The organism is Massilia eburnea, assembly GCF_009720745.1.
Lineage (GTDB): Bacteria > Pseudomonadota > Gammaproteobacteria > Burkholderiales > Burkholderiaceae_D > Rugamonas > Rugamonas eburnea.
In genome coordinates, this window is the sequence record NZ_WNKX01000018.1 from 55,435 (window position 1) to 112,129 (window position 56,695).

At 64.1% G+C, this 56,695-nt stretch carries 52 protein-coding genes (2 of these 52 running past the window's edge); 25 read left to right on the forward strand and 27 right to left on the reverse strand.

The window, feature by feature from the left end; translation table 11 throughout:
- Positions 1 to 530 carry the 5' portion of an RNA-guided endonuclease InsQ/TnpB family protein gene (locus tag GM658_RS20700; RefSeq protein WP_155455957.1) on the reverse strand. Its footprint begins 517 nt before the window's first position, so the window shows 530 of its 1,047 coding nt (coding positions 1–530); it begins with the start codon at positions 528 to 530; its stop codon lies beyond the left edge, outside the window.
- 104 nt (positions 531 to 634) lie between these two features.
- Here GM658_RS20700 and GM658_RS20705 point away from each other — a divergent pair, with 104 nt between their 5' ends.
- Positions 635 to 1,816: an MFS transporter gene (locus GM658_RS20705; RefSeq protein WP_229416994.1), complete on the forward strand. Its 1,182-nt coding sequence runs from the start codon at positions 635 to 637 to the stop codon at positions 1,814 to 1,816.
- Here the strand turns inward: GM658_RS20705 and GM658_RS20710 are convergent.
- The 4 genes from GM658_RS20710 to GM658_RS20725 are packed head-to-tail and all read right to left on the reverse strand — an operon-like array spanning position 1,813 to position 4,466.
- On the reverse strand, positions 1,813 to 2,274 hold the full coding sequence (locus GM658_RS20710) for a hypothetical protein (protein ID WP_155455958.1): 462 nt from the start codon (positions 2,272 to 2,274) through the stop codon (positions 1,813 to 1,815). The genes GM658_RS20705 and GM658_RS20710 overlap by 4 nt on opposite strands.
- Positions 2,271 to 3,137 (reverse strand): DUF6160 family protein, encoded by an 867-nt coding sequence (locus GM658_RS20715; RefSeq protein ID WP_229416995.1) that lies wholly within the window; start codon positions 3,135 to 3,137, stop codon positions 2,271 to 2,273. Before GM658_RS20715 ends, GM658_RS20710 begins: the two co-directional genes overlap by 4 nt.
- Before the next feature lie 23 nt (positions 3,138 to 3,160).
- Positions 3,161 to 3,907, reverse strand: coding sequence for a hypothetical protein (locus tag GM658_RS20720; RefSeq protein WP_155455959.1), 747 nt, complete (start codon positions 3,905 to 3,907; stop codon positions 3,161 to 3,163).
- 43 nt (positions 3,908 to 3,950) lie between these two features.
- Positions 3,951 to 4,466, reverse strand: a complete 516-nt coding sequence (locus tag GM658_RS20725; RefSeq protein ID WP_155455960.1) for a DUF6160 family protein — start codon at positions 4,464 to 4,466, stop codon at positions 3,951 to 3,953.
- Between the two features lie 439 nt (positions 4,467 to 4,905).
- Here GM658_RS20725 and GM658_RS20730 point away from each other — a divergent pair, with 439 nt between their 5' ends.
- The 7 genes from GM658_RS20730 to GM658_RS20760 are packed head-to-tail and all read left to right on the forward strand — an operon-like array spanning position 4,906 to position 11,123.
- The gene (locus GM658_RS20730) at positions 4,906 to 5,673 is read left to right on the forward strand and encodes a C39 family peptidase (RefSeq protein ID WP_155455961.1); all 768 of its coding nucleotides are present in this window, start codon (positions 4,906 to 4,908) and stop codon (positions 5,671 to 5,673) included.
- A gap of 11 nt (positions 5,674 to 5,684) precedes the next feature.
- Complete coding sequence (locus GM658_RS20735) at positions 5,685 to 6,692, forward strand: transporter (RefSeq protein ID WP_155455962.1); 1,008 nt, start codon at positions 5,685 to 5,687, stop codon at positions 6,690 to 6,692.
- Between the two features lie 10 nt (positions 6,693 to 6,702).
- Positions 6,703 to 8,304: an OmpP1/FadL family transporter gene (locus tag GM658_RS20740; RefSeq protein WP_155455963.1), complete on the forward strand. Its 1,602-nt coding sequence runs from the start codon at positions 6,703 to 6,705 to the stop codon at positions 8,302 to 8,304.
- Positions 8,305 to 8,315: 11 nt separating this feature from the next.
- Positions 8,316 to 8,849, forward strand: a complete 534-nt coding sequence (locus GM658_RS20745; protein WP_155455964.1) for a DUF2059 domain-containing protein — start codon at positions 8,316 to 8,318, stop codon at positions 8,847 to 8,849.
- A 15-nt stretch (positions 8,850 to 8,864) separates the two neighbouring features.
- Positions 8,865 to 9,827, forward strand: coding sequence for an AraC family transcriptional regulator (locus GM658_RS20750; RefSeq protein ID WP_155455965.1), 963 nt, complete (start codon positions 8,865 to 8,867; stop codon positions 9,825 to 9,827).
- A complete protein-coding gene (locus tag GM658_RS20755) occupies positions 9,814 to 10,518 on the forward strand; it encodes a cyclic di-GMP-binding domain-containing protein, MshE-related (RefSeq protein ID WP_155455966.1) in 705 nt (234 codons plus the stop codon). Before GM658_RS20750 ends, GM658_RS20755 begins: the two co-directional genes overlap by 14 nt.
- Entirely contained in the window at positions 10,515 to 11,123 is a 609-nt protein-coding gene (locus GM658_RS20760; protein ID WP_155455967.1) for an SRPBCC family protein, read from the forward strand. Before GM658_RS20755 ends, GM658_RS20760 begins: the two co-directional genes overlap by 4 nt.
- 1 nt (position 11,124) lies before the next feature.
- Here the strand turns inward: GM658_RS20760 and GM658_RS20765 are convergent, their stop codons facing one another.
- Complete coding sequence (locus GM658_RS20765; protein ID WP_155455968.1) at positions 11,125 to 11,931, reverse strand: DUF4019 domain-containing protein; 807 nt, start codon at positions 11,929 to 11,931, stop codon at positions 11,125 to 11,127.
- Positions 11,932 to 12,001: 70 nt separating this feature from the next.
- On the opposite strand from GM658_RS20765, the gene GM658_RS20770 reads away from it, so the two are divergent.
- Positions 12,002 to 12,748 (forward strand): FCD domain-containing protein, encoded by a 747-nt coding sequence (locus GM658_RS20770; protein WP_155455969.1) that lies wholly within the window; start codon positions 12,002 to 12,004, stop codon positions 12,746 to 12,748.
- Positions 12,749 to 12,829: 81 nt separating this feature from the next.
- Here GM658_RS20770 and GM658_RS20775 read toward each other — a convergent pair whose 3' ends face one another.
- Positions 12,830 to 14,458, reverse strand: coding sequence for a M28 family peptidase (locus GM658_RS20775; RefSeq protein ID WP_155455970.1), 1,629 nt, complete (start codon positions 14,456 to 14,458; stop codon positions 12,830 to 12,832).
- Between the two features lie 118 nt (positions 14,459 to 14,576).
- Between GM658_RS20775 and gluQRS the strand changes: the two genes are divergently transcribed.
- Together gluQRS and GM658_RS20785 are read left to right on the forward strand one after the other, a co-directional pair.
- Entirely contained in the window at positions 14,577 to 15,494 is a 918-nt protein-coding gene (gene gluQRS, locus GM658_RS20780; protein ID WP_155455971.1) for a tRNA glutamyl-Q(34) synthetase GluQRS, read from the forward strand.
- Positions 15,495 to 15,541: 47 nt separating this feature from the next.
- The gene (locus tag GM658_RS20785; RefSeq protein WP_155455972.1) at positions 15,542 to 15,847 is read left to right on the forward strand and encodes a DUF4124 domain-containing protein; all 306 of its coding nucleotides are present in this window, start codon (positions 15,542 to 15,544) and stop codon (positions 15,845 to 15,847) included.
- Between the two features lie 4 nt (positions 15,848 to 15,851).
- On the opposite strand, the gene GM658_RS20790 is transcribed toward GM658_RS20785, so the two are convergent.
- Entirely contained in the window at positions 15,852 to 16,139 is a 288-nt protein-coding gene (locus GM658_RS20790) for a hypothetical protein (protein ID WP_170298902.1), read from the reverse strand.
- A gap of 325 nt (positions 16,140 to 16,464) precedes the next feature.
- Here GM658_RS20790 and GM658_RS20795 point away from each other — a divergent pair, with 325 nt between their 5' ends.
- Positions 16,465 to 17,256 carry an alpha/beta fold hydrolase gene (locus GM658_RS20795; RefSeq protein WP_155455974.1) on the forward strand — a complete coding sequence of 264 codons (792 nt, stop codon included), beginning with the start codon at positions 16,465 to 16,467 and terminating at the stop codon, positions 17,254 to 17,256.
- Positions 17,257 to 17,302: 46 nt separating this feature from the next.
- Positions 17,303 to 17,494: a hypothetical protein gene (locus GM658_RS20800; protein WP_155455975.1), complete on the forward strand. Its 192-nt coding sequence runs from the start codon at positions 17,303 to 17,305 to the stop codon at positions 17,492 to 17,494.
- On the opposite strand, the gene GM658_RS20805 is transcribed toward GM658_RS20800, so the two are convergent.
- Entirely contained in the window at positions 17,483 to 18,367 is an 885-nt protein-coding gene (locus GM658_RS20805) for a LysR family transcriptional regulator (protein WP_155455976.1), read from the reverse strand. The two genes, GM658_RS20800 and GM658_RS20805, sit on opposite strands and share 12 nt — an antisense overlap.
- 85 nt (positions 18,368 to 18,452) lie before the next feature.
- Between GM658_RS20805 and mdtH the strand changes: the two genes are divergently transcribed.
- The gene (gene mdtH, locus GM658_RS20810; protein WP_211841905.1) at positions 18,453 to 19,673 is read left to right on the forward strand and encodes a multidrug efflux MFS transporter MdtH; all 1,221 of its coding nucleotides are present in this window, start codon (positions 18,453 to 18,455) and stop codon (positions 19,671 to 19,673) included.
- A 120-nt stretch (positions 19,674 to 19,793) separates the two neighbouring features.
- Complete coding sequence (locus GM658_RS20815; protein WP_155455977.1) at positions 19,794 to 20,669, forward strand: SMP-30/gluconolactonase/LRE family protein; 876 nt, start codon at positions 19,794 to 19,796, stop codon at positions 20,667 to 20,669.
- Here GM658_RS20815 and GM658_RS20820 read toward each other — a convergent pair whose 3' ends face one another.
- From GM658_RS20820 to GM658_RS20905, 18 genes are all read right to left on the reverse strand, one after another.
- On the reverse strand, positions 20,670 to 21,611 hold the full coding sequence (locus GM658_RS20820) for a LysR family transcriptional regulator (RefSeq protein WP_155456018.1): 942 nt from the start codon (positions 21,609 to 21,611) through the stop codon (positions 20,670 to 20,672). It lies immediately after the preceding gene.
- A 44-nt stretch (positions 21,612 to 21,655) separates the two neighbouring features.
- Entirely contained in the window at positions 21,656 to 22,612 is a 957-nt protein-coding gene (locus GM658_RS20825; protein WP_155455978.1) for a glycoside hydrolase family 43 protein, read from the reverse strand.
- A gap of 11 nt (positions 22,613 to 22,623) precedes the next feature.
- Complete coding sequence (gene yjfF / locus GM658_RS20830; protein WP_155455979.1) at positions 22,624 to 23,577, reverse strand: galactofuranose ABC transporter, permease protein YjfF; 954 nt, start codon at positions 23,575 to 23,577, stop codon at positions 22,624 to 22,626.
- Complete coding sequence (locus GM658_RS20835) at positions 23,574 to 24,596, reverse strand: ABC transporter permease (RefSeq protein WP_155455980.1); 1,023 nt, start codon at positions 24,594 to 24,596, stop codon at positions 23,574 to 23,576. The genes yjfF and GM658_RS20835 overlap by 4 nt, the downstream gene beginning before the upstream one ends.
- Entirely contained in the window at positions 24,593 to 26,131 is a 1,539-nt protein-coding gene (locus tag GM658_RS20840) for a sugar ABC transporter ATP-binding protein (protein ID WP_155455981.1), read from the reverse strand. Before GM658_RS20840 ends, GM658_RS20835 begins: the two co-directional genes overlap by 4 nt.
- Complete coding sequence (locus GM658_RS20845; RefSeq protein WP_155455982.1) at positions 26,131 to 27,093, reverse strand: ABC transporter substrate-binding protein; 963 nt, start codon at positions 27,091 to 27,093, stop codon at positions 26,131 to 26,133. Before GM658_RS20845 ends, GM658_RS20840 begins: the two co-directional genes overlap by 1 nt.
- 91 nt (positions 27,094 to 27,184) lie before the next feature.
- Positions 27,185 to 29,575: a glycoside hydrolase family 127 protein gene (locus tag GM658_RS20850; RefSeq protein WP_229416996.1), complete on the reverse strand. Its 2,391-nt coding sequence runs from the start codon at positions 29,573 to 29,575 to the stop codon at positions 27,185 to 27,187.
- Between the two features lie 8 nt (positions 29,576 to 29,583).
- Positions 29,584 to 30,591 (reverse strand): arabinan endo-1,5-alpha-L-arabinosidase, encoded by a 1,008-nt coding sequence (locus tag GM658_RS20855; RefSeq protein WP_308612985.1) that lies wholly within the window; start codon positions 30,589 to 30,591, stop codon positions 29,584 to 29,586.
- A gap of 1 nt (position 30,592) precedes the next feature.
- Complete coding sequence (locus tag GM658_RS20860) at positions 30,593 to 32,134, reverse strand: glycoside hydrolase family 43 protein (RefSeq protein ID WP_371865200.1); 1,542 nt, start codon at positions 32,132 to 32,134, stop codon at positions 30,593 to 30,595.
- 1 nt (position 32,135) lies between these two features.
- Complete coding sequence (locus GM658_RS20865) at positions 32,136 to 33,671, reverse strand: alpha-N-arabinofuranosidase (protein WP_155455983.1); 1,536 nt, start codon at positions 33,669 to 33,671, stop codon at positions 32,136 to 32,138.
- Between the two features lie 66 nt (positions 33,672 to 33,737).
- A complete protein-coding gene (locus GM658_RS20870) occupies positions 33,738 to 34,505 on the reverse strand; it encodes an SDR family NAD(P)-dependent oxidoreductase (protein WP_155455984.1) in 768 nt (255 codons plus the stop codon).
- Positions 34,506 to 34,527: 22 nt separating this feature from the next.
- A complete protein-coding gene (locus GM658_RS20875; RefSeq protein ID WP_155455985.1) occupies positions 34,528 to 36,099 on the reverse strand; it encodes an aldehyde dehydrogenase (NADP(+)) in 1,572 nt (523 codons plus the stop codon).
- Positions 36,096 to 37,088 (reverse strand): AraD1 family protein, encoded by a 993-nt coding sequence (gene araD1 / locus GM658_RS20880; RefSeq protein WP_155455986.1) that lies wholly within the window; start codon positions 37,086 to 37,088, stop codon positions 36,096 to 36,098. The genes GM658_RS20875 and araD1 overlap by 4 nt, the downstream gene beginning before the upstream one ends.
- 9 nt (positions 37,089 to 37,097) lie before the next feature.
- Positions 37,098 to 38,837 (reverse strand): IlvD/Edd family dehydratase, encoded by a 1,740-nt coding sequence (locus GM658_RS20885; RefSeq protein ID WP_155455987.1) that lies wholly within the window; start codon positions 38,835 to 38,837, stop codon positions 37,098 to 37,100.
- An 86-nt stretch (positions 38,838 to 38,923) separates the two neighbouring features.
- Entirely contained in the window at positions 38,924 to 39,916 is a 993-nt protein-coding gene (locus GM658_RS20890) for an aldose epimerase family protein (protein ID WP_211841906.1), read from the reverse strand.
- Between the two features lie 7 nt (positions 39,917 to 39,923).
- The gene (locus GM658_RS20895) at positions 39,924 to 40,868 is read right to left on the reverse strand and encodes a glycoside hydrolase family 43 protein (protein ID WP_155455989.1); all 945 of its coding nucleotides are present in this window, start codon (positions 40,866 to 40,868) and stop codon (positions 39,924 to 39,926) included.
- A gap of 2 nt (positions 40,869 to 40,870) precedes the next feature.
- Complete coding sequence (locus GM658_RS20900) at positions 40,871 to 42,223, reverse strand: MFS transporter (protein ID WP_155455990.1); 1,353 nt, start codon at positions 42,221 to 42,223, stop codon at positions 40,871 to 40,873.
- Positions 42,224 to 42,229: 6 nt separating this feature from the next.
- Positions 42,230 to 44,881, reverse strand: a complete 2,652-nt coding sequence (locus GM658_RS20905; protein WP_155455991.1) for a TonB-dependent receptor — start codon at positions 44,879 to 44,881, stop codon at positions 42,230 to 42,232.
- Positions 44,882 to 45,079: 198 nt separating this feature from the next.
- On the opposite strand from GM658_RS20905, the gene GM658_RS20910 reads away from it, so the two are divergent.
- The 10 genes from GM658_RS20910 to GM658_RS20955 form a co-directional block, all read left to right on the forward strand.
- On the forward strand, positions 45,080 to 46,183 hold the full coding sequence (locus GM658_RS20910; RefSeq protein WP_155455992.1) for a sialidase family protein: 1,104 nt from the start codon (positions 45,080 to 45,082) through the stop codon (positions 46,181 to 46,183).
- The gene (locus GM658_RS20915) at positions 46,180 to 46,728 is read left to right on the forward strand and encodes a TlpA family protein disulfide reductase (protein ID WP_155455993.1); all 549 of its coding nucleotides are present in this window, start codon (positions 46,180 to 46,182) and stop codon (positions 46,726 to 46,728) included. Before GM658_RS20910 ends, GM658_RS20915 begins: the two co-directional genes overlap by 4 nt.
- 10 nt (positions 46,729 to 46,738) lie before the next feature.
- Positions 46,739 to 47,122 (forward strand): hypothetical protein, encoded by a 384-nt coding sequence (locus tag GM658_RS20920; protein WP_155455994.1) that lies wholly within the window; start codon positions 46,739 to 46,741, stop codon positions 47,120 to 47,122.
- 167 nt (positions 47,123 to 47,289) lie between these two features.
- A complete protein-coding gene (locus GM658_RS20925; protein ID WP_155455995.1) occupies positions 47,290 to 50,436 on the forward strand; it encodes a glycoside hydrolase family 2 TIM barrel-domain containing protein in 3,147 nt (1,048 codons plus the stop codon).
- Complete coding sequence (locus GM658_RS20930; RefSeq protein ID WP_155455996.1) at positions 50,433 to 52,814, forward strand: beta-galactosidase; 2,382 nt, start codon at positions 50,433 to 50,435, stop codon at positions 52,812 to 52,814. The genes GM658_RS20925 and GM658_RS20930 overlap by 4 nt, the downstream gene beginning before the upstream one ends.
- 104 nt (positions 52,815 to 52,918) lie before the next feature.
- Entirely contained in the window at positions 52,919 to 54,067 is a 1,149-nt protein-coding gene (dgoD, locus tag GM658_RS20935) for a galactonate dehydratase (protein WP_155455997.1), read from the forward strand.
- Complete coding sequence (locus GM658_RS20940; RefSeq protein WP_155455998.1) at positions 54,061 to 55,011, forward strand: 2-dehydro-3-deoxygalactonokinase; 951 nt, start codon at positions 54,061 to 54,063, stop codon at positions 55,009 to 55,011. Before dgoD ends, GM658_RS20940 begins: the two co-directional genes overlap by 7 nt.
- A gap of 1 nt (position 55,012) precedes the next feature.
- Positions 55,013 to 55,669, forward strand: a complete 657-nt coding sequence (locus tag GM658_RS20945; protein ID WP_155455999.1) for a 2-dehydro-3-deoxy-6-phosphogalactonate aldolase — start codon at positions 55,013 to 55,015, stop codon at positions 55,667 to 55,669.
- Entirely contained in the window at positions 55,647 to 56,516 is an 870-nt protein-coding gene (locus GM658_RS20950; RefSeq protein ID WP_155456000.1) for an SMP-30/gluconolactonase/LRE family protein, read from the forward strand. Before GM658_RS20945 ends, GM658_RS20950 begins: the two co-directional genes overlap by 23 nt.
- A gap of 33 nt (positions 56,517 to 56,549) precedes the next feature.
- Positions 56,550 to 56,695, forward strand: the beginning of a protein-coding gene (locus GM658_RS20955) for a LysR substrate-binding domain-containing protein (protein WP_155456001.1). Its footprint extends 802 nt past the window's final position; the window shows 146 of its 948 coding nt (coding positions 1–146); its start codon is at positions 56,550 to 56,552; its stop codon lies off the right edge, out of view.

Consider the following 56,695-nt stretch of genomic DNA (forward strand, 5'->3'; position numbering starts at 1 on the left):
GTGGCAAGATCCTTCAAACCCAAGTCAATACCGACGCCTTGGTCGATCGGACGCAATGGTGGGTCAGCAACCTCCATCACGATATTAAGGAACCAGTTGCCACGGCTATCGCAGGAAAAGCAGGTTCCGTCCTTAATCTTGCCTTCAGGCAGGGGGCGCGAGTAGAACACGCGGAAAGTATTGCCTGCGAAGCGAAACGCATTACCTTCCCGATGCAGGTCGCGTCCTTTCAGCGGAACCCAACCCAAGGATTTGCGACCGCGATATCGAAGGAATGGTCGCCGGTGTTGCGAGCGGGATTTCGCGAACTGTTCGCAGGTGGCATTAATGGCACCGGAATGCAGTCCCAATTCCTTGCTGCTGCCAGTCGTCAGCTTGTTCAAGTCAAATCCGGTGAGCCATGGGCGGCCGAAACGCAAGGCATCTTTCTGCCGGTCGTTGCAGTAATTCCAGACGAAGTTCACCGCGCGGCCCCACTGGTTAAGCAGTCCGTTCAGCGACTTCACGCGATAACGGCATACGATAATCATACTGTAATTTTATACAGTATTTTTAATTTGGAGCGCGCGACTCCTTCGGAGTCGGCTCCCTTCACTCCCCGCCCTGAAGGACGGGGTTTCTCGGAGCACTTCTGATGAAACAAGAGCACCACCACATCACTCCCGCCATGGTCTTGCTGCTGGCAGTCGCCAGCGGCCTGATTGCCGCCAACCTGTATTATGCCCAGCCCCTGGTGGGTCCGATCAGCGCCGCCACCGGACTCGATCCCGGCGCTGCGGGCCTGATTGTCACCCTGACGCAAATCGGCTACTGCCTTGGCCTGGCCTTCATCGTTCCGCTGGGCGACCTTCTGGAAAACCGCCGCTTGGCCGTTACGCTGCTGGGCGCTACTGCGCTGGCGCTGCTCGGGGCGGCGCTGGCAGGCAATGCTGCAGCATTTCTGGCGGCAGCGTTTTGCATTGGCCTCTGTTCGGTGGCGGCGCAAGTGCTGGTGCCGTTTGCTGCACACCTGTCAGCGACGGAGCGGCGCGGCCAAACCGTCGGCACGGTGATGAGCGGCCTGCTGATGGGGATCATGCTGGCGCGGCCGGCATCCAGCCTGGTGGCTGATGCCTTTGGCTGGCACGCGATCTTCTTCATCTCCACCGCCGCCATCGCGACGCTGGCGCTGGTGCTGCATTTCCGCCTGCCGAAGCGGGTGCCGGAAGGCGATTATCACTATGGCGCATTGCTTGCCTCCATGTGGACGTTGCTTCGCACAACACCGGTGCTGCGCCGGCGCGCGGCTTACCAGGCCTGCATGTTCGGCGCGTTCAGCCTTTTCTGGACCACGGCGCCGCTGGTGCTGGCCAGCCCCGCTTTCGGCCTGTCGCAAAGCGGCATCGCGGTGTTCGCCCTGCTGGGCGTGGCCGGAGCCATTGTCTCGCCGCTTGCCGGCAAACGGGCCGACCAGGGTAAGAGCCGCTCCAATACTCTGTGGGCGCTGCTGGCAGGCGCCGCCGCTTTCGGCGCCCCGCTGCTGGTGCATGGCGGCCGCGAATTTGCGCTTGTGTTGCTGGTGCTGTGCGGTGTCGTGCTGGATATGGGCGTGACGGCCTGCCTGGTGACGGGACAACGCGCCATCTTCGCCCTCGGCGCGGAGACGCGCAGCCGCCTGAATGGCCTGTATATCTCGATCTTTTTCGCGGGCGGTGCGCTCGGTTCATCGCTGGGTGGCTGGACCTGGGCCGATTACGGCTGGCATGGCGTGCTGCTGGCCGGCCTGCTGTTCCCGCTGCTGGCGCTGCTGCTGTTCATGACCGAGCGCCGCGCCTAGTGCGCCCAGATCCGGAATTCGCCCTGCATCTGCAGGTTGCCGTTGACGTTGACGCTGCCAAGGTTGCCGGTGACGGCGGCGGCAGGGTCATTCTGCACGCTCATTGATTCGAAGCCAAAGTTGGTGTAGCGCACTTGCGACGGCAGCGTGATGGCGATGTAGTCGCCATTGCCGTCCGGACGCGATTTCACGCTAAGGCCGATGGCGAACATGTCGATCGTCCCGCGCACATTGCGCAACACGATGTAGCGCGGCACGTCGCCATCATGGAAGCCAAGCGATAGGCGGCTGTCCGTCACCGCGCCCACCAGCGTCGGATCGTTGATGGAAATATGGGCCGCAAAACTGATACCGTCGCGCGCATTGACGCCGGAGAGCTCTTCGTCATTCAGCGGCGTGGACGGCGCCGCCTGCAGCAGGGCCGGAACGCACAGCAGCAAGGCGGCTAGTCTCTTCATTGGCGGAATTTGATATCGAGGTAGTTGATCTGGATATTGCCGATGCGCGAAGAACCCAGGTCCACATTGCCGGTCGGCGCGGTGAAGCTGATTTTCCCGATTTCGATGCCGCCGCTGGCGGCCTGGCCGCTGCCGAATTGCGCATCGGGCGGCCCAACGCTGATATGAAGGCGCGGGCCGGCTTCATCGGATTGCGCATTGATCAGGGCCGGCTGGCGTGCAGTGTCGGCAATCACCCATGGCTGGCCGGTGAAGTTGCCGTTTTCATCGGTGGCGCCGATGCGCACATTATCGAGCGCCATCTGGCCGCCGCTGTTGGCGCGCCCGTTCGGGCGCAGCGCCCATTGGCCGATGTCGGCGCGCAGTGCCACGCCCAGTGCCAGGCCATCTTGCGTGCGCGGGGTGGAGAATTGCCAGCCGCCACCGTAGAAAGCCAGGTCGCTCACGACGATCGCGCCGCCGTCGCGGCTGATGCCGTCCGCATTGACGCCGAAATCGTAGGCAAGTTGCCATTTCTGCTCGCCACTGGCGTTCAGCGGCAGGCTGAATTGCGCCACATCGGCCAGGCCGTTATTGCTGCTGACGATGTCGAAGCGGTAGGGATCGGAGAACGGCACCGCGCTGTCGCTGCGCGAGGCGCTGGGGTTGGCGGCCCAGATGCTGGCGCCGTCGGGCCGCGTATAGGTAACGCGCAAATCCCCGTTCAGGGAATAGCCATTCAGGTCGAAGCTGACGCCGTCCCGGCCGCGCACGTCGGACAGCGCGCTGTCGCTCAGCGGACGCAGGCCTTCGGCCATGGCTTGTGCCGGCGCCAGGCCGGCCAAGACGGCAAGCGCCGCCAGGGCGGCGCATCCAGCCAACATTCGCGAGCCAGGCGCGCGCAGCATCAGTGCCCCGCCACCGGCATCGCAGGCGCGATCGCCGGCAATTGCGCCAGCTTGTCGCGCCAGTTCAGCCAGACGCCCTGCTGCGCCATGTCCGGCAATTGCGTCGTGCCGCTCGGCGCCTGGAACTGCACGCCCGTCTTCAGCACGGAAATCCAGAAATCGCGGCTCGGCCCGGAGGCGTCGCCCGCATGCACCCCGACCAGCGAGGCCGCGCCATCCCAGCGCTTGCCGCCGCCCGCATCGGTATGCGAATCAATCGTCGTCGGCTGGCCGTTGGCGTCCACGCCGTTCACCAGCAAGGAGCCGGAAACGCTGTTCAGCTTCAGGCCCACGTCGCCGCTGATGCTGTCAAAGCCCATGCGCATGCCGATCACTTCGCGCGGCGCCGTGGCGTCGCCGGTGTTGCGGTACACGACTTCGAAATAGGGATTGGTGATCGAAACCTTGCTGCCGTTCTGCCCGAACTGCAGCAGCGGCATGTCGATGTCGGCGCCCGTCCCTTCACGCGTGGGAAAGCGGTAATCGCCGAGGCGGATATTGCGCAAGCTGGCATTCAGCTGCACGTCCGCATCGAGCGCGATGCGGGTGAAGTCGAAGCCGCCCAGCGTGCTGTTGCTGACCGCCAGCAGCCCCTGCCCGCGTGTGCGCGACAGGTCGTCGTCGCTCATGGGGCGCAGCTGCGCGCAAGCCGGCGCACAGAAAAAGACGGCCGCCAGCGCGGCCGTAAAGAGACGGGATTCCATCATCAAGGATGTCGCAAAGCGGCCGCTCACGCGGCCGCGCCGCGAATTAGTGTGCCCAGATCCACACTTGGGTGCCGCGCAGGTCGATCTGGTTGATCGCCATCGAGCCGAAGGACTTGCCAGGGATGTTGTGGCCCATCTTGATCGAATCCACCGAGATGCTCAGCAGTTTGCTGTTGTCGACCTGTACGTCCGATGGGATCGCGATCTGCACCACGTCGCCGCCCGAGTAGTAGGCTGGGCCGGCCGACACCACGCCGGCAGCGGAAGCAGCCTGCAGGAAGGAGTTCTGCGACAGGATGTCGATGGTGGCAGCCACCAGGCCGGTCACCTTGATGTTGTTGAAGCTCACCGAGCCGCCACCCAGGCCAGTGGCTGGGTCCACTGCATCGGTGTCGGTGTAGACGAAGGAACCGATGTTCACGTTCAGGTTGGCGCCGATCGACACGCCGTCCTGGCCGGTAACAGCGCTCAGTTCTGCGTCTTTGATCGGGGTCATGGCGGAAGCGGACAGTGCCAGGGTGGACAGGGCGATTGCTACTGCGGCGGTCATGCTTTTCATATCGTTATCTCCGTTCGAATAATGGGTGTGGGATTGCTTGTTGTGTACCCCCTTGCCACGTCCAATCCTGGTGGGTCCGGCGCGGCGAGGTACCGTCTTAATATTGTCGCAATATTAATTAAATTTATGATAGGTGGCGCCGCCGCACAGGGTCTAGCGTTTCGCATTGACCGTGCAAGCCAAACACTTGGCCCTGCGAGCCACACAGAGGAAGAGCGCTGTTACGAGCATGTTGCTTGCTTTAGCATAAAGTTTCATGCGCGAAGTAGAGGTGTGCATCTAATTTTTTCAAGCTCCCGGCGCGCAAAACATGCGTAAATAAATAACAAAAGAGCAAGGACGAACGTTCGTCCACATTATTTGGAGACGCCATGGGAGCAGGAATCAACGCGCGCGCGACGCGCAAGGGCAGCGCTTACCCCAACGATCGGGGGCTGCCATGCTGATGCTGTTGATGGGGGTGCTGGCCGCCCTGATTGGCGGCGGCGCTGCACTCTCCCGCAACGAGGTCCAGGACCGGCCCAGGGACCAGTACGAAATGCCGCAAACCATGCTGGGCGGCGGCGCCTATACGCAATCGGTCAGCATGGAACCGTACTCCGAGCTCAAATACCGCCACATCGTGCGCCAGGCTTACGACTACAGCTGCGGTTCGGCGGCCCTGGTCACCATCCTCAAGTACCACCTCGGCCTCAACGTCACCGAGCAGCAGGCCATGGAAGGCATGCTGGAAAAGGGCGAAAAGGAAAAAATCATCGAGCGCCGCGGCTTCTCGCTGCTGGACATGAAGCGCTACGCCGCCTCGCTCAATGTGCCCGCCGCCGGCTACAAGGCGGAAGTGAAAGACTTGCTGACGCTGGACGAACCGGGCATCGTGCCGATCGACTACGGCGGCGCCAAGCACTTCGTGGTCTTGCGCGGCGTGCGCAACGGCGTGGTCTTCATCGCCGATCCTTCCGCCGGCAACCTGGCCTTCTCGGTGCAGGAATTCGCCACGCTGTGGGACAAGAACACCTTATTCATCCTGTCCGCGCCTGCCGGACAGAAAGCGCCGGCACAACTGGCGCTGAATGACCAGGAGCTGGGCGTGGTCGACATGGACCGCGTCACCAACCATGGCCAGCTGGATCCCCTCAACAACTCCACGCAACTGCTGGAACGTGCTGTCAACTCTGGTGCGGCACGCACCTGGATGCACCGTCAATAAGGAAATCGAGCATGAAATATGTCACCCTGCCTGTATTGCTTGCCACCGCGCTGCTGGTGCAGTCGACCGCCGGCGCCCAGGAAAGCACGGCAGCGAATAGCACCGATAAGGCACGCGATGCGCTGGCAAAGAAAGAAGGAGAAGGCGACCAGAGCGCCTTGTTGAAGGAGACCCTGACCGCGGTCGACAAGCAGTATTCCCTGATCCGCAAAGGCAAGTACCAGTTCACCTATGACCTGAACTACAGCTACATCGGCCAGGAAAAGATCGTCACCGATTACACGGCCGAAGGCCTGACCCTGTTCGAGATCGAAAACGTGTCGTCGCACGTCGTCACCAACACCCTGTCGGTGGACTACGGGGTGCTGGACAACCTGACCGCCAACGTGACCCTGCCGGTGATCGGCAAATATGCGGAAGCCAGGGGCAGCAACAACACTTCCTTCTCGCTGGGCGACATGGTCCTGGGCGCGCGCTTCCAGCCGTGGGAAGCGCGCCGCGACACGGCCAACTTCACCGCCCTCACCAACCTGCGCCTGCCGACCGGGCGCAGCCCGTTCAAGATCATCGCCGGCAGCGGCGAGGCGACCGGCAGCGGCGTTGCCGCGCTGTCGGTGGGCATGAACGTCAACCGCATCGTCGATCCGGTGGCGCTGTTCGGCTCCGTCTCGCTGACCGCCAGCGCGCCGGCCACGGGCCTGAACCAGGTCAACGGCACCCGCGTGCTGAACCGTGTGGCACCGGGAACACAGTTCGGCTTCGGCATGGGCTTCGCGTATGCCCTGTCGTATGGCATTTCTACAACGATGTCCTTCCAGGGCGCGATCTCGCAAGGCTCCAAGTTGCGTTTTGCCGACGGTTTGAACGTGAAGACTGCTTCCCAGACTTCGGCGATCCTGAACTTCGGCATGGGCTACCGCATGTCGCCGAAGAACACGGTCAATATGTCGGTCGGCATCGGCCTGACCGCGGACTCGCCGAACTTCTCGGTTGGCCTGAACATGCCGCTGGCGTTCTGACGAGGCAGCGATGCGCGCCCCGCTCCGCATGGCGGCATGTGCCGCTGCGATTTCCTGCGCCCTGCCCGCACATGCTGCGCTGGTGGAAAACCTGACCACCAGCGTGGTGGCCATGGCGCTGGGCAATGCCGTCACGGCAGATCCACCGGGCATCGACTCGGTGCACTTCAATCCTGCCGGGCTGGCGCGCCTGGACGGGGACCTGACGCAGCACACCGCGTTCGGCGCCTCGATCCGCGCCAACGCCACCTTTACCCGCCCCGATAATTTCGACATCGGCGGCTGGAAGGACGACCCGATCAGCGGCACCAGCACGGGGCCGATGCGGCAAGCGATGTACGTGCCGACATACGGCATGCCGGGCTGGCGCCTGCCCGGCGTGGTCGTGCCGACCCTGGGCTTCGCCTGGCACAACCCGGACTCGAAATGGACCTTCGCCACCAATTCCTATATGGCGCAGGCGATCAGCCTTGACCGCACCACGGATCCGAACGATCCGGGCCGTTTCGACGGGCGCCAGGTCCAGTTGCAGCGCCTGGTGTACGCCTCGCCCTCCTTCGGCTACAAATATTCGGACACGCTGCGCTTCGGCGCCGGCGTACCGATTGCGCACTCGGCCTTCGTGGTCGATACGCAGATGCGCTTCCCCAACCAGCTGCTGGGCATTTTCGGCAACCTGCAGAAGGGCTGGTGTCCCGAAGACGGCGGCAACATCATCGACGTCTTCGGTTTTGGCCTGTGCGGCGGCGGCAAGGAAGGCATGGTCAGCCCGTTCAAGACGGCGGCCGCAATGCGGCTGGAAATGACGGCCCCGGTCGACCCGACCCTGAACCTGGGCGTGCTGTGGGAACCGGCGCCGTGGTTCGCCTTTGGTGCGGTCTACCAGGGCGGTTCGAAAACGCGCTATACCGGTAAGTACGAATTCGACACCCAGCCGATGCTGCGCAATTTCGTCAAGGGCTTGAACTCCAGCCTGTTCGGGCCAGTAGCCGGCGCCATCCTCGGCCTGCCGCAGTACATACCGGAGGTGCAGAAAGGGAATATGTCGGCCACCATCGCCTTCCCTTCGCACGTGCAGGTCGGCGTAAAGTTCAAGCCGGTCAAATACGTGCAGCTGAACGTGGACGCCAGCTATGCGCACTGGAGCGACTGGAACCAGCTGGTGTTTGAATTCGACCAGAGCATCAAGCTGCTGGAAGTGGCGCGCCTGTACGGCATTCCCGACTCCACCAAGCTGAAGATCCCGCGCGGCTACAAGAGCGTGGTGAATTTCGGCTACGGCCTGCAGCTGTTCCCCTTCGACGGCATGGCGCTGCGCTTTGGCTACGAGCCGCGCAAGTCCTCGGTCCCGCTCAACAAGATCGACCTGATCGCCCCCCTGCCGGACACCAGGCTGTATAGCGTCGGCCTGAACTGGCGCATCAACAAGAGCTATGAGCTGAACCTGACCGGTTCCTACATGAAGGGCAAATTCGACGCGCCGGCCGAAACGTCGGACAACATGAACAGCACCAAATTCCTCAACATCATTTACAACCCCTATGCCGGCCATGACGTGGCGGGCGATATCAAGGTCCGTTATTTCGGATTCAGTTTAGTTGAACATTTCTAGGAGCGAATGAGATGAAAAAACTCGCGACAATGATCGCCGCCCTGGCCATCGGGAGCTCAGTCCAGGCGGCACAGGTTCCAGCGGCCAAACAGGAGTTGGTCAACCGCGTGCTGCAGCTGTGGCATCCGGAAACCATCGGCGAATCGATGCTGCAGCAGCCGGTGGGCGATGCGGTACAACAGGCGCGTGTCGTGCTGCAAGGGCGCGCAGTGCCGGAAAAACGCGATGCGGCGATGAAGGACATCCTCAGCGACGCTCGCCAGTTCATGGATGAAAACCGGCCGGCGGCGCATGCCAGCGCGCAAAAGGTTGTCGGTACCACGGTCGCCCCGATGCTGGCGGAACGCTTTACGGAAGACGAGCTGCGCCAGATCATTGCCATCCTCGAGTCGCCGGTGAAGAAAAAATTCGAAGCCATGGTGCCGGAGCTGCAGAAGAAGCTGGGCGAAGGCGTGGCGGCTGATACCCGCGCCACGATGGATCCGAAGCTCAAGGAACTGCAGGAGCGCATCGGCATGCGCCTGCGTAGTGCGGTGACGCCCTGAGCGGGAGCACAGGCCATGAGCTATTCTTCAGCTCTCCACTTGGTGCGCGGAGTGAAATCGCGCCTCACCCATTCCGGCGTCGAGGCGGAAGCGCTGTTCGAGCAGGCCGGCCTGAACGAAGGCGACGGACTGGCGTGCGATGCGCTGACGCTGTCGGACAAGCTTAGCCACCTGTGGGAGCTGGTGGTGGAACATTCGGGCGATCCGCTGATCGGGCTCAAGGTCTCCACCCCGCACCGCCTGGGCTGGCTGGGCGTGATGGGACACATCATGCTGCTTTCGCCCACCGTGCAATGCACGATCGAGCGCTGCCACGGCCACTCGCGCGTGGGCATCCTGCTGCCTGGCATGCACCGGGTCGTGCCGCGCCAGCGTTACGACTTCGTCTGGTGCGTGCTGCTGCGCACCCTGCGCTGCGCTTCCGGCCGCGACGACGCGGTGCCGGTGGTGGTGGAATATGCGTTCCCGGAGCCGGCCAATGCAGCCTTCTTTGAAAACACCTTCGGCTGCCCAGTGCATTTCAACCGTCCGCATAACGTGATGGAGTTTTCCGATTCCGACATGGTGGCGGCGCTGCCCAATGGCGGCATGCCGCAGGCGGACGGCGGCAAGCAGCTGCTGGCGCAGCTGGCGGAAGCGCATCCGCCGGCCTTCACGGCGCGGGTGCAGGAAATCCTCGCCTCGCTGCTGCCGAAAGGACCGCCGCACCGCGACACCGTGGCCGACCTGCTGGCCATGAGCGAGCGCACCTTGCAGCGCCGCCTGGCGGAAGAAGGCACCAGCTTTTCCAGCGTGGTGGACGACACCAGGCGCGCCCTGGCGCGGCAGTCGCTCGAAGCTGGCGACCTGTCCTTGAAAATGCTCAGCTTCCAACTGGGCTTTTCCGAGCCGAGCGCGTTTTACCGGGCCTGCAAGCGCTGGTTCGGCATGACGCCTTCCGACCTCGCAAATCATGGAGAAAAACATGGCATGGTATAGACCCGAACATCCGGCGCAGCTGTTCGGCCAGCTGCTGGTCAAGCACAAGCTGGTCACCGAAGAACAGCTGCGCAGCGCCATCGAGCACCAGCGCCAGACCGGCCAGCGCCTGGGCGAGATTTTCGCCGAGTGGAACCTGGTGACGCAGCAGCATGTGCAGGACATCCTGCGCAAGCAGCGCCGCGTGCGCATGGCGGCGGCCTTGCTGGGGGCGATCTTCGCGCCGCTCGAGGCTTATGCCGCCGAGACGCTGGCGGCGGCGCCAGCGGCCATCACAGCGCCCGCCGCAGTCCTGCCGCGCGAAGGGTCCATGGCGCCGCTGGCCGAGGGCGAACTCGATGCAGTGTCGGCGCAAGGCCTCGATGAGGACCTGGTGCACCAGGTGCGCGAGCGGCTGAAGCAGAACGGCGTGGAAGTGAACGGCGACCTGGCAAAGCTGGTCAACCCGGTACTGGGCGTGCTCGATGCGGATGTCAGCATGCATAACGTGGTATACGCGGCGAACCGCGCTACGTCCACCGTCAATCCCGACGGCTCGCTGTCGCTCAACCTGCCCACCACGATTGGCGAAATCAATTTCAACAACATCCGCGTGCATGGCGCCGGGCCGGGCGGACCGTCGTTCGGCAGCATCTCCATGCGCGGCATCGACCTGAGCGGCACGGTCATCTCACTGGCGCTCAAGAAATGAGGCGCGCCGTCCGCTTGATGGCCCTGGCGCCCTCTCTGGCATTTTCAACCGCCATGGCGGGCTCGCAAACGCCCGATTCTGCGACACTTGCCAGCGGCGCCGTGCAGGTGCTGGAAACGCCCAGCCCCGGCCTGCCCGGCAAGGCCTTCACGGCCTGGACCCTGGTTGATGCGTCCGTGCCGCGGCTGTGCGCCATGGTGCAGGACTACCCCTCCTATTCCTCCTACATGCCGAACACGAAGAGCGCCCTGCCGGTTGGCGCCGGCGATGGCTTTGTGCTGGTCGACATGACGCTCGACCTGCCCTTAGGCCAGGAAAAGAGGTACCGCCTGCGCCTGGAGCCGCAGCAGCCCGACCCTTCGCAGTGCCGCCTGAGCTGGCGCCTGGTCCCGACGGGACTGGCGGCAGGCGATACGATCGCCGACACCACCGGCTACTGGCAATTCACGCCAGCTCCGGGCGACAATGGGAAAACGCTGGTGGAATACCACGTCTACGCCGATCCAGGCCCTGTGCCGTATGGCTTCGGCTGGATCGTCGAGATGATGAGCAAGCGCAGCCTCCCGCGCACGCTGGAAGCCTTGCGTACGCAAGCCGCCAAATAGGCTACTCGGCGCAGCGGAACACGCTGCGCATCTTGTCGCGCTGCTCCTGCGTCAGGCGCGCATTGGTGGCGTTGTAGATGAAGTTCTCTTCTTCACGCAGCAGCAGGAAACTGCCGTCGGCTTGTTCGGTCCACACCAGATAGGCGCAGTAAGTGTCGGCGTTGGCGAAACGGCCGGTGAAGTCCACCGCCGCATAGGTGCCAGGCGTGCCGCTTTGCGAGCTGCGGTAGATCGTCACCTTCTTCAATTCGCGCTGTTGCATGGCGCCTGCGCGCGCCGTGCTGTCTGCGCTGGCGTCGCGCCATTCATCATAAGTCCATTGCTTTTGCAGGCCTGGCCCCATGCGTTGCCAGGCCTGGCGATAGCGGGCCGCATCCTTGTCGGCGAAGTAGGCCTTGCTCAATTCTTCGATGCGCGCCTTCTGCGTGCTGGTCGGCTGCCAGGCTGGCGCCGCGCCAGCCTGGCTTGCCGGGGTCAGCGATTGCTGCAGCGCTGTGTTCATGCGGCGGAATTCTTCCAGCATATTGTCGCAAACCTGCCGCGAGGCGTGGCACAGTGCATTCATCGTGATTGCGGGCCGGCCGTTTTCCAGGACCACGGTTCGCCGCACCGCGGCGGGATGCGCCGGATGGCCGGGCTGCGTGAACGACCAGAGTGTACGGTTTGCCTTGTCGTCGGCGATGGTCCAGCCGTTTTCTTCGGCAAGCGTCACATCGCCGCGCGCCTTCAACGACGCCAGCGCGGCCTCGGCGGAGGGGTAATCGAAGGTGTTCGTGGCGGCGGCGGCCAGTATCAGGAAATTAAGCATTGTTGAAATATAGACCAAGATTCAATGAAGTGCTAGGATCCCTGGTCAGACCACCAATCCACTTGTCGTCATGCCATCCACCCAACGCCTGTCCGACGTCGTCGCCACTGAACTGGAAAACCGTATCCTCGAAGGCTCGCTGAAGGCGGGCGACCGGCTGCCGTCCGAACGCGAACTGGCGGTGGAACTGGGCGTGTCGCGGCCTTCGCTGCGCGGCGCCTTGCAGTCGCTGGCGGCCAAGGGCTTGCTGATTACGCGCCATGGCGGCGGTACTTTCGTGACCGATTCCATGCAGGCGGCGTTCACGGATCCGTGGCAGCAGATGCTCAAGGATCATCCCGACATTCATGGCGATATGCTAGAGTTCCGCCATATGCTGGAAGGCCAGGCGGCGCAACTGGCGGCCGAACGGGGGACAGAGGAAGATTTCGAACGGATCCGCCAATGCCATGAAGCGCTGGAGCGCGCTTTTGCGGCGCAGGACCTGGCGATGTGCATCAAGACCGACGTCGACTTTCACCAGGCGATTGCGGAGGCTTCGCACAATGTGATGATCGGGCATTTGAGCTCGAGCTTGCACAAGGTGATGGAGGGCCATGTGCAGGGGAACCTGGAATACCTCAATGCGCGGCCGGAGCTGTGGGCGCAGCTGCAGGCGCAGCACCGGGCGATCTGGGATGCGGTGCGTGAGCGCAGGATGGAACTGGCGCGCAGTGCGGCCAATCAGCACCTGGAGTTTGTGCAGATGACCATGCGGGAGAATTTGAAGAATGAGGAGCGGAGGACTGCGGCTGTGCGGCGTCTGGAAAACCGGTAAACCAGTGTCCGGCCCGCAGGGCCAGACACTGGCATGCGGCGGTCGCCGATCGGTGTCAGACCCTGTGGCTCCGACACCGGTTTACCGGTTTTTGCCGAACGGATCACCAGCGCGCCAAGCCGGCATCTTCGGCGCATCCGCAACAATCCGCCCCAGGTTCAAGGCAAACTGCGCCATCTGCGTCATCCCCGCCATCGACCAGTCCGGGTCATATTCGTCGCTCACCTGGTGGTACTTCTTGCGGTAAGACGCCCGCATCTGCTCGGCCTTCTCCTTATCCCCAAGATAATCCCCGCCCGAGGTAATCGAGAACGCCGGCACGCCCGCCTTCGCGAACGAGAAATGATCCGAACGGAAGTAACCGCCCGACAAATCCGGTTTCTCCGGCGCGATCACCATCTTCATGCCCTTGGCCGCCGCTTCCGCCATCTTGCCCAGGTCGGTACGCTCGCTGCCGGCGGTGCCGATATCGCGCGTCACGCCGATCCAGTTCAGCGAATCCAGGTTCAGGTTGGCCGCAGTCTTGGCCAGCGGCCACAATGGCGCCTCCGCATACGCTGCGCTGCCGAGCAGGCCCTGCTCTTCCGCCGCCACCCAAAGGAACATCTGGCTGCGCTTGGCCGGCGCCTTCACCGCCTCCTGCGCCATGGCCAGCAAGGCGGCGCTGCCGGAGGCATTGTCAACCGCACCGTTATAGATCGTATCGGCCTTGGCCTCGCCGCCCGAGTTTTGCATGCCCAGGTGATCCCAGTGCGCCGTGTAGATCACCACTTCATCCTTCAGCTTCGGATCGGTGCCCGGCACCACGCCCGCCACATTGAACTGCTCGACATTGCGCACCACGGCCTTCATCTCGCCCGCCAGCTTGGCCTTCAGCGCCACCGGCTGGAAGTCCTTGCGTTCGGCCGCTGCGCGCAGCTGGTCCAGGTCCAGCCCGGCGGCCTTGAACAGCGCCGCGGCGGTGTCGTTGGTCAGCCAGCCCTGCAGCGCGGTGCCGGGCGTGCCTTGCGCCAGCTGGAAGCGTTCCACGCCGTCCCAGCTGTTCTGCACGACGCTGTAGCCATAAGAAGCGGAAGCATCGGTGTGGATCAGCAGTGCGCCGGCCGCGCCACGGCGCTTGGCTTCCTCGAATTTGTACGTCCAGCGGCCATAGTAGGTCAGGGCCTTGCCGCCGAAGCGGTTCGGCGCTTCGGCCGTCGGCATCGGGTCGTTGACCATCATGACGATGACCTTGCCCTTCATGTCCTGGCCTTTGTAATCGTCCCAGCCCTCTTCCGGCGCCGTGATGCCATAGCCGACGAATACCAGGCCGGCATTGAAGCTGTGGTCGGCCTGTGCATCGCCCGGTGCATACACCCAATCCTTGCCGAAGCTGGCCGGCAGCGCGACGCCGTTCACCTCCATGCGCAGGCTCGATGCCGCCGCATCAGTCTTGACGCCGGCAATCTTCACCAGCTGACGGTAGGTGTTGCCGTTGCCCGCCTTCAGGCCGACCGCCATGGCCTGGTTTTCCAGGTAGGAGACGGTCAGGTCGCCGCCGCGCTGGCCGGTGCCGCGCCCTTCCAGCAGGTCGCTGGAGAGGAAGGCCAGGTGTGCGCGCAGCGGCGCTTCCTGCACGATGGGCTGCACTGCCTTGCCGGTCTTGGCGCCCGCTGCATAAGCGGGGGCAAACGCCAGCGCCACGGAGACTGCAAAAATGGTTTTTTTCATGAGATCGCGGTGTGTTTGGTCGATGGTGGCGGCGCCTTGGCCGCGCGGGGCATTCTAGCGGATTTGCCGCATCCGCCAAGCTGCAGCGCAGCATGCGCGGTGGTATGCTACGGCCCGTATGAAACTGCATCCTTACATCGGCCGTTTTGCGCCCTCCCCGACCGGACCACTGCACCTTGGCTCGCTGGTGGCCGCCATGGCCAGCTATCTCGACGCCAAGGTCCACGGCGGGACGTGGCTGGTGCGGGTGGAGGACGTGGACCGCGACCGCAACGTGGCCGGCGCCGACCAGCACATCCTCTCATCGCTGCAGCGCTGCGGCATGCAATGGGATGGCGACGTAACGTGGCAGCTGCAGCGACAGGATTTGTATGAAGCGGCGCTGCGCCAGCTTGGCGAAAACATCTACCCTTGCGCCTGTTCGCGCAGGGAAATTGCCGACTCCCAGCTGCGCCTGGGCCAGGCTGGCCAGCCGAACCTGGTCTATCCCGGCACTTGCCGCCAGGGCCTGGCGCCCGGCCGCACGGCGCGTGCCCTGCGCCTGCGCACGCCGCAGCAGCCGCATTGCATCATCCGCTTCCACGACCGCTTTGCCGGCGACATAAGCCAGGACATCACGGCCGAAGTGGGTGATTTCGTGATACGCCGGGCTGACGGTTTCTGGGCCTACCAGCTGGCGGTGGTGGTGGACGATGGTGCGCAAGGCATCACCGACATCGTGCGCGGCGCCGACCTGCTGGACTCCACGCCGCGCCAGATATTCCTGCAGCAGCTGCTTGGCTTGCCGCAGCCGCGCTACCTGCACGTGCCGGTGGTGGTCAATGCCGACGGCGAGAAGCTGTCCAAGCAAACGGGCGCACAAGCGTTCGATACCGGCGCCCCGGCCGAAAGCCTGCTCGGCAGCGCCCTGTTGCCGGCTGCGCGCTTGCTCGGCCTGGCGATACAGGCCGAGACGATCGACGCCTTCTGGCGCGCCGCCGTGCCAGCCTGGGATGCGGTGCTGCGCGCCCACGGTGAGTCGCCGCACAGACCCTGATTGGTGCTGGCCGCACACTGCCTGCATCATGCGAAAGGAGGTGGGCCATGCGGCTCCTGATTATCTCTGCCTTGTGCGCGACGGCGCTGCCGGCGGCCGCCGACGACAGCCTGTACCGCTGCATCGACACCCAGGGCGTCGTGATGCTGACCGACCGCCCTTGTGAAACTTTGGCGGTGGCGGCGCGCCCCGTTCTGGAAAAGGAGCATTTCGTACTGCCGCCTTCGGAGCAGGGGCGCAGCCGCTGGGCCAGCAAACCGCCGGTGACCTTGCAGCCTAAAATCGATGTCGAAACCCTGCGCCTGGCGCGCCAGGCACTCGCGTTGCGCGAGAAGGTCGCCAGCGCACGTTGAAGCGCTACGCTTCGCTATCCTCCAGCGGCAGCAAGAGCATGCAGCCGGCCGCCGCCCCATGCACGATGGGCAGGAACAGCAGTGTCACCAGGGCCGGGGCTTCCGGATCACTGACGGAAAAGTAAGTTATCGCCACCGCCATCACGATCGGCGCCAGCGGCAGGATGGCCGCGCCGATGGTGGCCGGATTCAGGCGGCGCACGGCCAGCATATTCAACAGCAATGCCAGCAGGTAGAGGGTGCGGTACACCCATTCGGAGCGGGCGGTAGCAAAGTGCAGTTCCGCAAGCATCCCTTGCATGAGTAACCCGAGCAATAAGGTGAATAAAAGCGCGGGCAAAGCAGAGCGTTCCATGATCACTTTGGCCTCCCATCGTCACTAAAAGTAACAAAGCAGGTTCTGTGCCACGCCTTTATGTCAAGGGGAACTCAATCGTGCGTCGCGGAATGTGGGGATTTCTGTAAGGAATTTCGACATGTAGCGGTTGAAGCGAACCGGGTGACAGCCAGGCTGCAATACACGGCCAGTAGCAGTCCGGGTAGCAGTCTCATAGCTGATCCATGGCAGCACGCGGGTTATAATAGCGGGCTTATCTTTTGGATAACCGGTTTTCAAGATGACGACGCACACCAAGACAGACCCTCGCCCCGCCGTTGTTTTACTGCACAGTTCGCTCAGCTCGCGCAGCCAGTGGGCCACCCTGATGGCCGAGCAAGAGGCCAATTTCCGTTTCATCGCCATTGATCTGTTGGGCTACGGCAAGTCCGCCTTCCCGACCGAGGCCGCTGCCGCCGGCTACACGCTGGCGCATGAAGCCGACGCCGTAGCTGCCGCCCTGGCCTCCCACCTGGACGCTGGCGAGCAATTCCACCTGGTCGGCCACTCCTATGGCGGCGCCACCGCCCTGCGCCTGGCGCGCCAGATGCGCGAGCGCGTGCTGTCCTTGTCGGTCTTCGAACCGGTCGCCTTCCACCTGCTGCCGGCGGCTGACGCAGGCCGCCAGGAAATCGAAGCCGTCGTGGCGCGCATCAATGCCGCATCGACGGCGGAAGACGCCACCCGTACCTTCATCGATTATTGGAACCGCGACGGCGCCTTCGACGCCCTGCCGGAAGTACAGCGCCACCGCTTCACCAACGGCATCGCCAAGGTCAAGCTGGACTTTGTAGCCTTGCTCGGCGAGCCGGCCCGCCCCGCCGACATGGCACTGCTGGACATGCCGGCGCTGGTGATGGCCGGCGCCAAGGGCCCCGCCTCCACCCGCCGCGTGGCCGACACCCTGGCCGCCGCGCTGCCGCAGGCGCGGTTCACCCTGACCGCCGGCGGCCATATGGCGCCGATCACGCACGCCGCGGCCGTCAATGAAGTGCTGCTTGGCTTCCTGGAAAACCAGCGCTTGATCGCCTGAATGTATTGTTCGATAATGTCCGGATAACAATCCGGGGGGCGGCATCATGAGCGATACGCGATACAACCAGCAGTTGGCGGTCCAGGTGGACAAGGGCATTGAGCTGCTGGCGCAAATGGGCGCGGCCAACGCCTGGATTTATATGCAAAGCAACCAGGTTCCGCGCAGCGTTATCCTGCGCGTGCTGGCCTACCCCGAGCAGCGCCGCCGCCACAGTTCCAGCCCCTCACTGCATTAAGTTCAACTCGCGCACGGCCTGCAGCACGCGCAGCTTGGCGGCATCGGGCCGCTTGCCGCTGCGCCAGGCCACCATTGCCTCCCATTCCCAGCGAGGCAAATCCCTGATCACCAGTTTTACCAGGTTGCCCAGCTTGAGCTGGCGCGCCGCCGCCATCTCCGGCATGAAGGTCAGGAAGCCGTGCTCCTGCGCCAGCAGGATGGAGGCCGCTGAAGGCTGGATGGCGTGGATCGGGCTGTCGCTGCGGCGGTGGACGCGGATCATCCGGATCAACTCATCGCAATCCTCCCCCCAATATTGGGGCGCCAGCCGCGCATTGGCCACGTCGGCCAGTTGCAGCGGGCCGCGCCTGGTCAGCGGGTGGCCGCGCCGCACCACGGCCACGATGGGCGATACAGACAGGCGCTCCAGGTGGACGCCGGCGATGGCGGGACACTTCAGCACCAGGCCCAGTTGCACACGTCCGGTCAGCAGCTTTTCCATGATAACGGGCGAGTGATCGGTGCTGCAGCGGATTTCCAGCGGCGCGTCGGCCAGCTTGAGCAGGATGGGTCCGAACAGCAGCGCCGCCAGCGAAGGCACGCAGGACAGGGCCACCTGCGGCAGCGCCGGCGCGCCTTGCACCGCCTGCCGCCCCGCCTCGAGCGCGGACAGGGCCTGCTGCGCCGCCGGCAAAAAAGTCAGGCAGGCCGGCGTCGGCGTGGCGCCGCGCCGGTGCCGTGCGAACAGCTGCACGTTCAGTTGCTCCTCCAGCGCCGCCACGCGCTGGCTCACCTGCGGCTGCGACCAGCGGCGCCGCGCCGCGGCCTGGCTGAAACTGCCGCACTCCACGATTTCCAGCAGCAGGGCCAGGTCATCGAAGCTCAGTGACATAAGCAAATCCAATACGAAATATGATGAGATAACGGCTTCTATTATGTCTCAGTCATCCCTAAGATGTCTGCATCGAATGGGAGGAATGATGTCGGGTGCAGAAAACGCAAGGCGGCTGGGCAAACGGTTCTTGATGGTCGACCACGTGCTGGTGGTGGGCGGCTTCTACCTGGTGTTTCCCGGCATCGGCCTGCATTTCGTCGGGCAATTGGGTTGGGCCGCCGCCGCTGTCGGCCTGGCGCTTGGCGCACGCCAGATGGCGCAGCAGGGCATGGCGCTGTTCGGCGGCTCGCTATCGGACCGCTTCGGCACCAAGCCCCTGATCGTGGGCGGCATGCTGCTGCGCGCCGCCGGCTTTGGCCTGATGGGCTTCGCCGCCAGCCCGGCATGGCTGCTGCTGTCCTGCGTGATGTCCGGGCTGGGCGGCAGCCTGTTCGAACCGGCGCGCGGCGCCTTGGCGGTGAAGCTGACGCGCCCTGCGGAGCGGCCGCGCTTCTATTCCCTGCTGATGATGCAGGAAAGCGTGTCCGCCGTGACGGGCGCCCTGCTCGGCACCATGCTGCTCGGCGTCGACTTCCGGCTGGTGGGCCTGGGCGGCTGCGCCCTGTTCGTGCTGGCCGCGCTGGCCAACGCCTGGCTGATGCCGGCCTACCGTGTCGCCACGCCCGGCACGTCCGCCTTCGCGGCCATGCGCATTCCCTTGCGCGACAAAGCCTACATGCGCCTGGTCCTGACCTTGAGCGGCTACTACATCATGACGGTGCAGCTGATGATGCTGGTGCCCGTTACGTTGACCAAGCTTTCCGGCACGCCGCGTACCGCGGCCTGGATGTACGCGATGGATGCGGCACTCGCGCTCACTTTGCTGTATCCGGTGGCGCGGCTGGGCGAGCGTTACCTGACGCTGGAAGCGCGCCTGCTGGGCGGGATCGGCATCATGTCCTGCGCCGTGCTGGCAATGGCGGCTGCACACTCGCTGCCGGCCATGTTCACCTGCATCGCAGTGTTCTACAGCGGCTCGCTGGTCGCCGAGCCGGCGCGCGAATCGCTGGTCTCGCGCTACGCACAGCCGTCGGCGCGCGCCAGCTACATGGGCCTGAGCAGGATCGGCCTGGCGGTCGGCGGTCTCTCGGGCTACACGGCAGGCGGCTGGCTGCTGGACCTGGGCCGCGGCCTGGGCATGCCCGCCCTGCCCTGGCTGATGCTGGGGGCTATCGGCATGCTGACCCTGGCCGTTCTGGCGCACGGAATGGCGGAAAAAAAAGAGCCCGCCATCAGCAGCGGGCTAAACACTTTGGTTGGGTAATTCATTGTAGTTCGCGAAATTGTGAAACATTCTCACCAATCGTCACCCATGCAAAAATCGTTATAGCAGATCTGAAAAAATGCATCGCAACTGTTGGGCTACACGGCATAAAATGCTGGGATGAAGACCTACCATGCCGAATGCGTCCTGCCGCTCGCCGCAGAACTGGGCGAAGGCCCGCTCTACCTGCCGGCGCAAGACCGCCTGCTGTTCGTTGACCTCAAGCGTTGCATCGTGCACGCCTGGGATGCTTCTGCCCATGAGCACCGCAGCTGGCTGCTGCCGGAATATATCTGCTGGCTGGTGCCGCGCCGCGATGGCGATGGATTCATGGCAGGATTGCACGACAGCGTCGTGCGCCTGTGGCTGGAGCCGGAGCTGCGCACCGAGCCGGTCATGCGCGTGGTCGATAGCGCTGCCGGCCAGCGCCTGAACGACGCCAAGGTCGACCCTGCCGGCCGCCTGTGGTTCGGCTCCATGCACAATACCGATTACCAGAAGGCCGTGGGCAAACTGTTCCGCCTCGACGCTGGCCTGCAGCTGCAGGTCGCGGACGAGGGTTACCATATCTGCAATGGCCCGACTTTCGCGCCGGATGGCAGCGTGCTTTATCACTCGGACAGCTTCCACGACGTGACCTACTGTTATCCGCTGTCCGCGGATGGCAGCCTGGGCACGCGCGAAGTATGGCGCCGCTACACCGGCGGTTCGCCCGATGGCATGCAGGCCGACAGCGAAGGCTGCATCTGGGTTGCCACCTGGGGTGGCAAGCGCGTTTGCCGTTTCAGCCCTTCCGGCGAACTGCTGGCGGAAGTGCCGCTGCCGACATCGCATCCCGCTTCGCTGGCGTTCGGCGGCGAGGACCTGCGCACCCTGTACATCACCACTGCGCGCGAAGGCTTGTCGGCGGAGCAGCTGGCCCAGGAGCCCCTGGCTGGCGCAGTGTTCCGCGCCCGCATCGACGTGCCGGGCCTGCCGGCCAACGCTTTCGGCTGATCAGTACAGCTCTTTCGCCGCGCTGCGCACGGCCTGCAACAGCAGGTTGGCGCCCGGCGACATCAGGTGGTCTGCCTTGGTGATGATGCCGAATGCGTCCATGCGGAACGGCAGCTCCAGCGGCAGGATCGAAAGCACGTTCAACTCTTCGTAGTAGCGCGCCACTTCCACCGGCATCACGTGCAGGGCATCGGTTTTTTGCAGCAGCGCCGTAATCAGCAGCTGGGAAGTCGTATCCACCACGTCGACCGGCGGTTCCAGCCCTGCGCGGCGGAACATCATGTCGCAGCGATGGCGCAGGATGCTGCCCTGCGGCGGCAGGATCCACGGGCGGTTGGCGATATCCTTCAATTGCAGCTTGTCGCGCGCCAGCAGCGGGTGGCCGGTGCGCACCACGGCGCATGCCGGTTCTTCCGTCAATTCTTCGTAGACCAGGCCCGCCGTGCTCTCCTTTTCCAGGATGCGGCCGATCATGAAGTCCAGCGTGCCGCGCTGCAGGAGTTCCATCAGCACGTTGCTGGCCTCCACCTGTACGCCGATGCGCAGCAGCGGCGCTTCCTTCTTGACGCGGGTGATGGCGTTGGGCAGCAGGTTCATGGCGGGCGTCATGATGACGCCGACTTCCACCTGGCCGGACAGGCCGGCTTTCAGCGTCACGATGTCGTCATGCGCCAGGGCCAGGCTGGTGAGGGCCATGCGGGCGTGGCGGATCATGGTTTCACCGTACAAAGTCGGCTCCATGCCGCGCGGCAGGCGCTCGAACAGCTTCACATCGAGCATGTCCTCCAGGTCCTTGAGCTGCTTGGATGCGGCAGGCTGCGTCATGTGCAATTCTTCGGCTGCACGGTGGATGTTGCGGTGCTCATCCAGCGCGATCATCAGCAGCAGTTGGCGGGTTTTTAACCTCGCCTTCAGGAACCAGTTGGGATTCGGGGTAGTCATGCGGGGCATGATACCACCGCCGTTATCCACCAATAAGTCGCGCTTCATTTGCAGCCCGCCGAAGGATTGGCGGCCGGGCCTTCCGCCGTTTGCGGGATAAAGGCGATCGTGCCGTCCGGGTTGTAGTGCAGTTCTTCCACTGCGACGGAGCGGCGGAATTCGCCGCCGGTCGGCAGCTTGTCGTTGTGGTAGAAGATGTAGGACTTGCCGTTGAAGTCGATGATCGCCTGGTGGATGGTCTTGACTACCTTGTTCATGTCCATGATCTTGCCGCGGAAGGTCCAGGGGCCGGTGGCGCTTGGTCCGGTGGCGTAGGCCGTCTCCTCCGGGAAGTTGCGCGAGTAGCTCAGGTAGTAGGTCTTGTCGTGGCGGTGCAGGTAGGCCGCCTCGGTGAAGTTGTCGATGCCGACAGTGTGGATCGGGCCATCGAGCTCGATCATGTTTGGCTTCAGCCTGGCATATTTCAGCACGCGGTTGCCCCAGTACAGGTAGGCCTGGCCATCCTTGTCGATGAAAACCGCTGGGTCGATGTCATCCCAGGGGATGTCGGTCTCCCTGGTCATGTCGTTGCTGACCAGGGCGCTGCCGCGCGCATCGACGAAGGGGCCGCTCGGCTTGTCCGACACGGCGACGCCAATCGCCTTGCCAGGCTTGCTCGCATCATGTTCGACGGGCGCGTAGAAATAGTATTTGCCGTAGCGCTTGGTGACGTCGGCGGCCCAGGCGTCGGCCTTGGCCCATTTGAAGGCCTTCACGTTCAGCGGCGAACCCTGGTCGGTCCAGTTCTTCATGTCGCAGGATGAGAGCACGCGCCACTCGCGCATGACGTAGTCCTTGCCATCTTTCGGCGCCTCGTCATGGCCGACATAAAGGTAGACGCGGTTGCCGTCGACCAGGGCGGCCGGGTCGGCAGTGAAAATGTCCTTGACGATCGGATTGCCCGCCTGGGCCAGCGTAGTCAGCGTAGCCAGTGCCGATGCGACGGCTGCTTTCTTGAACATGGAGTCTCCTTTTAGTTTTTCTGTTTCCAGGCCAGCAGGCGTTGCAGGGCGCAGAAGGCGAACAGCAGCACGCCGATGACAATCTTGGTCCACCACGAACTGAGCGTGCCGTCGAAGACGATCAGGGTCTGGATGGCGCCGAGCACCAGTACGCCGGTGAGCGCGCCCGCCACATAGCCATAGCCGCCCGTCAGCAGCGTGCCACCAATCACCACCGCGGCGATGGCATCGAGTTCGGTGCCCTGAGCGTGCTGCCCGTACCCGGACAGCATGTAGAACGCGAACAGCAGGCCGGCCAGGGACGCGCAGCCGCCGCTGATGGCGTACACGGCGACCTTGGTGGCGCCGACGGGAAGCCCCATCATCTGCGCCGATTGCTCGTTGCCGCCGACCGCATACACGGCGCGGCCGAATGGGGTAAGGTGCGCCACCGCCATCGCTACCGCCAGCAGGGCGAGGGCCACCAGCACGCCGGGTGAGACAAAGCCGTCGAAGATGCTGATCTGCGCCTGCGAAATGGCGACAAAGGCCGGGTCTTCGATCGGGATCGAATTCACGCTGATCAGGTAGCACAGGCCGCGCGCCAGGAACATGCCGCCCAGGGTAACGATGAACGGTTGCAGGCGGAAGAAGTGGATCAGGGCGCCCATGCCGGCGCCGAATACGGCGCCCATCACCAGCACGGCGGCCATCACGGCGGCTGGCGGCCAGTGCGCTGCATGCAGCAGCCAGGCCGCCACCATCGTGCTGAGGGCGAGCACGGAGCCCACCGACAAGTCGATGCCGCCCGACAGGATGACGAAGCTCATGCCGATGGCAATCACCAGCAGGAAGGCATTATCGATCAACAGGTTCAGCATCACCTGCAGCGACAGGAAGCCGGGATAGGCGGCTCCGCCGGCCACCAGCAGTACCAGCAGCAGGCCGACTGTGACAAGGGAAGTGAAATACGGGGCGCGGGTCATGCCTTGCTCCTTTGCGACAGGCAGACCGCGAACACCACCAGCGACTTGACGACGAGGTTGACTTCCGGCGGCACGCCAAGCGAATAGACGGTATAGGTGAGGGTCTGGATGATCAGGGCGCCGATCACGCTTCCAGCCAGGTTGAATTTGCCGCCGGCCAGCGAAGTGCCGCCGAGCGTAACGGCGAGGATCGCGTCCAGTTCCAGCAGCAGGCCGGCGTTGTTGGCATCCGCGCTCTTGATGTTGGAGCTGATGATCAGGCCTGCCAGTCCGGCGCAGACGGCGCAGAAAGCGTAGCTGGCAAACACCAGCGCGCCGGCGCGGATGCCGGCCAGCCTTGCGGCGACCGGGTTGATGCCGACTGCTTGCGTGAACAGGCCGAGGGCGGTCTTGCGCATTGCGACGGCTACGGTGGCCACCACGGCCAGCGCCACGTACAGCGCAACCGGCAGGCCAAGCAGGTAGCCGCTGCCAAGGACAAAGAAGTCGTCGCGGTAGACGGTGATGATCTGGCCGTCGGTCACCAGCTGCGCCAGGCCGCGTCCTGCCACCATCAGCACCAGGGTGGCGACGATTGGCTGCAGGCCAAGGCTGGCCACCAGAAGGCCGTTCCATACGCCGCACAGCAGGGCGGCGCCCAGTGCGGCGGCGAAGGCGAACCAAAGCGGCTGGTCGGCGGCGGCCATGGTGCAGGCGACTGCCGCCGCCAGCGCCACCACGGCGCCGACCGAGATGTCGATGCCGCGCATGGCAATGACGACGGTCATGCCGGTGGCGGCCAGCATCAGCGGGGCGGCGCGGTTCAGGATGTCGACCATGGCGCCGTACAGGTGACCGCCTTTCACCTCCAGATGGAAGAAGCCGGGGACCGCGAACAGGTTAATCAACAGCAGTACGATCAGCGCACCGAGCGGACGCGCCAAGGGGTGCGCGGCAAGCCGTGCGCCGAGCCGCGGCGCCGCCGCAGTTGGCGCGGCGGCGATGGCGGCCGGCGCAGCGGAGGTGGTGGAGTGCGTCATGCCGTCTCCCCTGCAATGGCGTGCAGCACCGTGGTCTCGTCCAGGTCGCCGCGGCGGTATTCGCCGCAGGCGGCGCGGTCGCGCATCACAATCATGCGGTCACTGCAGCGCAAGACTTCCGGCAGCTCGGACGAGATGAACAGCAGCGACATGCCGCGCTTGCACAGCGTAGTAACGTAATCCATGATTTCCTGCTTGGCGCGCACATCGATGCCGCGCGTTGGTTCGTCCAGTATCATCAAGCGCGGACCGGTGGCCAGCCAGCGCGCCAGCAATACCTTCTGCTGGTTGCCGCCCGACAGCGTGCCGATCGGCGTTTCGATGCTGGCAGTACGGATGCCCAGCGCCTTGACATATTCTTCCGCCAGCTCGCGCTGTCGTTGCATCGGTATCGCGCGCAGCATGCCCTGGCGCGCCTGCAAGGCCAGAACCAGGTTTTCGCGTACCGACAGCGACAGCACCGCGCCCTCCAGCTTGCGGTCTTCCGAGCAGAAGCCGATGCCTGCGGCAATCGCCTGGCGCGGGTTGGCAAAGGCGCCGAACGCTTTATCGCCAATCACGATATCGCCCTTGTCGGCGCGGTCGGCGCCGAACAGCAAGCGTGCCAATTCGGTACGCCCGGCGCCCAGCAGACCAGCCAGGCCAAGTACTTCGCCGGCGCGCACCTGCATGTCTACCGGCTGCAGGACACCTTTGCGTCCCAGTCCTCGGGTGGCCAGCACTACAGGCGCAGCGTCGCCGGCGTCGCTCCGCGCTTCCTGCCGCTCGGCGGCAGCAGCAGGCCCGCCATCTTCCGCATCCGCCGGCTTGCCGATCATCTTGTTCACCAGCGCCAGGCGCGAAAGATCGGCAGCAGCGTACTCCCCTTCCCGCTCGCCATTCCGCATGACCGTAATGCGGTCGGAAATGGCATAGGTCTGGTCGAGGAAATGGGTAACGAACAGGATCGCCATCCCCTGCTCGCGCAAGCGGCGCAGCACGCGGAACAGCAACTGCACTTCCGCCTCATCGAGGCTGGACGTCGGCTCGTCGAGCACCAGCACGCGCGCCGAAATATTCAAGGCCCGCGAAATAGCCACCATCTGCTGGATTGCCAGCGGATAGCGCGACAGCGGGGCCGTCACGTCGATATCAATTTCCAGGTCGCGCAGCAATGCCGCAGCCCGCGTGCGCATGGCGCCCCAGTCCACCAGTCCCCACTTGCGCGGGTAGCGGCCGATAAAAATATTCTCCGCGACCGACAAGTTCGGACACAGGTTCACTTCCTGGTAGACGGTGGAAATGCCAAGGTCCTGCGCCTCTTGCGTCGAGCCGGGCCGGATCTCGCCCCCCTCCATCACGATGCTTCCCCGGTCCGGTGCATGCACCCCAGTCAGCACCTTGATCAAGGTCGATTTCCCCGCGCCGTTCTGCCCCATCAGCGTATGCACTTCACCGGGATAGAGCCGCAACCCGGCCTCGCTGAGCGCCTTCACACCGGGAAACTCCTTATGGATGCCGGACAGTTCCAGCACCGGAGCCACTGTGTTAGCCATCAGTATTTCCGGTTAGGGAGTTCCTTGGCCGCCACCTCCGCCGGGAACACGCGTTCTTCGGTGACGATGCGCGGCGGTACCGGCTTGCCCGCGACCACGTCCTGCGCCGCCTTCATCAGCTGCGGGCCAAGCAGGGGGCTGCATTCAACCGACACGTTCAGCTTGCCGGCGACCATGGCCTGGAAGGCGCCCTTCACGCCGTCGATGGAAACGATGATGATGTCCTTGCCGGGCTTCAGGCCCGCTTCCTCGATCGCCTGGATGGCGCCAATCGCCATATCGTCGTTGTGGGCATACAGCACGTTGATATCCTTGCCATGGGCTTTCAGGAAGGCTTCCATCACCTCCTTGCCCTTGGCGCGGGTGAATTCGCCGGTCTGGGTGCGCAGCATCTTCAGCTTAGGGTTGCCTTTGATCGCTTCCTCGAAACCAGCCTTGCGGTCAAGCGCCGGGGCCGAACCGACGGTGCCCTGCAGTTCAACCACGTTCAACACCGGCTTGTTCGACTTGGCCGCGTAATCGGCCAGCCACCGGCCGGCGCGGCGGCCTTCTTCCACGAAGTCGGAGCCGATCAGGGTCACGTACAGCGATTTGTCGGCCACATTGACCGCGCGGTCCGTCAGGATAACGGGAATCTTCGCCGCCTTGGCTTCACGCAGTACGGTCTCCCAGCCCGTTTCCACCACGGGCGAGAACGCGATCACGTCCACTCGCTGGGCGATGAAGGAGCGGATCGCTTTGACCTGGTTCTCCTGCTTTTGCTGCGCGTCGGCGAATTTGAGGGTGATGCCGGCCTGCTTCGCGGCGTCCTTGATGGAAGCGGTGTTAGCGCTGCGCCATTCGCTTTCCGCGCCAACCTGCGAAAAGCCCATCACCAGCGGCTTGGCCGCAAACGAGCTGCCGGATGCAGCAACAGCTAAGGCGAACGCGCCGCCGAGAATAGTCCTGCGGGTGACAGTCATGCCGGTCTCCAGAATTTTGTAGTAAGTCAATATTAGGAGAATCCGCCATGCCGATCTAATTCATTTTTTTGCAGGAACCATATCGATTTTGTTATCGCAACAGGCGCAGGCCATACAGGCCGCCAGCAATCGAACCGGGGTGCGCGACGAACTTCACTTCCAGTTTGCCTTCGCGCGCCGCATCGGCCGGCACGGGCAGCTCGAGCGAATAGAATGCCTCGCCCTTTCGTTCGATCGTCACGGTCTGCAGCAGCCGGCCATTCAACAGCACATCGAATACCCGGCCAGCATCGCCCGACGCCAGCATCAGTTGCAGGATGCGGGCGCGGCCCTCGCGGTCTTTGAACTCATAACTGAACCAACTGCTGGCATGGCGCCAGCGCCGGGTACCATTCAGGCCTGCATCCGCCCCCTCGCCCTTGAAGAAGTGATCCGACTCGGGCTGCTGCTCGCCCGGCGCAACCTGGTCGATGGTGCGGGCGTCCAGCTCCAGGCGCGCCGATTCTTCGGCCTTGGCCTTTGCCTTCATGTCCGCCAGGCCGGCGGACGTCGTTTGCTGCCAGTAGATCATGTAGCGCGAGTCGTGCAGGCGGAAGAACGGAATGAAGCGCAGCGTTCCTGCGCCCTGCCCCTGGACCAGCCCCGGCGCGGTAAATGTCAGCGGCTCACCCGGCACCGCCTTGAACTTGCCGAGGAAATCCTTGCTGTCGCTGACGAATACCGGTGCCGCTTCCTGCGGGCACACCGGTCCCTGCGCGATATGGCCCATGCGGGAATCGTCGGCGAAGAACTGCAGCTGCTCGCCTGGGAATGGCGACGTCTTCGCGGCCAGCACAATCGGCCCGTGCAGGACGGCATAGTAATTCGACTTGTCGGGCATCTGCTCAAGCGTGGTACGCATCGGGAGGCGCACGTCGACCGTGTCGCCCTTGCGCCACTGGCGCGCCAGTTCCACATACCCGCCCGGTGCTGCGCGCACCGGCACCGGCTTGCCATTGACGCGCACCGTCAACGCTCCGCGCGCCACCCAGCCGGGATAACGGATCTTGAGCGTGAACTTGCCGCCGGCATCCACGGTGAGCCGTGTACTGGCCTGGTCCGGGAAGCGGCTCGACTGGGTCAGCACGACACCTTTCTCCCGCCATTCAAGGCGCGATGGGATGAACAGGTTGACCAGCAGCGCATTGCCGTCGTGGGCGTAAATGAACTCGCCGTACTTGGCCTGGCTTTCGATGCCGGAGCCAACGCAGCACCACATGGCCTTATCGACTCCCGAGTAAACGCGGTAGTGGTTGGGGCGCATTGGCGTGAAATAGACAAAGCCGCCACTTTCCGGCCGCTGCGACGAGAGAATGTGGTTGTAGAGTGCACGCTCGTAGTAGTCACCGTATGCCGCATCAGGGTCGCGGCGGTACAGCATCTCCGTGAGCTTGAGCATATTGTAGGTGTTGCAGGTCTCCGGACCTTCAACCTCGCTGCTCATTGACGAGAAGTCCTTGTCGTCGTGGAAGTGCTCCTTGACGCTGTTGCCGCCGATGGCCACGGTCCGGTGATCATGTACCGTGCGCCAGAAGAAAGCTGCAGCGTTGTGCCATTGCTGCTCGCCTGTCAGCTCGGCGATGCGTTCAAATCCGATCACTTTCGGAATCTGGGTATTGGCGTGCAGGCCGGTGAGTTCGTCGCGGCCCGCCGCCAGCGGCTGCAGGATGGCCTGATGCGAGAAATGCTTGGCCGCCGCCATATAGCGCGGGTCGCCCGTCAACTGGTAGGCGTCCGCCAGCACCTCGTTCATCCCGCCATGCTCGGCGCGCAGCATGGATTGCATTTGTTCGTCGCTCAGGGCGCCCGTCATATTGACGGTCCAGCCGGCGAACTTCAACAGCATTTGCCGCGCGTCTTCGTTGCCGGCGTAACGCCAGGCGTCGCGTAGTCCGGCGGCGATCTTGTGCAGGTTGTACCAGGGAACCCATTTGCCGTTGACCGAGAAGTTGTCGGCATGCAGTTTGCCGTTGGCGATGTCGCTCCACGCCTCGCGGCCGCCAGGGATACCGCCAAGGTAGCCATCTCGTCCCTGCGTCTTTTTCAGCTCCCGCACAAAATAGTCGAGGCGCTCGCGCACCAGGCTGTCGCCGGTAGCTGCCCACATCAGGGACAGGGCGGAAAGGTAGTGGCCGCCCATGTGGCCATCCAGGCCGCTTGACTCCCAGTTGCCGTACGACGGTTTCGGCAGCGGCAGCCCGGCTTCGCGGCGGAACGGCGCGAGCAGGCGGTCGCCATCGAGGGCAAGCAGGTAGCGCAGGTCAGTGTCCTGTGCCTCCAGGAACGGACTTGGCAGCAAACGGACATCGCTAAGGGGAAAGAGTTCGGCCGCCAGCGCCGCTGTCGGCGCGAGCGCGCTCCCAACGGCACCAGCGCCGAGCAGCACAAAGGCTGCCGCCACGCGCATTGCGCGCGCGGCCGCGCCAGCCCCCAACGGTCGCATGGCGGCCGTCATTGCTGAACGCTTTGGTAGCGGTCCAGCTCCGCAGGATCGACCACAGGCCAGCCCGCGCTATCCCACTTCATGTTCAGGACCTTCAGCTTTTGCAGGTATTTGTCGGCGGTTTCGTAGGCGTGCAGCACCATCACGTCCTTGCCGTCGAAGGTGTAGGCGCTGTTGTGGCCAAGCGCCTTCCACGCAGCGTTGCCCCGCACTACCAGCGAACCGCCGCCCAGCGCCATATCCTTGCCCTCCTTGTCGAGATATGGACCTGTGGCAGAGCGCGAACGTCCGACGACAACGTGGTAAGTGCTGCGCTCCTTCTGGCAGCACAGGCCCCAGGAAGCAAACAGGTAATACCAGCCGTTCTTGTGGAAGATGAAAGGCGCTTCAATCTCCGCCGGACCGCCATTCTCGTCCTTGGTAAAGGCCGGCCGTTCACGTGCGGCGATGGTGCGCCAGACTTGCGGCTCCGCCGGACGGGTCCACGTCTGGTCCAGCTTCACCATCTTGATGCCGCCCCAGAATGAACCAAATGCCATCCAACCCGTTCCTTCCTCGTCTTCCACGACATTGGAATCGATCGCATTCCAGATATCGCGGCCAGGCACCGACTGCACGACAATGCCCTGGTCCTCCCACTTGTAGTCAGGAGAGCGCGGATCAAGCGTCTTGTTCACCGTCACGCCAATGGCCGACGTATTCTTGCCGAACGCGGAAACGGAGTAATACAGCAGGTACTTGCCGTTGTGGCGCTGGATATCGGGCGCCCAGACGTGGTCGTCAAATCCAGGCGCCGCCTTGGCCGCCGCGGCGGGATGGCCGCTGAATATCCGGCCTTCCGCCCGCCAGTTGACCATATCCTTCGAGCTGTAGAAGGTGATGCCCGGCCCCGTCGAATACAGGTAATAGGTATCGCCCTGCTTCGCCATCACCGGATCGTGCACGCTCACCTGGCCAGCGAGCGCCGCCGCCTGTGCCAGCAGCATGCCGGCGCCGAATATCCACTTGATCATCATCTTAATTTCCCGTACGCGCGCCCCACAGCGAAACGCCGCCATTCGACTGCACCGTGAAGGTCACTACGAAGGCATCGGCGTTGGTATTCCACTGGCGCGACAATACCCCATTGTAGGTCGTGCCATCGGACAGCGCGATGCTTACCTTGTTGCTGCCCTGGTAAGTCCATGTGCCCGAAAGCGCACCGGTGACTGCGCCGCCCGCGGCCAGGGTGACGGCTTGCGATTGCTTGATCGTCGCCGAAATGTCCTTGCCATGGTTGATGACCTTGTAGGTCCCGGCAACGTCGGCCGCCGCCACGTCCGCCGGCAGCGCCGTGGCATTTTTCGACAGCGGAACGTAGCGGAACGGGGCCACCACCAGCCAGCCGTCGGCATTGACGAACATCTCGTGCACGCGCACTTCATGTACTTCGCCCATGCCCGGGAAGCGGGTGTGGAAGATCAGGAAGTATTTGCCTAACGCAGCATCGTAATAGGCCGAGTTGTGGCCCGGCGAGACGTAGCCCAGGGCCGTTCCCGTTTCTCCTGCAGCCAGCGCATACTGATGGTTCCCCATCAGCTTCTGGCCGTAGGGTGCGATACTGGCGTCGTCGAACAGAGGCAGCGCCGGGTTGGCCTTCACGTTTGCCATATCGGCGCCCGATGCGTCGACGTAAGGCCCGTCCGGGTTGAGCGAACGCGCCACGCGGATGTTGTAGCCGCCATTTGCATCGAGCCCGCCGAAGCTCACGAACAGATAGTAGTATTTGCTGTCCGGGCTATACAGGACGTAGGCGCCTTCAATGCGCGCATGGTTGCCGCCCATGAGGTGCTTGCCATAACCCTGGCCCGGCTTCTGCAAGCCAGTGGCCGGGTCCATCTCCATGATGAAGATGCCGCCCGAGTAGGAGCCGTAGACCATCCACAGCTTGCCGCTGTTGTCGCGGAAAACGTTCGGGTCCACCGTGTTCGGATGCCTGGTCGCATCGTAAATGGTGCCATCCGGGCTGACTTCGCCCCACATGCCGGACTTCAGCAGCAGCTGCTTGTTCACGTAAGGACCATCCACCTTGTCCGCCACGGCTACGCCGAGCGCGGAACGCGGGGAGTCGCCCTTGCAGGCGCAGTAGTACATGTAGAACTTGCCGTCGTCCAGTTTTGCGACATCAGGCGCCCACAGCGTATCCGTCTGGGCCCAGGTCAACGCCTCCGACAAAGCCACGGTGACGTTGTTGAACAGCGGGTTGCTGGCGTTGACGCCATCGGCGATCTTGGTCCAGTTCATCCAGTCGGTGGTTTTTGCCGCCGCCAGATGGGAGCCAAACACGTAGTACGTGTCGGCGGACCTGATGACCGATGGGTCATGCACCGATACATTGGTGAAGGCCACTGTGGTGACCGGCGGAACGACCGGTGGCGTTACCGGCGGCGTTACCGCCGGCGCGGTTGCACCGGACGAACCGGCGCCACCACCGCCGCCGCAACCGCCAATGGTTGCCAGCACCGCGCCGGCCGCCGCGGTACGCAGCAGCGTGCGGCGCTGCACGGAAATATTATCCACGTCAGCCTCCGACGGCCACGACCACGACCGACTTCGCTGGCATCTTCACGGTCAGCTTGCCGCCGCTGGACTGCACGTCGATTGGTGCAGGCTTCACCGCATCCGGCTTGGCGAAGGTGTTATGCGCATCCATCGCAGCTGCGGTCAGCACGCGCGCACTAGCCTTGCCCTCGCCAACGCCGGCAATACTCACCTCTTCCGCCTCGTTCGGGTTGGTATTCACCAGCGCGACGTAGACCTTGCCATCCTTGCCGCGCGCTGCCGAGGCGCTCACCTGGGGAATGCTCTTGCCGCCGGAGCTGAAATTGCGGTTGCCTTCCAGCGACAGCGGCAGCGTGGTCGCGCCCTGGAACGGCACGTACATTTCGTAAGCGTGATAGGTTGGCGTCAGCAGCATTTTCTCTTTATCGGTCAGCACCATCGCCTGCAGCACATTGACCATCTGCGCGATATTGGTCATGCGCACCCGGTCGGCATGGGCGTGAAAGATATTGAAGTTCAGCGCCGCCACCACCGCATCGCGCAAGGTGTTCTGCTGGTACAGGAAGCCGGCATTGGTACCTTTCTCCACGTCATACCAGGTGCCCCATTCGTCGACATAGAAGCCCAGTTTTTTCTCGGGATCGTTTTTGTCCAGGATCGCGGCGTTCTTGCTGATATGGTCTTCCATGCGCATGGTGGCCTGCAGGGTCGAGAACCATTCGTCGGCCGGGAAACCGGTAGCAGCCCCCTTCACTTCCCACTTGCCAGTCGGGATTGTGTAGTAGTGGAAGCTGATGCCGTCCGTCATATGCTTCGCCGATTTGCTCAGCTCCTCGGTCCAGCTGCCGTCGTTGTCGTTGCCGCCGCTGGCAACAAGCTTGGGACGCTGTCCCGGTGGCGTCTTGAGGAAGCTGACCGTCTGGCGATACAGGCTGGAATAATATTCCGGCTTCATATTGCCGCCGCAGCCCCACGCCTCGTTGCCAACCGCGAAGTACGCTACCTTGAACGGCTTGTCGCGTCCATTCTTGCGGCGCAGGTCAGCCAGGGAGGACTTGCTGTCGGAGGTCATGTACTCCAGCCATTCCGACATTTCCTGCGGCGACCCGGTACCCAGGTTGCCGTTCACGTAGGCATCCGCGCCGATCTGCTCGACCAGGTCAAAGAATTCATGGGTACCGACGGCATTGTTTTCTTCCACGCCGCCCCAGTTGGTGTTGACCTTGACCGGGCGCTTGTTGCGCGGGCCGATGCCTTCACGCCAGTGATATTCGTCGGCGAAGCAGCCGCCCGGCCACCGCACCAAAGGCACGTGCAGCTTCTTCAGCGCGCCGATCACGTCGTTGCGCCAGCCGCGCGTGTTGGGGATCTTCGATTGCGGTCCGACCCACATGCCGCCGTATATGCCGGATCCGAGGTGTTCGGCGAACTGGCCGTAAACATCCTTGTCGATCACCGGCCCTGGTTTGGCGGTGTCGATCTTGACCGTGGTGGCGGCTTGCGCATGGCTGGTCGCGGCGAAGGCCAGCGACAGGGCGATCATTGTCTTTTTCATCTAGTCTCCTTGTTTATTGTTTGAATACTGCTGCGAAGCCGCCTCTCAGCCGCTTCGTGATCCTGCTCAGACCCAGCCAGCGTCGACGATGAAGTCCTGCGCCGTGCACATGGCGCTGTCGTCCGCGCCCAGGAACAGGCACATGGCGGCGATGTGGTCCGGTAGAAGCTTGCCCGGCAGGCACTGGTTGCGCGCGATCTCTTCTTCCGCAGCCTGGTCGACCCACAAGTCCACCTGGCGCTGCGTCATGACCCAGCCCGGCGTGACGGTATTCACGCGCACATTGTGCTTGCCCAGGTCGCGCGCCATGCCGCGTGTCAGGCCATGCGATGCGGATTTGGCGGTGGCATACACCGGGTATCCCGCGCCTTTGGCGTGCCATGAAATCGAGCTGATATTGATGATCGAGCCACCACCCTTGGCCTTCATGCCCGGCAAGACCGCCTGGCATGTGAAGAACAGGGGGCGCTGGTTGATGGCGATGCGCTGGTCCCAATATTCGGGCGTGACGTCCTCGATGCTGTGGCGCTGGTCGTTGGCGGCGTTGTTCACCAATACGTCGAAGTCGCCGATTTCGGCCGCCAGCTCCCGCATCGTGCGCTGCAGCGAGGGAATGTCCGTGATGTCGCAGGAACGGAACAGCGGCTGCGCCGCGCCGCTGGCGGCGACGGCGTTGCACAACGCTTCACTGGCTTCCTTTGCGATGTCGACAAAGGCGACTCGCGCCCCCTGCCCGGCAAAGGCCTCAACGATGCTGGCGCCGATGCCTGTGCCGCCGCCGGTCACGAATACCCGCTTGCCTTTCAGGCTCGGGTAGTTGGCCGTTATTGTCATCTTGTCTCCGTATTATTTTTTCTTAGTGCTGGCCGAGGATGCCGTCGCGGCGGCGCCAGGTATTGCCCGGGTTCTCGTCGCGCAGGACCGGCGGCAGCAGCGTTGCCGGCAAGTCCTGGTAGCAGACCGCACGCAGGAAGCGGTAAATCGCCGCCGTGCCAACCGAAGTGCTGCGGCCGTCCGAAGTGGACGGGAATGGCCCGCCGTGCACCATCGCACTGGTCACTTCGACGCCGGTCGGGTAGCCGTTGGCCAGGATGCGGCCCGCTTTGCGTTCCAGCACCGGCAGCAGCTTGCGCGCAGCTTCGGCATCGCCGTCGGCCATTTGCAGGGTGGCGGTCAGCTGTCCTTCCAGGTGTTCCGCCACGGCGATCATCTCGTCGATATCGCGGCAAGCGATCACCAGCGATGCCGGACCGAATACCTCGTCCGACAGCGCGTGTTGCGCGAGGAAGGCTTGCGCCGTCGTACGGAACAGTGCCGCGCCGCCCTTGCAGCCGCTATGCATGGTGGCGATGACCGTTTCGACTGCGGCATTGCCGGCCAGCGCTTGCACGCCGCGCTGGTAGCTCCCTGCAATGCCGGCGCTCAGCATGGTGCCGGGAGCTACGCCGCCCAGCGCCTGCGCGGCGCTGGCGCAGAAGCGTTCCAGCCCCGGGCCTTCGATGCCCAGCACCAGGCCGGGATTGGTGCAGAACTGGCCCACGCCCAGCGTCAGCGATGCGGCAAATCCAGCTGCGATGCTGTCAGGACGGCCTGCCAGCGCTTCCGGCAACAGGAATACGGGATTGATGCTGCTCATTTCAGCGTAGACGGGAATCGGCTGTTTGCGTGCCGCGGCGGTTGCCATCAGCGCGGTGCCGCCGCTACGCGAGCCGGTGAAGCCGACCGCCTGGATCGCCGGGTGGGCGACGAGCGTCTGGCCGATATGGCTGCCGCTGCCGGTCAGCAGGGCGAACACCCCAGCCGGCAGGCCGCACTGTGCGACGGCCGCAACGACAGCGCGCGCCACCAGCTCGGAAGTCCCTGGGTGGGCGGAATGCGCCTTGACCACTACCGGACAGCCAGCGGCCAGCGCGGAAGCGGTATCGCCGCCTGCGACGGAGAACGCCAGCGGGAAATTGGAAGCACCGAACACGGCGACCGGACCGACGCCGATCAGGCGGAAGCGCAGGTCGGAGCGCGGCGGAGTGCGGGTTGGCAGCGCCACGTCGATGCGCGGATCGCACCACGAGCCTTCGCGCAGCAAGGTCGCGAACATCTTGAGCTGGTTGCAGGTGCGGGCACGCTCGCCTTCCAGGCGCGCTTGCGGCAGGCCGGTTTCGGCCATGGCGCGTTCGACCAGCTCGCTGCCGAGGTCCATGATATTGCGGGCGATTGCGTCCAGCAGTTCGGCACGGGCGGCGTCGCTGGTGGAGCGGAAAGTGTCGAATGCCGCGCCGGCCAGGCGGCAGGCTTGGTTCACCTGCTCGACGCTGACCGCGTTGAATTCCTCGCCGAACTGCTGCTCGGTGCCCGGATTGAAGGCGCGCTGAGCGGCGCCCTCTCCGCGTACGGACACGCCGCCAATAAGGGCTTCGCCGGTAATGGTCATAGTTGGTTCACTTTCTGGTAACGGGATTCCTGCACACGCAGGGGATTGCGCAGTGCCGGGCCAAATGCCGGCGCCTCGACTTCAAAGGTTTCACCCGGCTGCACGGAAATGCCGTCTGCAAAGCTCAGGGTGGCGGTGCCGAAGAAGTGGATATGCACGTCGCCCGGGCGGCAGAACAGCCCGTACTTGAAGTGGTGGTATTCCAGGTTGGCGATGGTGTGCGACATATTCTGCTCGCCGCTGACAAAGGTCTTCTGCCAGCGCACGGCGCCGTCCTTGCCGAGGATGCGCGAAACGCCGTCGATATGCTGCGGCAGTTCGCCGACGCGCAGCGCCGGCCCCAGCCCGCAGTTGCGCAGCTTGGAGTGCGCCAGGTAGAGGTAGTTCTGGCGCTCGGTCACGTGGTCGGAAAACTCGTTGCCGATTGCGTACCCCAGGCGGTAAGGCTGGCCATCTTCGCCGATCACGTACAGGCCGGCGATCTCCGGCTCTTCGCCGCCATCGAGTGAGAATTCGGGCATGCTCAATGCCTGGCCGGTGGCGGCCACGATGGAGCCGTCGCCCTTGTAGAACCATTCCGGCTGCACGCCGCGCTGGCCTTCGGCCGGCTTGCCGCCTTCCACGCCGAGGCGGAACATCTTCATCGAATCACTGAGCGACTCGACGTCGCCGCCGATCTTGCGGTGCATGGCGTCGCGCGCATCGGCGCTGCCCAGGTGGGTCAGGCCGGTGCCCGTCACGTAGCAATGCGCCGGGTCGGCGTGGTCCAGCGGCGGCAGGATGCGGCCGGCCTTGGCCACCGCTTCGTAGCTTTCGGTCGTGGCGCCGATCGCAGCTTGCGCCATTTCGGCCAGGCCCTTGAGGTGGACGATGGCGCGCTGCGCCAGTTCGTAGGTCGTGCTGACGCCGTCCAGCACGCGCAGTACATCGCCGTCCAGGGCGGCTACGCGGCGCGCGCCGCCTTCATTGGTAAATTGTACGAGCAGCATAAGTTCTCCTTAGTGCGAATGGCGCGGCACTGCGGAACCGCGGCAGCCGACCAGGAAGTCGAAGTCGCAGCCTTCGTCGGCCTGCAACACGTGGTCGATATACAGTTGCTGGTAGCCGGACTTCGGCGGCTCCTGCTGCGCGGCGCGTGCGGCCAGGCGGGCCTTCATTTCCTCGTCGCTGATTTCCAGCTGCAGCTTGTTGTTGGCGCAATCGAGTTCGATCCAGTCGCCGTCTTTCACAGCGCCCAGCGGACCGCCGGCCATCGCTTCCGGGGCAACATGCAGCACCACGGTGCCGTATGCGGTGCCGCTCATGCGCGCATCGGAAATGCGCACCATGTCCTTGATGCCCTTGGCCAGCAGCTTCGGCGGCAGGCCCATATTGCCAACTTCGGCCATGCCCGGATAACCTTTCGGGCCGCAGTTCTTCATCACCAGGATGGAGTTTTCGTCCACGTCGAGGTCCGGATCAATGATGCGTTCCTTGTAGTGGTCGAAGTTCTCGAACACCACGGCCTTGCCGCGGTGCTGCATCAGGTGCGGCGAAGCGGCGGAAGGCTTCAGCACCGCACCGCGCGGCGCCAGGTTGCCGCGCAGGATGCAGATGCCGCCGTCGGCGATCAGCGGGTTGTCGATCTTGCGGATCACTTCATCGTTGTAGATCGGCGCCTCGGCGCAGTTTTCGCCGATGGTCTTCCCGTTCACCGTCAAGGCATCCGGGTGAGGCAGCAGGTTGGCCTCGCCCATGCGGCGGATCACGCCCGGCAGGCCGCCTGCGTAGTAGAACTCTTCCATCAGGTAGCGGCCGGAAGGCATCAGATCGACGATGGTCGGCATGCCCTTGCCCACCTTGGTCCAGTCTTCCAGCTCCAGCGGCACGCCGATGCGGCCCGCGATGGCTTTCAAGTGGATCACTGCGTTGGTCGAACCGCCGATGGCGGCGTTGACGCGGATCGCATTTTCAAAGTTTTCGCGCTTGAGCACTTTGGACAGGCGCAGGTCTTCCCACACCATCTCCACGATGCGGATGCCGGACATATGGGCCAGCACGTAGCGGCGCGCGTCGACAGCGGGAATGGCGGCATTGTGCGGCAGCGACGTGCCCAGCGATTCGGCCATGCAGGCCATGGTGGAGGCGGTGCCCATGGTGTTGCAGGTGCCGGCGGAGCGCGACATGCCCGCCTCGGCCGACATGAACTGGTGCATGGTGATCTCGCCGGCCTTGACCTGCTCGTGCAGCTGCCACACGGCGGTGCCGGAGCCGATGTCCTTGCCGTTCAATTTACCGTTCAGCATCGGGCCGCCGGTAACGACGATGGTCGGGAGGTCGACCGATGCGGCGCCCATCAGCAGCGCCGGGGTGGTCTTGTCGCAGCCTACCAGCAGCACGACCGCGTCCATCGGATTGCCGCGGATGGATTCTTCCACGTCCATGCTGGCCAGGTTACGGGTCAGCATGGCAGTCGGGCGCAGGTTGGATTCGCCGTTGGAGAAGACCGGGAATTCAACCGGGTAGCCGCCCGCTTCCAGGATGCCCTTCTTCACATGTTCCGCGAGCTGGCGGAAATGGGCATTGCAAGGGGTCAGTTCGGACCAGGTATTGCAGATGCCGATGATCGGCTTGCCGCGGAATTCGTGGTCAGGAATGCCTTGGTTCTTCATCCAGCTTCGGTACATGAAGCCGTTTTTGTCCTGCGTCCCGAACCATTCGGCCGAGCGCAGTTTTATCGTTTTCTTTGTCTCTGACATGGATTCCTCCGCTTATCGATGGAGGAAATGTTACGGCGCAGAGCAATATATTTCTAATGACTTATTTGTTGGTATCAATACCGAAATCAATATCGGGAAAGGCGGAACGCCAGCGTATTTTCATACACCTCGCCAGGGCGCAGGATCACGCTCGGGAAGTGCGGCTGGTTGGGCGAATCCGGGAAGTGCTGCGGTTCCAGGCAAAAGCCGCCGCGGTAGGGGAAGCCCAGCGAACCGTCGAGGAAATTCCCGCTGTAGAACTGGATTCCGGGCTGGTGAGTGAGTACTTCCAACTGGCGCCCGGAGCGCGGCTCGCGCACGCGCACCATGCAGCGCAAGGGGGCCTGCCCGGCCGAGGGGGCGGCAAGGGCGAAGTTATGGTCGTAGACCGTTTCGCCGATGGCGCGCGGCGTGCGGAAATCGAACGGTGTGCCCGCCACGGGCGCCAGTTCGCCGGTCGGTATCAAGCCATCATCGACCGGCGTGTAATGCGGCGCATCGATCCACATTTCGTGATCGTTGATGCTGCCTTCGCCGGCCAGGTTGAAATAAGCGTGGTGGGTCAGGTTGACCGGCGTGGCGCGGTCGGTCGTTGCCCGGAAGGCGACCGTCAGCGCGCCGTCGTCGCCCAGGGTGTAGCGGGCCTGCACATCCAGGTTGCCGGGATAGCCCTGCTCTCCGTCCGGGCTGCGGTAGCGCAGCACCAGCGCCTCGCCTTCCACTGCGGCGCCCCATACGACTTTATCGAAACCCTGGGCGCCGCCATGCAGGTGGTTGGCGCCGTCGTTGACGCACAGCTGGTGCTGCACGCCGTCGAGCGTGAAGCGGCCGCCGGCGATGCGGTTGCCGCAACGGCCGATCAGCGCGCCGAAATAAGGCGAACGGCCGAAGTACTCGGCCGCCGTGTCGAAGCCCAGCGTGACGTTGGCCAGCCTGCCGTCGCGGTCGGGCGCAAAAATATGGGTGACGGTTCCGCCGTAATTGGTGATCCTGACCTCCATCCCTTGGGCGTTGGTCAGGGTGAACAGGGACAGCGGCGTGCCGTCCGGTGCGTGGCCGAAAGGCGCGCTTTGGATCATGTTGTGCTTACTCGATAACAGATGGACGTCCGAAGACGGGCATTCCCTGCGCATCCCAGCGCAGCGGCTTGACGAAAGTATGGCGGTCCGGATTCCACAGCGGATCGCCGACGATTTCCGTGTAAGTGCGGGCATGGTACACCAGCAGCACGTTATCGTCCGCATCAACCGTGAAGCTATTGTGCCCCGGCCCGTAGATACCGTGTTCAAAGCAGGTCTGCAGCACCGGCTGCTGCGACTTGGTCCACGCAGCCGGGTCGAGCAGGTCCGCATCAGCATCTGCCCACAACAGTCCCATCGCGTAATTCTCGTCGGTGGCGCTGGCGGAATAGCTGATGAACACCTTGCCGTTGCGCTGCAGGACGGACGGCCCCTCATTGACCCAGAAGCCGCGGATCTCCCAATCGAATTCCGGCTTGGTCAGCATCACTGGCTTGCCCTTGATCTGCCACGGCGTTTCCATCTCCGCGATATAGAGATTGGAATTGCCTTCGATGGCATTGTCCTTTTGCGCCCACAGGTAGTACAGCTTGCCCTTGTGGGTGAACGTGGTCGCGTCCAGGCAGAAAGTGTCGATGCCGGAATCCACCTGGCCCATGAACTCCCACTCGCCTTCCAGCGGATTGGCGCTCTTGTTGCGGATGGCGTACATGCGGTGCTGGAACAGCTTGTACTTGATCTCGCGGCTCGGCGCAGCGGCGAAGTAGACGTACCACGCGCCCTGGTTGTAGTGCAGTTCTGGCGCCCAGATCAATTCACTGTACGCACCGGTATCGGGCTTATGCCACACGTCCACGGTCGGCGCATCGCGCAAGCCTTCGATGGTGCTGGCGCGGCGCAGTTCGATGCGGTCGTATTGCGGAACCGACGCGGTGAAGTAGTAATAGCCGTCGCTGTGACGGACGATGTAAGGATCGGCGCGCTGCTCGATCAGGGGAGACAGTTTTTGCATATTCAAGCGGTTACATAGCCATGGGACTTCATGCGCTCCTTCACGGTGCCGTAATATTCGTCGCTGATGCGATAGGCGAACATCAACAGCCCCATAAGCAGGTGGAAGAAGCCCGGAATCACCGACAGCATCAGGGCGATGCCGTTCAGTGCGACTTCGGATTGCGCCTGGTTCGGCACATAGTGGAAATAAGTCAGGAGCACGCCCACCAGGCCGCCGGCGATTGCCATGCCGGCCTTCTGGCAGACGGAGATGCCGCCGAAAGCAAAGCCGGAGACGCGCTTGCCGGTCTTGACCTGGCCGTAGTCGATCGTCTCGCCGATGGCCGACCAGAACACCGGCGCATGCAGGTCGACGATGAAGGACAGCGCGAAGAACAGGGCGAACGCCAGGACCGTGTCGCCGGGCTTGACGAGCAGGTAGATCGCCAGGCTGATGCCCGCGACAACCAGCTGCGTCCAGCGGAACAGCTTGACCTTGCAATACACCTTGGTGATCCAGGTTGACGCCACCATCGACAGGATGGCCGCCGCCACGCCGGTGGACAGGAAAGCCGACACCTGCACGGTATCCAGTCCCAGGTAGTACTTGGCGTAATAGATCGCCACCGAGCCGCGCACCACGTAGCCGATAGTGCCCGTCACACACACGCCGCACAGGATCAGCCACTGGTCATTCTTCATCAGCACCTTCAGCTGTTCGGAAAGCGACTGGCGCACCACGACATGGTGCACACGCTCGGTCGTGGTGAAGAAGCAGAACAGGAACAAGCCCACGCCCAGCGCCGCCATCACCGCCATCGCCATCTGGTAGCCGTGGGCGGGATTGCCTGCGCCCCAGCGCTCGGACAGCAGCGGCACCACGATCGTCACCAGGAAGGCGCCGATCTTGGCAAAGAACAGCCGGTAGCCATTGGCGGACAAGCTTTCCTTCGGATCGCTGGTCAGTGCGCTAGGCAGGGAAATATAGGGAATGCCCACGCCGGCCGTCATCACCGTCATGATGATGTAGGTGGAATAAGCCCACACCAGCTTGGCGTCATAGCCCCAGTCCGGCGTGGAAAACACGAAAAGGATGCTCACGCCATAAGGCACTGCGAGCCATAGCAGGTAGGGACGGTAGCGCCCGAAGCGGCTGGTGAAACGGTCGGTAATCTGGCCCATGGTCAGGTCAGCCACCGCACCGACGATCTTCACCAGCACGAACAACAGCGCCAGGTCTTGCGTACGCAAGCCATAGATGTCGGTGTAGAAGTACGTAATGATCAGCATCATGGAGGAAATCACGACGTTGAGCGCCGCATCCCCTGCCCCGAAGCCCGCTTTTTCAAGCACCGACATCTTTTGGTTTTGCATGGTAAATCAGTTCTTCCAGTTCAGCATCAGGCCGACAGTGCGGTCGTAGCGGCGGGTATCGCGCGGATACACGTTCGCGTCGGTCCAGTAGTCGACGTATTTGAAGTTCAGCAAATTGGTGCCGGTCAGGGTCAGCGACAGGTTCGGGGTGAACTTGTAGCTGATCGAACCATCCAGGCTGCTGGTTGGCGCAGCGATCAGGTCGCGATTCGGCGCCGTGCCCTTGATCGCAGACGTGTCGCCATACACCTGCACGAACTTCGAGCGCCAGTTATAAGCCAGGCGGCCGGAGATGCCGTTCTTCTCATACAACAGCACGATGTTATACGAGTTCTTGGACATGCCCGGGAAAGTCAGGTCGCCAGGGCCGATGGAAGACGACGTGACCCCGCCTTCCATATAAGTGTAGTTCAACTGGGTGCCAATGCCGCTCAGCCAGCCGGGCAGCTTGTCGTAGAACTGCTGGTAGGACAGTTCGACGCCCTGCAGGTGTCCCTTGTCGGTGTTGAACGGACGCGTGGTCAGGTAATTCACGCCCTGATAGACCTCAGGCTGGGCGCGGCCGACGATGTAGCCGTCGAAGTTATGGCGGAATACGGTGCCGCTGACCATCGCCGCCGGGGCAAAGTACCACTCCAGCGCCGCATCGACGTTCTGGCCGGTGACAGGTTTCAGGTCTGGATTGCCACCGGAAGCGGAAGCCTGCACCGTGTTGCCGTTCGAGTTCACGTAGGCGGTGCCGGGGTTCAGCTGCGAGAAATCAGGACGGGTCAGCGTTTTCGCATAGGCCAGGCGCGCGATCAGGTCCTTGCGCAGGGTCGCCTTGAACGAAGCGCTCGGCAGCGTGTCGGTGCCGGAGCTGCTCTTCGGCGTCGCCACCGGCACGCCGTTCACCATGCTGTAGCCCAGCAGGTCCGAATCGGTCTTGGTCACGCGCACTCCGAACACGCCGTCCACCGGAATGCTGGCGATATCGAAGCCCACGCGCGCCTTGCCGTAGAAGGCGTAGTTCTTCTCGTTGACGGAGAAGAAGGAGCCTTGGTCAAGCGCCTTGGCTGCCGACGAACCGGTGACCGCCTGGCGCACGTCATTGGTGTTGTTCAGCAGGTAGCTGGCGCACGGGGTATACCAGAAGGCGGTGCCGTAATCTTCCGACAGCGCGCGGTTGGTGCAGGTCATGCCTGGAAGGGTCGCCACGGAGACGCGGGTCGACGGGTTGAATGCATCCGGCGCACCCATGCTGCCTTCCACGGACTTGATCGATTCCGCGCTGCGCTTGTTGAAGCGCACGCCGGCGCTGAATTCCTGGAAGAAGCCATCGGATGCCGGCGTGTAGCTGGCATCGGCGCGCCAGTCGGTGGATGCGCCCTTGTCGTTGCCGTAACGGTCAAACAGCTGGAACAGGTAGATGTTCTTCGGATCGGTCATGTCCATGCCGCCGTAGCGCACGAAGGCGCCGCCGTTGAGATTGGTCTTCACGAAGACGTCCGGCACGGTGACCATCGCATCCAGGATCGGGTTGCGCCAGTCGTATTTCGACTTGGTGCGCGCCAGCTCGGTGCTCAGGCGCAGGCCGGGCGCGGCGTTCCACTTGGCGCCGATGGCGGTCTGCCAGGTGGTGTTCTGCGATGCACGGGCCTGGGTCGACAGGATGGTATTGGCGTCGTGCGAAGTGAGCTCGTCGATCTGGTCGGTGCCGGCGATCTTGGTGGCGCTGATCTTGTCGCCCGGCGCCCACCATGGCAGGCCGACGAAGAAGTCCGTCTCGTCCTTGTTCTTGTAGCGGGAGTAGATGCCTTCGGCGTAGATCTCAGTGTCCTTGTTCGGGCGCCATTGCAGGGCGAAGTTCTCGGCGGTGCGTTTGCGCTCGCCGTAAATGCCTTGCAGGCCAACCAGGTCAGGGCCGGTCAGGTTGGGCAGCAGCCAGTCCTTCTGCACCGGGAAGGTGTTGAAGCTGCGCTCCTCGTGGAAGTTGTTGCGTACATAGGAAAGGCCGAACAGCGCGCCGATTTCACCATATTCGGTTTTCCAGCGGTTTGAAATCAGGCCGTTGGCTTCCGGGTCGGTCTTCTTCGCCTTGTCCTGGTTTTTTACGCCGCCGTTGGCGCTCAGCGTAAAGCCCTTGAAGTCGAAAGGACGGTTGGTGCGGACGTCGATCACGCCGGCGATGCCGCCCTCCACCAGTTCAGGGCTTTGCGACTTGTACACGTCAACGCGCTGCAGCATGGCGGACGGAATATCGGCCAGCTGGATATAGCGGCCGGTGGTGGTGAACATTTCGCGGCCGTTCAGCATGGTGGCGATGCCCGGCAGGCCGCGGATCAGGACGGAGTTTGCTTCACCCGCATCGCGGCGCACCTGGATGCCAGGAACGCGGGCCAGGGTCTGTGCCACGTTCGTGTCCGGGAATTTGCCGATATCGTCGGCCACGATGGAGTCGACGACGTTGTCGGCCTTCTGCTTGATGTCCAGCGAGCTTTGGGCTGCAGCGCGCACGCCGCTCACCTGCACGACGGCGACTTCGCCCTCATTGGCCTGCTGGGCGAAGGACGGCATGGCGCTGGACAGGCCGATCCCGGCAAGGGCGGCGACGGATACTTTGAGTGCAAACGGGCGGCGAGGCACAGCCAGCCCAGGCACGGATGCTTGGCGCTTCATAGGTCTCCTGACTATAGTTTTTGTAAGCTACTGAATCCCGGAATTCATCTTAGGTAAATCACTGAGAACTAACTAATCAATTTTTTTCAAAGTTCGATATCAAAATTGATATGTCATTCCGGTTGATCTGCGTCATGGAAACAGGCAGGCGAGATGCAGGATTATGCAGGTAACGAGCCATCCTGCCTTCTTCCCGACATGAACTTACCTCTCTTAGCGGTACTCGCCGCCTCCACCCTTGGCACCTCAGGGGCCTTTGACCAGCAGGGCCGCTTGTGGGTAGCGCGCACCGGCGACAACGGCATCGTCCTGCAATCGAGCGCCGACGAAGGGCGCACCTGGACGGCGCCGCGCCAGGCCCTGCCCAAGCCGGAGGCGGTGGAAGCCAACGGCGAAGCGCGGCCGAAAATCGCCTTCGGGCCGCAGGGCCAGCTCTATCTGAGCTATACGCAAGCGTTGGCCAAACACCACACCGGCAATATCCGCTTTACCCGCTCGCTGGACGGCGGCGAGACTTTCTCCGCCCCGGCCACGGTGCAGCGCGACCGCGCGCCGATCGGCCACCGCTTCGACGACATCCAGGTCGACCCGCAGGGCCGCATTTTCCTCACCTGGCTGGACCAGCGCGACAACGACGCAGCCCAGGCTGCGCAGCGCCCCTATCGCGGCATCGCCATCTACTACGCCGTTTCCACCGACGGCGGAGCCAGTTTTGGCGAAGACGTCAAGCTGGCCGACCACACCTGCGAATGCTGCCGCATCGCCACCGCAGTGGCGCCGGACGGACGGGTTGCCGCCATGTGGCGCCAGATTTTCGTGCCGAATGTGCGCGACCACGCCGTGGCCTGGCTGCCTGCCAACGGGCGCCCTGCCGCGCCGGCGCGCGCCACCGAAGACGGCTGGAAAATCGACGCTTGCCCGCACCACGGCCCCTCGCTAGCCTTCGACGGCAAGGGCCGGCGCCACCAGGCCTGGTTCAGCGCGGCCGGCGACGAAGGCGGCGTGTTCTATTCGGGGAACGGGCAAATCATGCGCCTGGGAGGCCCCCAGGCCGAGCACGCCGAAGTCGCAGCCGCCGGCCAGCACGTCGCCGTTGTCTGGAAAGAGTTCGATGGCACGGCGACCGGCATCAACGCGCAGCTGTCGGCCGACGGCGGCGCCACCTGGAGCAAAACCACCATCGCCACCACGCAAGGCGCTTCCGACCATCCGCACCTGATGCGGCGCGGCGCTGAACTCTGGCTGCTGTGGCGCACCGCCGATGACGGAATCATCGTCCGCAAACTTGAGGACAGACCATGAAGATGATGCATCCCCTCGCCGCAGCCGCCGTGGCGGCCGCCGTCGCCATCCTCGCCGGCATGGCCGCTTCCGCGCCGGCCAATGCCGCCAACGCAGGCATCGCCGTTGCGCCGGCCGCCAATACCGGCCGGGCCGAGAGCACCCTGAAAGCTTTCGAGCCGCAAAGCGCCGAACAAATCGCCTCCAGCCACAAAGGCAAGCCTTTCGTGGTCCTGGTCTGGTCCATGGATTGCGAATTTTGCCAGCATAGCCTGGACGTGCTGTCGAAAGCCCGCGCCGCCAACCCGGGCTTCGACATCGTCACTATCACCACCGACCCGCTCTCCGACGCCGCGCTGGCGCAGATGGTGAAGAAGCGCCTGTCCGGCATCGACCTGCTGGCCGAAGCCTGGAGTTTCGGCAGCCAGGCGCCGGAACGCCTGCGCTACGCCATCGATCCACGCTGGCGCGGCGAGAAACCCCGCAGCTACTGGTATGACGGCCAAGGCCAGCGCGTCGCCTATTCCGGCGTCATTACCCCCGCCGTGATCGACAAGATGCGCTGATCGCGAATCCTTGAACGAGTTCAAGGCCGCGCAGCGCCTCCATCGCTACGATGGACACATGTTCCCGCAACGTGCCACCCGCCGCCTCGTCACCCTGCTATTGCTGCTGTACGTAGCACTGCAAGGCTATGCCGCCGCCGCGCAGGTTGCGATGCCGATGATGGACCACGCCGCCTGCGCGGAGCATCACGGCGGCGACGATCAACATGGGATGGCGGACTGCTTCGTCCAGTGCGCGCTATGCGGCGCGCCGGCGATGGCGCCCGGCTTCAGCAAGCCCACCATCCCCGTACCGCATGACCTCACAGGTCCTCGGACCGCCATCACCGCGGCGCAGTACGATGGCGAATCCCATCTGCCGCACCAGGCGCGGGGACCTCCCGCCGCACCGTGACACCTGCTCTTATTCCAAGGCGCCGCCGCCCCCGGCGGCGCCCCGCAACGACCTATATATTTTCGATATAGGAACCGCGAAATAAGCCATTGGTAAGCTATTGCAGTGAACCGTAGGATTGTGCTGCCGGATCCCGTCCCACAACACATAACTACGAGACATGCCCGATGACGACCCCGCGATTCCCAGCCTTGCTGGCCCTGGCCAGCGCATTGTCCGCAGCATTTCCCCTCGCTGCCGGCGCAGCTCCCGCAACCAGGTATGCCGAATGGGAGCAACCGGAAGTGGTTCAAGTGAACCGCGAACCGATGAAAACCACCTTCTTCAATTTCGAACGGCGCGACCTGGCGCTAAAGGGCGACAAGGCGGCTTCGCAGTATTTCCTGTCGCTGGACGGCACCTGGTCCTTCGCCTACTCCCGCAACCCGGAATCGCGTCCGGTCGAATTCTACAAACCGTCCTTTGACGTCAGCCGCTGGAAAACCATCCAGGTTCCGGGCATGATGCAGGCGCAAGGCTACGGCCAGCCCTACTTCAACAACAGCGACTACCCCTTCCCGCCCAACCAGCCCTACATCCTGCACAGCATGAACGAAGTCGGCTCCTATCGCCGCGACTTCGACCTGCCGGCCAACTGGGATGGGCGCGACGTTTTCCTGCATATCGGCGCCGCCGGCGCGGCCTATTACATCTGGGTCAACGGCCAGCGCGTGGGCTACTCGGAAGACTCCAAGCTGCCGTCCGAATTCAAACTGACCCGCTTCCTGCGCCCGGGCAGCAACATCATCGCCATCGAGCTGTATCGCTTCGCCGACGGCTCCTACCTGGAAGACCAGGACTTCTGGCGCGTTTCCGGCATCGAGCGCAGCGTCTATGTGTACGCAGAGCCGAAAGTGCACCTGCGCGACTACACCGTGCACGCCACGCTGGACAAGGCGTCCTACCGCGACGGCGAATTCACGCTGCAGCCGGAATTCACCGGCGCGGCGCAGGGCAAGCTGACCGCCACCCTGCTGGACGGCGACAAGCCCGTGCTGTCGCTGGAAACCGCCGTCAACGGCGGCAAACCGGCTACCACGCTGCGCGGCACCATACCTGGCGTACGCCAATGGTCCGCCGAGACGCCGAACCTGTACCGCCTGCTGCTCGAATTCCACGACGCCAAAGGTGCGCTGGTCTCGTCGACCTCGAGCAAAGTCGGCTTCCGCACGGTCGAAATCAAGGACGGCGAATTCCGCGTCAACGGCAAGCGCGTGATGATCAAGGGCGTCAACCGCCATGAACACGACCCGCACACCTTCCACGTCGTCTCGGAAGAAACGATGCGCAAGGACATGGAGCTGATGAAGCAGGCCAATATCAATGCCGTCCGCACGTCGCATTATCCGAACGACCCACGCTGGTACGACCTGGCCGACGAATACGGCCTGTACGTGATGGACGAGGCGAACATCGAGTCGCACGAATACATGGGCAAGGGCGACCAGAACCCCGCCGAACGCGAGAAGATCCAGCTGGGCTACCAGAAGGAGTGGGCCATCGCCCACCTGGACCGCGTCAGCCGCATGGTGCAGCGCGACCGCAACCACCCGAGCGTGATTTTCTGGTCGCTGGGGAACGAGGCAGGCACCGGCCCGAACTTCGAACGCGCGGCCAAATGGGCGCATGAGCAGGACCCGGACCGCCTGGTCAGCTATCTTGGCCACGGCACCATCGGCGAAGAGCACCTGCCGAACGATTACGTCGACATTTATGCCCCGATGTACGACCCGATCGAAAAGATGATCGACTACGCACAGGACCCGCGCTACAAGCAGCCGATGATCCAGTGCGAATACGCGCACGCCATGGGCAACAGCCTCGGCAACTTCGAAGACTACTGGCAAGCGATCCGCGCGCACCGCAAGCTGCAGGGCGGCTTTATCTGGGACTGGGTCGACCAGGGCATGCTGCTGAAGGACAAGCAGGGCCGCGAGTTTTGGGCGCAGGGCGAGGACTACGGCCCCAACCCGCGCAAGGATATGTCGGAAGTGGGCGACGGCCTGGTGCAGGCCGACCGCACGCCCGATCCGGAATACTACGAAGTGCGCAAGGTATATTCGCCCGTGGTATTCGAAGGCGATCCGGCCTCCGGCAAGCTGCGCGTGGTCAACCGCTACGACTTCGCCGACCTCTCCCGCTTCGATTTCGACTGGTCGGTTGCGCGCGACGGCAAGCAGGTCGCAGGCGCAGCGCTGGCCGGCGTCAACGCTGCCGCGCAATCTTCCGCGGATGTGGCGTTGACCCTGCCCGCCTTCGAGCGCGATCCCCGCTACGAGTATGTCCTGACCTTGCGCGCCAAAGCCCGCGACGGCGCCATCCCCGGCGTCCCGGCCGGCACGGTGCTGGGCTTCACCCAATTCGTTCTGCAGTCGCCCGCAGCAATCGCCGCCGACGGCGGCAGCGGCTTGCGCTGGGTGGCGCCGGTACGCGCCAAGGGCGGCCTCGAACTGCGTGCCAGCGGCTCGGTGCTGTCAGTCGACGCCAGCAGCGGCAAGCTGGCCTACTCCAGCGGCGGCAAGCAGCTGCTGACCGGCGGCATGCCGAACTTCTGGCGCGCCATGACGGAAAACGACATGGGCACGGGCCTGAACAAGACGCATACCATCTGGAAGAAGTTCAGCGAAGAGCGCAACGTACGCGCCATCGACCTGCTGCCCGACGGTGTGCGCGTCGAATATGTGTTCGGCGCAGGCTCCGCGCGCTGGAACGCCACCTACCGCATGGACAGCAAAGGCGTGGTGCAAGTCATGGCTACCTTCACGCCGCTGCGCGGCGACTTGCCGGACCCGCTGCGCATCGGCATGCGCTTCGACAGCAACTCCTTGCTGGACACGGTCGAGTGGTACGGCCGCGGTCCCCAGGAATCCTACGCCGACCGCACCAGCGGCGCCGCGCTGGGGCGCTACAGCGGCAAGCTGGCCGACCAGTACCACAACTACATCCGGCCGCAGGAAAGCGGCAACAAGACCGGCGTACGCTGGCTGGCCTTGTCCGGCGCCGGCAGCGGCATCCTGCTGCGCGGTGCGCAGCCGCTGTCGGTCAACGCCCTCGCCTTCCCCTACGAAGACCTGTACCCGCGCCCACGCGGCACCTGGCATAGTTCCGACATCCGCCCGCACGGCGACGGCTCCCTGCTGGTGGACGCCGTGCAGACCGGCGTTGGCGGCGACACCGGCTGGAGCCAGGTCGGCCGTCCGCACATGAAGTACCGCGTCAAGCTGGAGCCAACCAGCTACCAGTTCACCATCGCACCACAAGGAACCGTGCAATGAGCCACAACCCTACCCGCCGCCGCGTCTTGGCCGGCGCCGCCGCGGCCACCGGCGCGGCCCTGCTGCCTATGTCCGCCACCGTGCACGCCGCCGCCAGCGCGCGCTTCAGCATCGGCAAGGACGACTTCATGCTCGATGGGAAACCGCTGAAGATACGTTGCGGCGAAATGCACTTCGCCCGCGTCCCGCGCGCATACTGGCAGCACCGCCTGCAAGCCATCAAGGCGATGGGCCTGAACACCGTCTGCGCCTACCTGTTCTGGAACTACCACGAATGGCGCGAAGGCCGCTACGACTGGTCCGGCCAGCGCGACGCGGCCGAATTCTGCCGCCTCGCGCAGCAGGAAGGCTTGTGGGTCATCCTGCGCCCAGGCCCTTACGCCTGCGCCGAATGGGAGATGGGCGGCTTGCCCTGGTGGCTGCTGAAAAAGAACAGCGGCGACGCCTTCCTGCGCACGCGCGACGACGCCTTCATGAAGCCCGCCAAGCGCTGGCTGGCCGAAGTCGGCCGCGTGCTCGGTGCGCAGCAGGTCACGCATGGCGGGCCGATCCTGATGGTCCAGGTCGAGAACGAATACGGCTTCTTCAGCGACGACCTGGAATACATGCGCGGCCTGCGCCAGGCTCTGCTCGACGCCCAGTTCGACGTCCCCCTGTTCCAGTGCAATCCAACCAACGCCGTCTCCAGAACCCATATCCCCGAACTGTTCTCAGTGGCGAACTTCGGCACCGACCCCGACTCGGGCTTCAAGGCCCTGCAGGCGGTGCAGCAAGGGCCGCAGATGTGCGGCGAATACTATTCCGGCTGGTTCGATACCTGGGGCAACCCGCACCGCCGCGGCGCCGCCACCAAGGCCGTGGAGGATATCCAGCACATGCTGAAACTGGGCGGCTCCTTCAGCCTCTACATGGCCCATGGCGGCACCACTTTCGGCCTGTGGGGAGGCTGCGACCGGCCGTTCCGCCCCGACACCAGCAGCTACGATTACGATGCACCGATCGGTGAAGCCGGATGGATCGGGGAGAAATTCCAGGCTTACCGCAAGGGCATCGAGCCCTTCCTGCAGCCTGGCGAAACGCTGCCGCCGCCACCTGCGCGCCAGCCGGTGATGGCGATTCCCGCTTTCACCCTCAAGGAATCCGCCTCCGTCTTCTCCGGCATGCCGCAGGAAGCGCGGCGCGACGTGTCGCCGCGCCCGATCGAAGAGTACGACATCAGCCGCGGCCTGGTTTCCTACCGCGTCACCCTGCCCGCCGGGCCGGCAGGCAAGCTGTCCGCCGCCAAGGTGCGCGACCTGGCCTGGGTTCACCTGGACGGCAAGTTGGCGGGGACTTTCGACACCCGCCACCGCCGTTTCAGCATCGACTTGCCGGCACGCGACAAGCCAGCCACGCTGGAGATCCTGCTGTACACCATCGCCCGCGTCAATTTCGGCCCGGAAGTGCACGACCGCAAAGGCCTGCACGGCCCCGTGCAATTCCTGCCCAAGGGCGGCGCCCCGCTCGCACTGGAAAACTGGGAAATCCGCGCCATCGACTTCGACGCGGACGGCGTGCTGCCGCCGCTTGAATGGAAGCAGCAGCGCACGCGCGGCCCGGCCTTCTGGCGCGGCACTTTCGATGCGGCGAAGACCGCCGACACCTTCCTCGACATGTCGGCCTGGGGCCAGGGCGTCGTCTGGATCAACGGCCGCTGCCTGGGACGCTACTGGAGCATCGGCCCGACGCAGACAATGTACCTGCCAGGCCCATGGCTGAAGCGCGGCCGCAACGAAGTCGTGGTGCTGGACCTGACCGGCCCGCAGCGCGCCGAATTGCGCGGGCTGCAAGCGCCAATCCTCGACCGCCTGCAGCCCGAACGCGACCTGCCCCGCCCTCCGAGCAAGGCCAAACTCAAACTGGACGGCGTAGCGCCGGCCTACAGCGGCCAGTTCCAGCCCGGCAGCGCCACCCAGGACGTACGCTTCCCAACGCCCGTCAGCGGGCGGCAGTTCTGCCTCGAATCGCTCGACGCTTTCGACGGCAAGCAATACGCCGCCGTGGCCGAAATCTCCCTGCTCGACGCCAAAGGCAAGCCGATCGACCAGAGCGCCTGGACCATCGCCTACGTGAGCAGCGAAGAGGCCCGGCGCGAAGACGGCCAGGCCCTGAACGCCATCAACGGCCAGGCCAGCGACTTCTGGCACACGGCGTTTGGCAACGTTGGCGGAAAGACCATTGCTTCCGGCCATCCGCACCGCCTGGTGATCGACCTGGAAAAGACCGTCGAAGTGGCCGGCATCCGCTATACGCCGCGCCAGGGCGACGACAAGGTGACGGGCCGCATCCGCCGCTTCAACGCCTATCTCGGGGCGCAGCTGGTGGATCCGGGGGAGTAAGCGACGCTATGCCCAATCGATATAGAACGCTATAAATTTCTCATATTTCTGGACTAGCTCGCCACGGTAGACTTGCCCTAACACTTCACCCACGAACAGCAAAAATGAAGATTACCAAACTGACCACCTACCGCATCCCGCCGCGCTGGATGCTGCTCAAGATTGAAACCGACGAGGGCATCGTCGGTTGGGGCGAGCCGGTCATCGAAGGCAAGGCACGCACGGTGGAAACAGCCGTCCACGAGTTTTCGCAATACCTGGTTGGCCAGGATCCGCGCCGCATCAACGACCTGTGGCAAGTCATGTACCGCGGCGGCTTTTACCGCGGCGGCGCCATCCTCATGAGCGCGATCGCCGGTATCGACCAGGCGCTGTGGGACATCAAGGGCAAGGCGCTCGGCGTGCCGGTGTACGAGCTGCTGGGCGGCCTGGTACGCGACCGCATGAAAACCTATAGCTGGGTGGGCGGCGACCGTCCGGCCGACGTCATCGACGGCATCAGGAAGCTGCGCGAAGCGGGCTTCGACACCTTCAAGATGAACGGCACCGAGGAATTCGGCATCATCGAAAGCTCCGCCGCCGTCGATGCCGCCGTGCAGCGCATTGCGGAAATCCGCGACGCCTTCGGCAACCAGATCGAATTCGGCATCGATTTCCACGGCCGCGTTTCCGCGCCGATGGCCAAGGCGCTGCTGCGCGAACTGGAGCCTTACCGCCCGCTGTTCGTGGAAGAACCGGTGCTGGCCGAGCAGGCCGAGTACTACCCGCGCCTAGCCGAATCGACCTCGATTCCGCTGGCGGCCGGCGAACGCATGTTCTCGCGCTTCGAATTCAAGAACGTGTTCCAGGCTGGCGGCATCAACATCGTGCAGCCGGACCTGTCGCATGCCGGCGGCATCACCGAGTGCGTGAAGATCGCCGGCATGGCGGAAGCCTACGACGTGGCCCTGGCCCCGCACTGCCCGCTTGGCCCGATCGCGCTGGCGTCCTGCCTGCACGTGGACTTCGTCTCGTACAACGCCGTGCTGCAGGAACAGAGCATCGGCATCCACTACAACAAGGGCGGCGAGGTGCTCGACTACGTATTGAACAAGGAAGACTTCAAGATCGAAAACGGCTACATCAAGCCGCTGCCCAAGCCAGGCCTGGGCGTGGAAGTCGATGAGCAGCGCGTGATTGAAGCCAGCCGCAATGCGCCCGACTGGACCAACCCGCTGTGGCGCCACCCCGACGGCAGCGTCGCGGAATGGTAAGCCACGCCGACAGCGCCAGCCTGCTCGGCCTCGATTGGGGCAGCAGCAGCCTGCGCGCCTTCCTGCTCGGCTCCGGCGGCAAAGTGCTGGCGGAACGCAGCAACAGCCAGGGCGCTTCCACCCTGTCCGGCGTGCCTGCCTTCGCCGATGCGCTGCAAGGCATCGCCGGCGACTGGCTGGCCGCCCATCCGGGCCTGCCCATCCTCGCCTGCGGCATGATCGGCAGCCAGCACGGCTGGCGCGACGTGCCTTACGCCGCCTGCCCGGCCGACGCCGCCGCGCTGGCGGCCGGCATGCTGTCCAGCCCCGGCGCCGAAATCAGCATCGTGCCCGGCATGCTGTACGACGACGGCGCCCTGCCACCGGACCTGATGCGCGGCGAGGAAACCCAGATCGTGGGCGCCCTGCAGCTGCAGCCCGCGCTGCGCGAAGCATCCTGCATCGTCCTGCCCGGCACCCATTCGAAATGGGCGCAAGTGAATGACGGCCGCCTGCGCCGTTTCGCCACCCATATGACGGGCGAACTGTTCGCCGTGCTGCGCAGCCACTCCGTGCTGGGCCGCCTGATGGGCGACAGCGGCGCATTCGCCGAACACGCTTTTGTGGCGGGCGTCGACGCCGCCCGCGATTGCGGCCACCTCGGCATGAGCCACCAGATTTTTGCGGCGCGCACCCTGGGCGTCACCGGCCGCGCGCCGGCCAGCGACCTGGCCGACTATCTTTCCGGCCTGCTGGTGGGCCACGAATTGCGCGCCGGCCTGGCCTGGCGCGATGCGGCGGGCCTGGCGCAAGCACCGCTGGCCCTGGTCGGCAGCCACGTGCTGTGCCAGCGCTACGCCCTTGCGCTGCAGCGCTTCCAGGCCGAACCGCCGCTGCTGCTCGATAACACCGCTCCGGCCGGCCTGTACCACCTGGCGCGCGCCGCCGGCATGATCAAGGATTGAAATGACGAATACCCCCGCCTCCCCCTTCCATGCCGCTTTCGCAGAGTTGCCGCTGGTCGCCATCCTGCGCGGCATCCAGCCGCATGAGGCCGAAGGCATCGGCGCCGCCCTGTATGACGCGGGCTTCCGCCTGATCGAGGTTCCGCTGAATTCTCCGCAGCCGCTGGAATCCATCGCCCGCCTGGCGCGCAGCCTGCCGTCCGGCGCGGTGCTCGGCGCCGGCACCGTTCTGAGCACCGCCGCCGTGCAGGATGTGCGCAATGCCGGCGGCCAGCTGATCGTCATGCCGCATTCGGACACCGCGGTCATCCGCGCCGCCAAGGAAGCCGGCATGTACTGCGTGCCCGGCGCCGCCACGCCGACCGAAGCTTTTGCCGCCGTCCACGCCGGCGCCGATGCGCTCAAGCTTTTCCCGGCCGAACTGGTGACGCCAACCGTGATGCGCGCCATGCGGGCCGTGCTGCCGCCGGCACTGCCGCTGCTGCCGGTCGGGGGCGTCACTCCGGGCAGCATGGCAACCTGGCGCGCAGCAGGCGCCACCGGCTTTGGCCTCGGCTCGGCACTGTACCAGCCAGGCCTGGGCGCAGCGGCCGTCGCCGAACGCGCACGCGCCTTCGTTGCAGCCTGGAGGCAGGATGGAACAGCGCGCCCTGCCTGAAGCAGCGCTGCCTTCCGCCCAGATCGGCGCCCTGCTCTGGCATGACGGCTGCTGGTGGTGGAGCGATGCCGCCGCGCCGGCGCTGAAAGCCTGGCGCGGCAAGGGCCAGCCGGAAACCAGCCGCCTGCCCGAGCATCTCGCCGCGTTTGCTTTCTGCCGCAGCGGCAAGCTGCTGCTGGGCCTCGACAAATGGCTGTACCTGGCCGAGCGCACGCCGCCCGGCGCGCTGAAACTGGCGCGCCGCCTTCCCCTTGCGGTAGCCGCCGTCGATCCCGCCGAAGCGCGCACCCGGATCAGCGACGGCTGCGCCGACCGCCATGGCAATTTCGTCCTCGGCACCGCCAACCTGCATCCCGGCGCGCCGCCGATCGGCAGCTTTTATCAATATTCCCAGCGCCACGGCCTGCGCCGCCTGGCCTTGCCCACCGTCGCTGCAGCCCATGGCATCGGCTTCAGCGCCGATGGCGCCACCCTGTATTTCGCCAATGGCGACGGCAGCGAAATACTGGAAACTACGTATGACCCGGCGCGTGCCGAAGTCGGTAGAATCAAACGGTTCGCCAGCCTTGGCGGCGCGCGCCTCGGCGGCGTTACGGTCGATGCCGCCGGCAATCTGTGGGCGGCATTGCGCGAGGAAGGGCGGCGCGGCCGCCTGGCGCAATTCGCACAAGGCGGCGTGCTGCTGCAGGAGATTGCATTGGCCGCCACGCATCCCGCGCGGCCCGCTTTCGGTGGACAAAAGATGGAACAATTGGCTGCCGGCGCCCGCGATGGCGGCTTGCACACCATCGAGATGGCCGGCGTGCAGGGACTTCCCCCGTCCCTGTTTGACGACGCTGCCGATTGACGCTGCCCGGGGAGCGGCCCTATTATTGACCGCATGTCAGATCCACGCTCGGACCGCTTCGTACGGTCCCACCTGAAAACGCGCCACCTGGTGCTCCTGGTCGAATTGGGCCGGCACCGCTCGATCCTCCACGCAGCACAGGCGGCAAACCTCACCCAGCCTGCGGCATCCAAGCTGCT

What these genes read in the sequence shown, in the direction of transcription:
- GM658_RS20840 (WP_155455981.1), bottom strand. Translation starts at nt 26,131, where the DNA reads ATGGCTAACACAGTGGCTCCGGTGCTGGAACTGTCCGGCATCCATAAG.
- GM658_RS20815 (WP_155455977.1), top strand. Translation starts at nt 19,794, where the DNA reads ATGAAGACCTACCATGCCGAATGCGTCCTGCCGCTCGCCGCAGAACTG.
- GM658_RS20740 (WP_155455963.1), top strand. Translation starts at nt 6,703, where the DNA reads ATGCGCGCCCCGCTCCGCATGGCGGCATGTGCCGCTGCGATTTCCTGC.
- GM658_RS20945 (WP_155455999.1), top strand. Translation starts at nt 55,013, where the DNA reads ATGACGAATACCCCCGCCTCCCCCTTCCATGCCGCTTTCGCAGAGTTG.
- GM658_RS20710 (WP_155455958.1), bottom strand. Translation starts at nt 2,274, where the DNA reads ATGAAGAGACTAGCCGCCTTGCTGCTGTGCGTTCCGGCCCTGCTGCAG.
- GM658_RS20765 (WP_155455968.1), bottom strand. Translation starts at nt 11,931, where the DNA reads ATGCTTAATTTCCTGATACTGGCCGCCGCCGCCACGAACACCTTCGAT.
- GM658_RS20825 (WP_155455978.1), bottom strand. Translation starts at nt 22,612, where the DNA reads ATGTTCAAGAAAGCAGCCGTCGCATCGGCACTGGCTACGCTGACTACG.
- mdtH (WP_211841905.1), top strand. Translation starts at nt 18,453, where the DNA reads ATGATGTCGGGTGCAGAAAACGCAAGGCGGCTGGGCAAACGGTTCTTG.
- GM658_RS20715 (WP_229416995.1), bottom strand. Translation starts at nt 3,137, where the DNA reads ATGTTGGCTGGATGCGCCGCCCTGGCGGCGCTTGCCGTCTTGGCCGGC.
- GM658_RS20820 (WP_155456018.1), bottom strand. Translation starts at nt 21,611, where the DNA reads ATGACTACCCCGAATCCCAACTGGTTCCTGAAGGCGAGGTTAAAAACC.
- GM658_RS20845 (WP_155455982.1), bottom strand. Translation starts at nt 27,093, where the DNA reads ATGACTGTCACCCGCAGGACTATTCTCGGCGGCGCGTTCGCCTTAGCT.
- GM658_RS20870 (WP_155455984.1), bottom strand. Translation starts at nt 34,505, where the DNA reads ATGACAATAACGGCCAACTACCCGAGCCTGAAAGGCAAGCGGGTATTC.
- dgoD (WP_155455997.1), top strand. Translation starts at nt 52,919, where the DNA reads ATGAAGATTACCAAACTGACCACCTACCGCATCCCGCCGCGCTGGATG.
- GM658_RS20750 (WP_155455965.1), top strand. Translation starts at nt 8,865, where the DNA reads ATGAGCTATTCTTCAGCTCTCCACTTGGTGCGCGGAGTGAAATCGCGC.
- GM658_RS20790 (WP_170298902.1), bottom strand. Translation starts at nt 16,139, where the DNA reads ATGCTTGCGGAACTGCACTTTGCTACCGCCCGCTCCGAATGGGTGTAC.
- GM658_RS20735 (WP_155455962.1), top strand. Translation starts at nt 5,685, where the DNA reads ATGAAATATGTCACCCTGCCTGTATTGCTTGCCACCGCGCTGCTGGTG.
- gluQRS (WP_155455971.1), top strand. Translation starts at nt 14,577, where the DNA reads ATGAAACTGCATCCTTACATCGGCCGTTTTGCGCCCTCCCCGACCGGA.
- GM658_RS20850 (WP_229416996.1), bottom strand. Translation starts at nt 29,575, where the DNA reads ATGCGACCGTTGGGGGCTGGCGCGGCCGCGCGCGCAATGCGCGTGGCG.
- GM658_RS20775 (WP_155455970.1), bottom strand. Translation starts at nt 14,458, where the DNA reads ATGAAAAAAACCATTTTTGCAGTCTCCGTGGCGCTGGCGTTTGCCCCC.
- yjfF (WP_155455979.1), bottom strand. Translation starts at nt 23,577, where the DNA reads ATGACCCGCGCCCCGTATTTCACTTCCCTTGTCACAGTCGGCCTGCTG.
- GM658_RS20895 (WP_155455989.1), bottom strand. Translation starts at nt 40,868, where the DNA reads ATGCAAAAACTGTCTCCCCTGATCGAGCAGCGCGCCGATCCTTACATC.
- GM658_RS20865 (WP_155455983.1), bottom strand. Translation starts at nt 33,671, where the DNA reads ATGAAAAAGACAATGATCGCCCTGTCGCTGGCCTTCGCCGCGACCAGC.
- GM658_RS20730 (WP_155455961.1), top strand. Translation starts at nt 4,906, where the DNA reads ATGCTGATGCTGTTGATGGGGGTGCTGGCCGCCCTGATTGGCGGCGGC.
- GM658_RS20800 (WP_155455975.1), top strand. Translation starts at nt 17,303, where the DNA reads ATGAGCGATACGCGATACAACCAGCAGTTGGCGGTCCAGGTGGACAAG.
- GM658_RS20805 (WP_155455976.1), bottom strand. Translation starts at nt 18,367, where the DNA reads ATGTCACTGAGCTTCGATGACCTGGCCCTGCTGCTGGAAATCGTGGAG.
- GM658_RS20835 (WP_155455980.1), bottom strand. Translation starts at nt 24,596, where the DNA reads ATGACGCACTCCACCACCTCCGCTGCGCCGGCCGCCATCGCCGCCGCG.
- GM658_RS20855 (WP_308612985.1), bottom strand. Translation starts at nt 30,591, where the DNA reads ATGATGATCAAGTGGATATTCGGCGCCGGCATGCTGCTGGCACAGGCG.
- GM658_RS20885 (WP_155455987.1), bottom strand. Translation starts at nt 38,837, where the DNA reads ATGTCAGAGACAAAGAAAACGATAAAACTGCGCTCGGCCGAATGGTTC.
- GM658_RS20910 (WP_155455992.1), top strand. Translation starts at nt 45,080, where the DNA reads ATGAACTTACCTCTCTTAGCGGTACTCGCCGCCTCCACCCTTGGCACC.
- araD1 (WP_155455986.1), bottom strand. Translation starts at nt 37,088, where the DNA reads ATGCTGCTCGTACAATTTACCAATGAAGGCGGCGCGCGCCGCGTAGCC.
- GM658_RS20720 (WP_155455959.1), bottom strand. Translation starts at nt 3,907, where the DNA reads ATGATGGAATCCCGTCTCTTTACGGCCGCGCTGGCGGCCGTCTTTTTC.
- GM658_RS20915 (WP_155455993.1), top strand. Translation starts at nt 46,180, where the DNA reads ATGAAGATGATGCATCCCCTCGCCGCAGCCGCCGTGGCGGCCGCCGTC.
- GM658_RS20745 (WP_155455964.1), top strand. Translation starts at nt 8,316, where the DNA reads ATGAAAAAACTCGCGACAATGATCGCCGCCCTGGCCATCGGGAGCTCA.
- GM658_RS20760 (WP_155455967.1), top strand. Translation starts at nt 10,515, where the DNA reads ATGAGGCGCGCCGTCCGCTTGATGGCCCTGGCGCCCTCTCTGGCATTT.
- GM658_RS20770 (WP_155455969.1), top strand. Translation starts at nt 12,002, where the DNA reads ATGCCATCCACCCAACGCCTGTCCGACGTCGTCGCCACTGAACTGGAA.
- GM658_RS20930 (WP_155455996.1), top strand. Translation starts at nt 50,433, where the DNA reads ATGAGCCACAACCCTACCCGCCGCCGCGTCTTGGCCGGCGCCGCCGCG.
- GM658_RS20905 (WP_155455991.1), bottom strand. Translation starts at nt 44,881, where the DNA reads ATGAAGCGCCAAGCATCCGTGCCTGGGCTGGCTGTGCCTCGCCGCCCG.
- GM658_RS20755 (WP_155455966.1), top strand. Translation starts at nt 9,814, where the DNA reads ATGGCATGGTATAGACCCGAACATCCGGCGCAGCTGTTCGGCCAGCTG.
- GM658_RS20925 (WP_155455995.1), top strand. Translation starts at nt 47,290, where the DNA reads ATGACGACCCCGCGATTCCCAGCCTTGCTGGCCCTGGCCAGCGCATTG.
- GM658_RS20725 (WP_155455960.1), bottom strand. Translation starts at nt 4,466, where the DNA reads ATGAAAAGCATGACCGCCGCAGTAGCAATCGCCCTGTCCACCCTGGCA.
- GM658_RS20785 (WP_155455972.1), top strand. Translation starts at nt 15,542, where the DNA reads ATGCGGCTCCTGATTATCTCTGCCTTGTGCGCGACGGCGCTGCCGGCG.
- GM658_RS20890 (WP_211841906.1), bottom strand. Translation starts at nt 39,916, where the DNA reads ATGATCCAAAGCGCGCCTTTCGGCCACGCACCGGACGGCACGCCGCTG.
- GM658_RS20705 (WP_229416994.1), top strand. Translation starts at nt 635, where the DNA reads ATGAAACAAGAGCACCACCACATCACTCCCGCCATGGTCTTGCTGCTG.
- GM658_RS20795 (WP_155455974.1), top strand. Translation starts at nt 16,465, where the DNA reads ATGACGACGCACACCAAGACAGACCCTCGCCCCGCCGTTGTTTTACTG.
- GM658_RS20875 (WP_155455985.1), bottom strand. Translation starts at nt 36,099, where the DNA reads ATGACCATTACCGGCGAAGCCCTTATTGGCGGCGTGTCCGTACGCGGA.
- GM658_RS20900 (WP_155455990.1), bottom strand. Translation starts at nt 42,223, where the DNA reads ATGCAAAACCAAAAGATGTCGGTGCTTGAAAAAGCGGGCTTCGGGGCA.
- GM658_RS20950 (WP_155456000.1), top strand. Translation starts at nt 55,647, where the DNA reads ATGGAACAGCGCGCCCTGCCTGAAGCAGCGCTGCCTTCCGCCCAGATC.
- GM658_RS20940 (WP_155455998.1), top strand. Translation starts at nt 54,061, where the DNA reads ATGGTAAGCCACGCCGACAGCGCCAGCCTGCTCGGCCTCGATTGGGGC.